The 57,671-nt window shown below is 40.6% G+C and carries 46 protein-coding genes and 16 pseudogenes; 16 read left to right on the forward strand and 46 right to left on the reverse strand.

Annotated features, from left to right (window positions below; genetic code table 11):
* The 16 genes from dnaE to rpsB form a co-directional block, all read right to left on the reverse strand.
* Positions 1-1,589 (reverse strand): DNA polymerase III subunit alpha (dnaE, locus tag BTN49_RS10655; protein ID WP_146679410.1); only part of this gene is annotated, 1,589 nt, incomplete at its 3' end.
* A gap of 54 nt (positions 1,590-1,643) precedes the next feature.
* The gene (rnhB, locus tag BTN49_RS10660; RefSeq protein ID WP_097357150.1) at positions 1,644-2,246 is read right to left on the reverse strand and encodes a ribonuclease HII; all 603 of its coding nucleotides are present in this window, start codon (positions 2,244-2,246) and stop codon (positions 1,644-1,646) included.
* Between the two features lie 3 nt (positions 2,247-2,249).
* Complete coding sequence (gene lpxB, locus BTN49_RS10665; protein ID WP_097357311.1) at positions 2,250-3,395, reverse strand: lipid-A-disaccharide synthase; 1,146 nt, start codon at positions 3,393-3,395, stop codon at positions 2,250-2,252.
* Positions 3,396-3,403: 8 nt separating this feature from the next.
* Complete coding sequence (lpxA, locus tag BTN49_RS10670) at positions 3,404-4,192, reverse strand: acyl-ACP--UDP-N-acetylglucosamine O-acyltransferase (RefSeq protein WP_097357151.1); 789 nt, start codon at positions 4,190-4,192, stop codon at positions 3,404-3,406.
* Positions 4,193-4,194: 2 nt separating this feature from the next.
* The gene (gene fabZ / locus BTN49_RS10675) at positions 4,195-4,647 is read right to left on the reverse strand and encodes a 3-hydroxyacyl-ACP dehydratase FabZ (protein ID WP_097357152.1); all 453 of its coding nucleotides are present in this window, start codon (positions 4,645-4,647) and stop codon (positions 4,195-4,197) included.
* 143 nt (positions 4,648-4,790) lie between these two features.
* Entirely contained in the window at positions 4,791-5,813 is a 1,023-nt protein-coding gene (gene lpxD, locus BTN49_RS10680) for a UDP-3-O-(3-hydroxymyristoyl)glucosamine N-acyltransferase (protein WP_097357153.1), read from the reverse strand.
* Positions 5,814-5,825: 12 nt separating this feature from the next.
* Positions 5,826-6,335, reverse strand: a complete 510-nt coding sequence (locus BTN49_RS10685; protein WP_097357154.1) for an OmpH/Skp family outer membrane protein — start codon at positions 6,333-6,335, stop codon at positions 5,826-5,828.
* 24 nt (positions 6,336-6,359) lie between these two features.
* Positions 6,360-8,759: an outer membrane protein assembly factor BamA gene (gene bamA / locus BTN49_RS10690; protein WP_097357155.1), complete on the reverse strand. Its 2,400-nt coding sequence runs from the start codon at positions 8,757-8,759 to the stop codon at positions 6,360-6,362.
* Between the two features lie 36 nt (positions 8,760-8,795).
* Complete coding sequence (rseP, locus tag BTN49_RS10695; RefSeq protein ID WP_097357156.1) at positions 8,796-10,151, reverse strand: sigma E protease regulator RseP; 1,356 nt, start codon at positions 10,149-10,151, stop codon at positions 8,796-8,798.
* A complete protein-coding gene (ispC, locus tag BTN49_RS10700; protein WP_097357312.1) occupies positions 10,148-11,344 on the reverse strand; it encodes a 1-deoxy-D-xylulose-5-phosphate reductoisomerase in 1,197 nt (398 codons plus the stop codon). The genes rseP and ispC overlap by 4 nt, the downstream gene beginning before the upstream one ends.
* A gap of 72 nt (positions 11,345-11,416) precedes the next feature.
* Complete coding sequence (locus tag BTN49_RS10705) at positions 11,417-12,265, reverse strand: phosphatidate cytidylyltransferase (RefSeq protein ID WP_097357157.1); 849 nt, start codon at positions 12,263-12,265, stop codon at positions 11,417-11,419.
* Between the two features lie 12 nt (positions 12,266-12,277).
* The gene (locus BTN49_RS10710) at positions 12,278-13,048 is read right to left on the reverse strand and encodes an isoprenyl transferase (protein ID WP_097357158.1); all 771 of its coding nucleotides are present in this window, start codon (positions 13,046-13,048) and stop codon (positions 12,278-12,280) included.
* A 75-nt stretch (positions 13,049-13,123) separates the two neighbouring features.
* Positions 13,124-13,681, reverse strand: a complete 558-nt coding sequence (frr, locus tag BTN49_RS10715; RefSeq protein ID WP_097357159.1) for a ribosome recycling factor — start codon at positions 13,679-13,681, stop codon at positions 13,124-13,126.
* Between the two features lie 56 nt (positions 13,682-13,737).
* Entirely contained in the window at positions 13,738-14,466 is a 729-nt protein-coding gene (gene pyrH / locus BTN49_RS10720) for a UMP kinase (RefSeq protein ID WP_097357160.1), read from the reverse strand.
* A gap of 84 nt (positions 14,467-14,550) precedes the next feature.
* A complete protein-coding gene (gene tsf / locus BTN49_RS10725; protein WP_097357161.1) occupies positions 14,551-15,396 on the reverse strand; it encodes a translation elongation factor Ts in 846 nt (281 codons plus the stop codon).
* 132 nt (positions 15,397-15,528) lie between these two features.
* Positions 15,529-16,257 carry a 30S ribosomal protein S2 gene (gene rpsB, locus BTN49_RS10730; RefSeq protein WP_097357162.1) on the reverse strand — a complete coding sequence of 243 codons (729 nt, stop codon included), beginning with the start codon at positions 16,255-16,257 and terminating at the stop codon, positions 15,529-15,531.
* A gap of 325 nt (positions 16,258-16,582) precedes the next feature.
* On the opposite strand from rpsB, the gene map reads away from it, so the two are divergent.
* Positions 16,583-17,380 (forward strand): type I methionyl aminopeptidase, encoded by a 798-nt coding sequence (map, locus tag BTN49_RS10735; RefSeq protein ID WP_097357163.1) that lies wholly within the window; start codon positions 16,583-16,585, stop codon positions 17,378-17,380.
* Between the two features lie 85 nt (positions 17,381-17,465).
* Positions 17,466-20,075 carry a bifunctional uridylyltransferase/uridylyl-removing protein GlnD gene (gene glnD, locus BTN49_RS10740; RefSeq protein WP_097357164.1) on the forward strand — a complete coding sequence of 870 codons (2,610 nt, stop codon included), beginning with the start codon at positions 17,466-17,468 and terminating at the stop codon, positions 20,073-20,075.
* Between the two features lie 113 nt (positions 20,076-20,188).
* On the opposite strand, the pseudogene BTN49_RS21310 reads toward glnD, so the two are convergent.
* Positions 20,189-20,317 (reverse strand): annotated as a pseudogene (locus tag BTN49_RS21310) (IS5/IS1182 family transposase); the annotation flags it as partial.
* A 35-nt stretch (positions 20,318-20,352) separates the two neighbouring features.
* Positions 20,353-20,568: a transposase gene (locus BTN49_RS10745; protein ID WP_097357165.1), complete on the reverse strand. Its 216-nt coding sequence runs from the start codon at positions 20,566-20,568 to the stop codon at positions 20,353-20,355.
* Positions 20,569-21,037: 469 nt separating this feature from the next.
* Here BTN49_RS10745 and queF point away from each other — a divergent pair, with 469 nt between their 5' ends.
* Positions 21,038-21,883 (forward strand): NADPH-dependent 7-cyano-7-deazaguanine reductase QueF, encoded by an 846-nt coding sequence (gene queF, locus BTN49_RS10750; RefSeq protein WP_097357166.1) that lies wholly within the window; start codon positions 21,038-21,040, stop codon positions 21,881-21,883.
* A 538-nt stretch (positions 21,884-22,421) separates the two neighbouring features.
* On the opposite strand, the pseudogene BTN49_RS18400 reads toward queF, so the two are convergent.
* From BTN49_RS18400 to miaB, 6 genes and pseudogenes are all read right to left on the reverse strand, one after another.
* A pseudogene (locus BTN49_RS18400) lies at positions 22,422-22,673 on the reverse strand (transposase); the annotation flags it as partial.
* Positions 22,674-22,854: 181 nt separating this feature from the next.
* Positions 22,855-24,423, reverse strand: coding sequence for an apolipoprotein N-acyltransferase (lnt, locus tag BTN49_RS10760; protein ID WP_097357168.1), 1,569 nt, complete (start codon positions 24,421-24,423; stop codon positions 22,855-22,857).
* Positions 24,417-25,286 (reverse strand): CNNM family magnesium/cobalt transport protein CorC, encoded by an 870-nt coding sequence (gene corC / locus BTN49_RS10765; RefSeq protein ID WP_097357169.1) that lies wholly within the window; start codon positions 25,284-25,286, stop codon positions 24,417-24,419. The genes lnt and corC overlap by 7 nt, the downstream gene beginning before the upstream one ends.
* Positions 25,287-25,321: 35 nt before the next feature.
* The gene (gene ybeY, locus BTN49_RS10770; protein WP_097357170.1) at positions 25,322-25,786 is read right to left on the reverse strand and encodes an rRNA maturation RNase YbeY; all 465 of its coding nucleotides are present in this window, start codon (positions 25,784-25,786) and stop codon (positions 25,322-25,324) included.
* Positions 25,787-25,816: 30 nt separating this feature from the next.
* Complete coding sequence (locus tag BTN49_RS10775) at positions 25,817-26,833, reverse strand: PhoH family protein (protein WP_097357171.1); 1,017 nt, start codon at positions 26,831-26,833, stop codon at positions 25,817-25,819.
* Between the two features lie 115 nt (positions 26,834-26,948).
* Positions 26,949-28,373 carry a tRNA (N6-isopentenyl adenosine(37)-C2)-methylthiotransferase MiaB gene (gene miaB, locus BTN49_RS10780; protein WP_097357172.1) on the reverse strand — a complete coding sequence of 475 codons (1,425 nt, stop codon included), beginning with the start codon at positions 28,371-28,373 and terminating at the stop codon, positions 26,949-26,951.
* Between the two features lie 293 nt (positions 28,374-28,666).
* Between miaB and BTN49_RS10785 the strand changes: the two genes are divergently transcribed.
* Both BTN49_RS10785 and BTN49_RS22650 read left to right on the forward strand, forming a co-directional pair.
* Positions 28,667-29,830 carry a 2-octaprenyl-3-methyl-6-methoxy-1,4-benzoquinol hydroxylase gene (locus BTN49_RS10785; RefSeq protein WP_097357173.1) on the forward strand — a complete coding sequence of 388 codons (1,164 nt, stop codon included), beginning with the start codon at positions 28,667-28,669 and terminating at the stop codon, positions 29,828-29,830.
* 578 nt (positions 29,831-30,408) lie between these two features.
* Positions 30,409-30,966, forward strand: a pseudogene (locus BTN49_RS22650) (transposase); the annotation flags it as partial.
* A 5-nt stretch (positions 30,967-30,971) separates the two neighbouring features.
* Here BTN49_RS22650 and BTN49_RS21325 read toward each other — a convergent pair.
* The 10 genes and pseudogenes from BTN49_RS21325 to BTN49_RS14230 form a co-directional block, all read right to left on the reverse strand.
* Positions 30,972-31,646: pseudogene (locus tag BTN49_RS21325) on the reverse strand (IS5 family transposase); the annotation flags it as partial.
* A gap of 629 nt (positions 31,647-32,275) precedes the next feature.
* Positions 32,276-33,367 carry a redox-regulated ATPase YchF gene (gene ychF, locus BTN49_RS10810; RefSeq protein WP_097357177.1) on the reverse strand — a complete coding sequence of 364 codons (1,092 nt, stop codon included), beginning with the start codon at positions 33,365-33,367 and terminating at the stop codon, positions 32,276-32,278.
* Between the two features lie 39 nt (positions 33,368-33,406).
* Positions 33,407-33,994 carry an aminoacyl-tRNA hydrolase gene (gene pth, locus BTN49_RS10815; protein ID WP_097357178.1) on the reverse strand — a complete coding sequence of 196 codons (588 nt, stop codon included), beginning with the start codon at positions 33,992-33,994 and terminating at the stop codon, positions 33,407-33,409.
* Positions 33,995-34,141: 147 nt separating this feature from the next.
* Positions 34,142-35,089, reverse strand: coding sequence for a ribose-phosphate pyrophosphokinase (locus tag BTN49_RS10820; RefSeq protein WP_097357179.1), 948 nt, complete (start codon positions 35,087-35,089; stop codon positions 34,142-34,144).
* Positions 35,090-35,131: 42 nt separating this feature from the next.
* On the reverse strand, positions 35,132-35,986 hold the full coding sequence (gene ispE / locus BTN49_RS10825) for a 4-(cytidine 5'-diphospho)-2-C-methyl-D-erythritol kinase (protein ID WP_097357180.1): 855 nt from the start codon (positions 35,984-35,986) through the stop codon (positions 35,132-35,134).
* Complete coding sequence (gene lolB / locus BTN49_RS10830; protein ID WP_097357181.1) at positions 35,983-36,606, reverse strand: lipoprotein insertase outer membrane protein LolB; 624 nt, start codon at positions 36,604-36,606, stop codon at positions 35,983-35,985. The genes ispE and lolB overlap by 4 nt, the downstream gene beginning before the upstream one ends.
* 185 nt (positions 36,607-36,791) lie before the next feature.
* Positions 36,792-37,469 (reverse strand): annotated as a pseudogene (locus BTN49_RS22655) (IS982 family transposase); the annotation flags it as partial.
* 737 nt (positions 37,470-38,206) lie between these two features.
* Complete coding sequence (gene kdsA, locus BTN49_RS10845; protein WP_097357184.1) at positions 38,207-39,058, reverse strand: 3-deoxy-8-phosphooctulonate synthase; 852 nt, start codon at positions 39,056-39,058, stop codon at positions 38,207-38,209.
* Between the two features lie 533 nt (positions 39,059-39,591).
* Positions 39,592-40,017, reverse strand: a pseudogene (locus BTN49_RS19725) (transposase); the annotation flags it as partial.
* A 39-nt stretch (positions 40,018-40,056) separates the two neighbouring features.
* The gene (locus tag BTN49_RS14230) at positions 40,057-40,197 is read right to left on the reverse strand and encodes a hypothetical protein (RefSeq protein ID WP_158523743.1); all 141 of its coding nucleotides are present in this window, start codon (positions 40,195-40,197) and stop codon (positions 40,057-40,059) included.
* 24 nt (positions 40,198-40,221) lie between these two features.
* On the opposite strand from BTN49_RS14230, the pseudogene BTN49_RS18405 reads away from it, so the two are divergent.
* Positions 40,222-40,621, forward strand: a pseudogene (locus BTN49_RS18405) (transposase); the annotation flags it as partial.
* 10 nt (positions 40,622-40,631) lie between these two features.
* Here BTN49_RS18405 and BTN49_RS10865 read toward each other — a convergent pair.
* Positions 40,632-41,477 (reverse strand): annotated as a pseudogene (locus tag BTN49_RS10865) (transposase); the annotation flags it as partial.
* 102 nt (positions 41,478-41,579) lie between these two features.
* On the opposite strand from BTN49_RS10865, the gene BTN49_RS16745 reads away from it, so the two are divergent.
* The 6 genes and pseudogenes from BTN49_RS16745 to BTN49_RS18415 all read left to right on the forward strand — a co-directional run bounded on the left by BTN49_RS16745 (position 41,580) and on the right by BTN49_RS18415 (position 44,379).
* Positions 41,580-41,729, forward strand: a complete 150-nt coding sequence (locus BTN49_RS16745) for a hypothetical protein (RefSeq protein WP_190320206.1) — start codon at positions 41,580-41,582, stop codon at positions 41,727-41,729.
* Positions 41,707-41,982: pseudogene (locus tag BTN49_RS18410) on the forward strand (transposase); the annotation flags it as partial. The gene BTN49_RS16745 and the pseudogene BTN49_RS18410, both read left to right, overlap by 23 nt.
* A 424-nt stretch (positions 41,983-42,406) precedes the next feature.
* A complete protein-coding gene (locus BTN49_RS10870) occupies positions 42,407-43,006 on the forward strand; it encodes a hypothetical protein (protein ID WP_199399574.1) in 600 nt (199 codons plus the stop codon).
* Between the two features lie 309 nt (positions 43,007-43,315).
* A pseudogene (locus BTN49_RS16405) lies at positions 43,316-43,456 on the forward strand (transposase family protein); the annotation flags it as partial.
* A 12-nt stretch (positions 43,457-43,468) separates the two neighbouring features.
* Positions 43,469-43,663, forward strand: coding sequence for a hypothetical protein (locus BTN49_RS16410; RefSeq protein WP_199399576.1), 195 nt, complete (start codon positions 43,469-43,471; stop codon positions 43,661-43,663).
* A pseudogene (locus BTN49_RS18415) lies at positions 43,636-44,379 on the forward strand (ISL3 family transposase). The gene BTN49_RS16410 and the pseudogene BTN49_RS18415 overlap by 28 nt, the downstream one beginning before the upstream one ends.
* Here the strand turns inward: BTN49_RS18415 and BTN49_RS19730 are convergent.
* A pseudogene (locus tag BTN49_RS19730) lies at positions 44,376-45,200 on the reverse strand (IS982 family transposase). The pseudogenes BTN49_RS18415 and BTN49_RS19730 overlap by 4 nt on opposite strands.
* A 143-nt stretch (positions 45,201-45,343) precedes the next feature.
* Between BTN49_RS19730 and BTN49_RS14240 the strand changes: the two are divergent.
* A pseudogene (locus tag BTN49_RS14240) lies at positions 45,344-45,523 on the forward strand (IS5/IS1182 family transposase); the annotation flags it as partial.
* 171 nt (positions 45,524-45,694) lie between these two features.
* On the opposite strand, the gene BTN49_RS10890 reads toward BTN49_RS14240, so the two are convergent.
* From BTN49_RS10890 to BTN49_RS14250, 6 genes are all read right to left on the reverse strand, one after another.
* Complete coding sequence (locus BTN49_RS10890; protein ID WP_097357189.1) at positions 45,695-46,078, reverse strand: SirB2 family protein; 384 nt, start codon at positions 46,076-46,078, stop codon at positions 45,695-45,697.
* Between the two features lie 39 nt (positions 46,079-46,117).
* Positions 46,118-46,963, reverse strand: a complete 846-nt coding sequence (gene prmC, locus BTN49_RS10895; protein WP_097357190.1) for a peptide chain release factor N(5)-glutamine methyltransferase — start codon at positions 46,961-46,963, stop codon at positions 46,118-46,120.
* Positions 46,963-48,051 carry a peptide chain release factor 1 gene (gene prfA, locus BTN49_RS10900; protein WP_097357191.1) on the reverse strand — a complete coding sequence of 363 codons (1,089 nt, stop codon included), beginning with the start codon at positions 48,049-48,051 and terminating at the stop codon, positions 46,963-46,965. Before prfA ends, prmC begins: the two co-directional genes overlap by 1 nt.
* Before the next feature lie 13 nt (positions 48,052-48,064).
* Positions 48,065-49,324, reverse strand: a complete 1,260-nt coding sequence (gene hemA, locus BTN49_RS10905; protein ID WP_097357192.1) for a glutamyl-tRNA reductase — start codon at positions 49,322-49,324, stop codon at positions 48,065-48,067.
* 1,032 nt (positions 49,325-50,356) lie between these two features.
* Entirely contained in the window at positions 50,357-50,524 is a 168-nt protein-coding gene (locus BTN49_RS19445) for an IS3 family transposase (RefSeq protein WP_097357193.1), read from the reverse strand.
* A gap of 92 nt (positions 50,525-50,616) precedes the next feature.
* The gene (locus BTN49_RS14250) at positions 50,617-50,769 is read right to left on the reverse strand and encodes a hypothetical protein (RefSeq protein ID WP_158523747.1); all 153 of its coding nucleotides are present in this window, start codon (positions 50,767-50,769) and stop codon (positions 50,617-50,619) included.
* A 180-nt stretch (positions 50,770-50,949) separates the two neighbouring features.
* On the opposite strand from BTN49_RS14250, the pseudogene BTN49_RS22660 reads away from it, so the two are divergent.
* Positions 50,950-51,820 (forward strand): annotated as a pseudogene (locus BTN49_RS22660) (IS982 family transposase).
* A 6-nt stretch (positions 51,821-51,826) separates the two neighbouring features.
* Here the strand turns inward: BTN49_RS22660 and BTN49_RS10925 are convergent.
* Positions 51,827-53,080, reverse strand: coding sequence for a glutamate-5-semialdehyde dehydrogenase (locus BTN49_RS10925; protein ID WP_097357195.1), 1,254 nt, complete (start codon positions 53,078-53,080; stop codon positions 51,827-51,829).
* A gap of 175 nt (positions 53,081-53,255) precedes the next feature.
* Positions 53,256-54,413 carry a glutamate 5-kinase gene (proB, locus tag BTN49_RS10930; protein ID WP_097357196.1) on the reverse strand — a complete coding sequence of 386 codons (1,158 nt, stop codon included), beginning with the start codon at positions 54,411-54,413 and terminating at the stop codon, positions 53,256-53,258.
* Positions 54,414-54,609: 196 nt separating this feature from the next.
* Here proB and BTN49_RS18430 point away from each other — a divergent pair.
* Positions 54,610-55,124, forward strand: a pseudogene (locus BTN49_RS18430) (transposase); the annotation flags it as partial.
* Between the two features lie 246 nt (positions 55,125-55,370).
* Positions 55,371-55,646, forward strand: coding sequence for a hypothetical protein (locus BTN49_RS10940; RefSeq protein WP_097357198.1), 276 nt, complete (start codon positions 55,371-55,373; stop codon positions 55,644-55,646).
* 582 nt (positions 55,647-56,228) lie between these two features.
* Here BTN49_RS10940 and BTN49_RS22665 read toward each other — a convergent pair.
* Positions 56,229-56,453: pseudogene (locus BTN49_RS22665) on the reverse strand (IS982 family transposase); the annotation flags it as partial.
* 164 nt (positions 56,454-56,617) lie between these two features.
* Complete coding sequence (crl, locus tag BTN49_RS10945; protein WP_097357199.1) at positions 56,618-57,022, reverse strand: sigma factor-binding protein Crl; 405 nt, start codon at positions 57,020-57,022, stop codon at positions 56,618-56,620.
* Between the last annotated feature and the right edge of the window lie 649 nt (positions 57,023-57,671).

Genomic DNA, 57,671 nt, shown 5'->3' on the forward strand with positions numbered 1-57,671 from the left:
CAGTATAGTGGTGCAAAGTCAGTAATTGTCGTCGGGGATATAACCACACCACCCGCGTGCTTACCGGCATTACGAATACAACCTTCAAGTATCCGACACTTATCGATCAACTCACGAACTTCTTCATCCGCTTCATAACATTGAGTCAGTTGTGATTCGGAACTAAAGGCCTTTTCAAGGGTCATACCCAGATCAGACGGCACCATCTTAGCAATACGATCAACAAATCCGTAGGGATGACCCAAGACTCTCCCTACATCACGGATAACGGCTTTCGCTGCCATAGTACCGAAAGTAATGATCTGAGATACCGCATCACGACCATACATTTCTGCAACATGATCGATAACTTTGTCACGTTTATCCATACAAAAATCAATGTCGAAATCTGGCATAGAAACACGTTCCGGATTAAGGAAACGTTCGAACAGCAAGTCAAACTCCAGTGGATCAATATCAGTAATATTCAATGCATAAGCAACCAGAGAACCCGCACCAGAACCTCGTCCAGGACCAACAGGAATATTGTTCTTCTTCGACCACTGAATAAACTCCATCACGATAAGAAAGTAACCTGGGAACCCCATTTGGTTAATCACCCCAAGTTCTATATCAAGACGTTCTTCATATTCTGAACGACGTTTAGCACGTTCCTCTGGTTCATGGAAAAGAAGCGTTAAGCGTTTTTCTAAACCTTCCTTCGATTTTTTAACCAAAAATTTACCAATCTCCATACCTTCAGTCGGAAAATTTGGCAAGCAAATCTCGTTCAATCGAATGGTTACATTACAACGTTTTGCAATCTCTACTGAATTAACCAACGCTTCAGGAATATCTTGAAATAGTTCACACATTTCTTCCGAGGTTCGGAGGTATTGATCTGAGCTATAATTCCTAGGACGGCGAGGGTCTACAAGTGTATAACCATCATGGATGGCGACACGAATCTCATGAGCGTCAAACTGATCTGGTGACAAGAAACAAACTTCATTGGTTGCCACTACAGGCAAATTATTGTCAACGGCAAAATCTAATGCAAAATGCATATATACTTCTTCGTCAACACGGTTAGTGCGTGTCAATTCAACGTAGTAAGCATCTGGAAAGTGTGTCTGATAAAATGCTATACACCGTTTTGCTAACACCATATTACCTTTTAGTAAGGTTTTACCTAGGTCGCCTTTACGACCACCAGAGAGCAAAATAAGCCCATTCTTACACTTCGCTAACCACGATTGGTTAATTACTGGTTGGTGTTGAACATGTCCCCTCAAGTAGGCATCTGAGATCAGTGATGTCAGGTTTTTATAACCTTCATTATTTCTAGCAAGAACAGTAAGTTGGTAAAGCTCATTACCTAATACATCTGATTGCACTTTAAAATCAGCACCGATGATCGGTTTCACACCACAATTCTGTGCCGCATTGTAAAACTTAACTAAGCCACACAAGTTTGTAAAATCTGTTAAAGCCATAGCGGGCATACCCATTTCGGCAACTTTAGTAACAATAAGTGGTACTTTAGAAAGTCCGTCAACCATGGAATAGTCACTATGAACGCGAAGATGGATAAAGGATGGGTCTGACATAGCGCTCGTACGTTACTGATTTAAGAAATATAGTTTGGGTAATCCCCATAAGCATTATGTAATGCCTTGCATGTTCCTTATAGGTTTAAAACTTTTACGATGCTCATCAATAATACCGTACTTAGACAATGAGTCAAAGTGTACTTTTGTCAGATATCCCTTGTGGTTGGCAAAGCCGTATTGCGGATATTTTTTATCTAAAACTTCCATTTCTCTATCGCGTACGATTTTAGCAATGATAGATGATGCACTGATTTCAGCTACACGTTGGTCACCTTTTACCACTGCTTCTGCTGATACTTTTAAACCTATAGGTACACAGTTTCCATCAACCAACACAAAGTCTGGAGTAACAGAAAGACCTGCAACTGCTCGTTCCATAGCAAGCATCGTTGCCGCAAGAATATTGATTTCGTCAATTTCTTCGGGTTCGGAGCGTCCTAACGACCATGCGAGAGCTTTCTCTTTGATTTTTTCAAATAACCCCAAACGCTTTTTATCAGTCAGTGTTTTAGAATCTGTCAAACCTTCAATCGGATTATTCGGATCGAGGATCACTGCGGCAGTAACTACCGCGCCAACCAAAGAGCCTCGTCCCACTTCGTCAACACCTGCAATCAATTGAGCGTCAGGATACACAAAAGGTTCAAAATACATTAATTAGCGTCCTATTAGATTAAGTACAGCTCGGGCGGACAATTTATCTGAATCACAACGAATGATTTCATGTAGCTGAGTGAATTTACTCATCAATTCAGAATTATCGCTAGAAAGAAAATGCGTGACATCATTAGCAAGAATATCCGGTGTACATGATTCTTGTATTCTTTCTGGAACTAATTCTCGTCCAGCAAGAATATTTGGCAGCGAAACAAAATTTATTTTCACCATTCGCCTAGCAAGCCAAGCTGTAATAGTATTCATTTTATAACCAACCACCATAGGGCGTTTCACTAACATGCACTCAAGAGCAACCGTGCCAGAGGCCAGTAGAGTACAATCCGACGCTGTGATTACACTACGAGCAGTGTCCTCGACAAGTACGAACTCAAGTTCTGGTGCGATTACCTGACATACCTGTTTAAACTGATCCCCGAGCTTTTCATTCACGAGAGCGACAATAAAGCAAAGATCAGGATAACGTATTTTTAAGCGTCGACATGTTTCGATAAAGATAGGTGCCAACAATTTCATTTCACCATATCGACTTCCAGGTAATACAGCGAGATAGCTCTTAGTTTGATCTAGTCCAAGAAGATTACGTGCTGCTGTTTTGTCACTGTACAGTGGAATATTATCCGCCATAGGATGACCCACAAAATCACATGAGACATTGAATTTGTCATAGAATTCTTTCTCAAATGGCAATAGAGCAAGAACGAGATCTGTGGCTTTTGCAATGGAAAAAATGCGTTCTTGACGCCAAGCCCATACACTAGGACTCACATAGTGTACAGTCTTAATCCCTTTGTCTTTTAACGATTTTTCTAGTCGTAAATTAAAATCAGGTGAATCAATACCAACAAAGACATCGGGTGGATTCGCAACAAAGTACTCAACCAACTTACGTTTAATTCTAAGTAAGAGAGGAAGACGACCCAACACCTCAACAATCCCCATAACTGATAGCTCCTCCATATTGAAAAGAACTTCACAGCCAAACTCTTTCATTTTCGAACCACCAATACCAACGAATTCTGTATCAGGGTAATGCTCTTTGACCTCTTTAATAAAACCAGCGCCTAAAATATCGCCAGAGATTTCCCCCGCAACGATTCCAATACGTAGAGACTTGGCTCTTAACATAGTCTCCATTAGCGAATAATACCTCGTCTTGATTTTTCAAAGAATCTTATAAACAATTTTAATGCTTCTTCGCCTTTTGCCATTTCAGTAATTTTATGTTTTGCCTCTTCCAACGTTTTTCCTGAACGATACAATTCTTTGTATACCATCCGAATAGCTTTAATCACATTTTTTTCAAAACCGCAACGCTTTAGGCCTTCAATATTAATACCAAACGGTGCACAATGATTCCCTTGCACCATTACATACGGAGGAACATCCTTAACAACAATCGATCCACCACCCAGCAGACTATAGCTTCCTATAGTACAGAATTGATGAATTGCTGTCATTCCACCCACAATCACAAAATCATCTACTGTCACATGACCTGCCAGTGTCGCGTTGTTTGCCAAAATGCAACGATTACCAATAATACAGTCGTGTGCAATATGGGCATTGACCATAAACAGGTTATCGCTACCTACTTTTGTAACTCCACCTCCTTGGATGGTGCCACGATGCATGGTCACGCTTTCACGGATAGTATTGCGATCGCCGATTTCCAAAGCGGTCAGCTCGCCTGAATATTTCAAATCCTGACATTCTTCCCCGAGAGATGCGAATTGGAAGATTTTGTTATCGCGTCCAATTTTAGTTAAACCTTTGATCACAACATGGGTTTTAACATCGGTACCTCTGCCGATTTCAACTCCAGTACCAATACAGGAAAATGCACCAATTTTTACATTTATACCTAGGATTACTCCCTCTTCAATAATCGCGGTCGGATGTATTTGTACAGTTTCATGGATCACAATTAAAATTCTCTTCTGGCACACTTCAGATCTGCAGAACAGACGACCTTACCATCAACTTTAGCAACACCCTTAAAAGCTGCAATACCTCGACGCTCTTTGATAAATTTAACTTCTAATACCATCTGATCTCCGGGAATCACAGGTGCACGAAACTTAGCGTTATCAATACTGGCAAAATAGTAAAGCTCATTTTCCTTAGGTTTTCCGAAGGTTTTAAATGCTAGTAAACCAGTTGCTTGCGCCATCGCTTCGAGGATTAGAACCCCTGGTAAAATAGGCAACTGAGGAAAATGACCAGTAAATTGTGGCTCATTAACTGACACATTTTTGATCGCATGAAGATACTTACCTTCTTCAAAATCAGTGACACGATCAATCAATAAAAATGGATAACGGTGAGGCAGCAGCTCTCTAATCTCGTTAATAGTCAAAATGTTATTTTTGTGAATCAAAGTATTATTCCCGTGTGAAAAGCTTATTATTCGTGTTAATTAACGCAAAATGATCCACACTGCAGCTTACGGCTCTACACCATGACTATATAAATTCAATGTTGCTATACACCAACAAGATATGCCATCCGAAACAGCTTTTACTAGCTCTCTTTTAGTTGTTTTTCAACGGCTTTCAATCTCTTTTGCATATCTTCGATTCTCATAACGCGTGCTGCAGTTTTACGCCACTCTCGATTTTTCTGCAAAGGAATACCCGAAGAATACATACCCGGTTCAGTGATAGATCGCATAACCATACCCATACCGGTGATCGAAACGCCATCCGTTATTTCTATATGACCATTAATGACACAAGCACCACCAATAAAGCAGTGTTTACCAATTTTAAGGCTACCCCCCATCACTGTAGCACCCGCGATGGCTGTATTTTTACCGATCGAAATATTATGCGCGATTTGGCATTGATTGTCGATGATCACACCATCTCCAATCAGTGTATCTCCCAATGCTCCACGGTCTATGCTAGTACATGCACCAATCTCAACACCATTTCCAATAACTACGCTTCCCACTTGAGGAATTTTAACCCATAATCCTTTATCATTGGCGTAACCAAACCCATCAGAACCAATCACAGCCCCAGACTGAATAAGACAATATTCACCAATTACAACGTTATGATAAATTGATACATTCGCCCATAGGCGTGTATTCGAACCTAGGGATGCATTTTTACCTACAAAGCAACCTGCACCTATCTGTACGTAATCACCCAATATAGCGCCGTCTTCAATCACCGCATTGTGACCAACAGAAACACCAACACCCAATGTCGCCATCGTCGATACATACGAACTTGGTGCAATATCCGAGGCACATGCTGGTGTGGTATCTAGAAATTGCGCCGTTAATGCATACCCTAAATAAGGATCTTTCATAACCAGTGCATTGCGATTTGGACAAATTAGATCAACTTCCTTGATAATTACCGCACTGGCTTGACATTTAGCAAGGTGCTTACGATATTTACTACTTGCAAGGAATGTGATCTGTCCTTTACCCGCTTTATCCATACTTGCAATTGAACTGATAACGACGGTTCCATCGCCTTGAAGTTTTGCACCTAGCCTTTCCGCTAATTCTGCGAGAGTAATAGAAACCATTTTCTACCTTACTTATTTTACTGCTTTCAATACTTTCTCAGAAAGATCATCTTTTGAGCTTGAAAACAGTACAGCTTGCCCGTCAAGAACCATGTCATATCCTTCCTTTTTAGCAAGTTCACCAATGGCCTTCTGAAGTTTGTGAATAAGTTTACGTTGTTCTTCTGTGCTACGTTTACGTTCATCTTCTTTTAAGTTATTTACTTTCAGCTTATAGTCTGAATCAAGAGATTGCAGTTCACGTTGCAATTGTATACGTTCTTTTTCACTCATCAACTCGCCATTACGCTTAAGCTTATCAATACCTTCTTTGAGTTGGTTTTCTAAACGTTCGACTTCTGCAATATGGTCTTTAAATTCCCGACGCAGACTTTCATTTACGTTGCTTTCCTTAGCCATTTGCGCCAAAACTGCACCCGTAGAAACATACCCCATTTTCTGAACTGCATACACTGATGAAGTAAGTACTGAAGCATTGATAGCAACAAGAAACAGGCCTGCTGCCTTGATAAGTAGTTTCAAAGATAGTCTCCTAAATATTAAAAATCAGAACGTCCGGCCAATCGTGAAAGTAAACAACTCTTCATCATCACCTTCAAATTTATTAATAGGCTTAGACAGGGAAAAAACCAGTGGCCCTAACGGAGATTGCCACTGCAGTGCTGCACCATAGGATGCTCGATAATTAAACGGATTACTGTAGTCATAAACATATTTCTTTCCACTTATCACTTGCGCATCCTTCAGATCGTATTCAGTATCCCATACGGATGCAGCATCGACAAATAGACTGGTACGTAATGTATTTTGTGCTCCTTTCGATATAAACGGTGTTGGTACGATCAATTCTAAGCTGGCTAGCGAAATAGCATTACCACCAATAGAATTCTTGGTACCTATCAGCGCATGGTTGTTACCAACACCCCGATCGTACACCGCTTTTGGGCCTGCTGTATTTGAGCGAAAACCCCGCAATGTAGAAAATCCGCCCGCATAAAAATTTTCATAAAATGGCAACAAATGATCTTTATTATTATTGCTGCCGTACCCGTTACCATAACCAAGGCGACCACGCATTAACAATATTAAACTGTTCGACGCCGTTAGTGGGATATAATGTCTAACATCGTATTCTGCTTTATAAAACTGAACATCAGACCCTGGGATTGTCATACGTAAAGAAGCGTGCTGGTAATTACCGGCGGTAGGGAAGACGCCACGGTTCAAATTATTACGACGCCAACTGATAGACCAATCCACGTCATTAACCTTTAGACCACCTTTGTTTGTCTTATTCCTTTCTTGTGAAGCCATGAACTTTTTAACTTGATAGTAACCACTAAGTTTTTCTATTTGTCTGTGTGTATAACCAATTGACAAATCGAAATAGTTTAATTCATTAATGGGAAACCCCCACGTTAGATTAGTACCGTAACTCTTGTCATTATAATCAACAATATTGGCATTAGACGCTTCAAACTCGCTGTAAAAAACTTTCCCGCCAAGACTGATACCATCAAGTGTCAAATATGGGTTTCGATAATCAAGTGCTAGATTTTTTTGATACTTATTAACCATGGCGCTAATACCCAATCGATTACCTGTTCCGATCCAGTTATCTTGTTGAATACCCGTCTTGAAACTGATACCTGATGCGCTACCAAAACCCACAGCAAAGTTTACGTTACCAGAGGTGGCTTCTTTGACAGTGTACTCAATATCAACTTGATCATCCGTACCTAGCACGCGAGTATTACGTACATCTATAGTCTCAAAGAAGCCCAGTCGGTTCAGACGTTCTTTACTAGTTTCGATCGATTTTACATTCAACCATGAACCTTCCATTTGACGCATTTCGCGGCGAAGTACTTCATCTCGTGTAATTTGGTTTCCAGAAAATTTAATATTTCTAACATAAACACGTTTGCCAGGATCAATATCCATATTCAATACAACAGTTTGATTGTCATCATTAAATTCAGGGATGGTGATAACTTGTGGATAAGCATAACCTTCTTCAGCAAGTTGGCGCTTTATTGCATTCCCAAGGGCAATGACTTTCTTACCATTGTAGACTTCACCTTTTTCGATCGTCATTAATGAGGTATAGTATTTCCTCGCTTTTGTACCTCGTACATTAACGTCCACAATACTGTAGGGATGACCTTCCTCTATATTCAAGGTGATATAAATACCTTTCTTATCAGGGGAAATTGATACTTGTGTAGACTCGACACGAAATTTAAGATAGCCGGAGTTTAGATAAAAAGAACGCAAGTTCTCCAAATCTCCCATCAACACTTGCTTTTGATACTTTTTATTAGCAAGCAAATTCCACCAAGGAAGATCAGCACGAAGTTTAAATATTTTTTTTAATTCATCATCACTAAAAACATCATTACCCATAAAGTTAATTTGCTGGATGGAAGCAGAAATACCTTCAGTAAAAATGAAGTTCACATCAGAACGATTACGTGGCAACGGTGTGATCACGGTTTTCACTAATGCGTTGTACATACCCATACTGTAATAGAAATCTTCAAGTCCTTTCTCAATATTTAATAACTTAGCGCGATCTAATGACTCACCTATACGTACACCTGATGCAGTAAGATTTTCGTTTAATTGTTTGTCTCTGATTTGTTTATTGCCAGAAAACGAAATATTAGCAATTGTTGGACGTTCAACAACTTTAACCAATAAATCTCCACCATCTCGATAAACACGAATATTATCAAAGCTTCCTTTTGAAAATATAGACTTAATAATCACCGCAACATCACCCTCATCGATAATGTCTCCAACACGTACGGGCATAGCAAGTAATGCGGCACCCATGCTGATCCGTTGAAGCCCTTCAAATCTGATGTCTTCCACCATAAACTCATCGGCAGTGACAGAATTTAAAAATAGAAGGGAGACTAGTAAAAGTTTCTTCATTTCCATTGCTGTTCTGACTTTTCCTTGCTGATACGATGATTTTTATAGTCGTAAAAGATCATTAAATATTGCCACGGTCATCAACGCTATAATAATGGCAGAGCCAACCCTATATCCCATATCCTGAACCCGTTCAGAGAGGGGCTGACCCCTTACAGCTTCAATACCAAAAAATAACAGATGACCACCGTCAAGAACAGGTAAAGGTAACAGGTTAATAACACCCAAGTTAACACTGATAAGTGCCAGAAAACCAAGAAAGTGTACCAGACCAAAGCCTGCGCTCATCCCAGCACCTTTTGCAATTGAGATGGGTCCACTTAAATTCTTCACGGCCACATCACCCGTAAGTAACTTTTTAATCATTTCAACCGTTAACACCATCACCTGCCATGTCTTTATTATGGCTTTAGGTATCGCCTCTAACGGATGCAATTGCATCATAAATTGATATGATTCAGGCCAAGGCTCAACTTTAGGTACTAGGCCTGCGTAGCCAATGAGAATATTATTCTGTTCTTTTGCATCAGGAACCAGTTCAAATAACAATACCTGATTACCACGAAGCACAGAAACCGATAACGGTGTATCTGGATTGGCACGAATAAGTCCAACCACCTTCTGCCAATCATCAACAGACTGTCCCTCAATAGTCAATATCTCATCTCCTAGGCGTAAACCAACTCGTTGAGCCGGACTTCCTTCAACCAAATAAGCGATAATATTAGTGATCTCTGGTGAAAAAGGAATCATACCTAATGTTCTCAATGCCGATTCTTTGTCTGAATCAAACGACCAATCTGAGATATCTAACGTCTTAATCACGACATCACCAACGCTATCTTTTGGCCGGATCGAGAGATGCATCCTTTCATTACCAATGTGATAGATAAGTTGAAGATTTACTGACTCCCAGTCCGCCGTTTCGATGCCAGATATAGCGATAAGTTCCATCCCTGGTTCAATTCCCGCTTTTGCAGCAATAGATTGAGGAGTCACATCACCAATCACAGGTTTTAGTGTTTGCACTCCAATCACCATCACTAACCAATAAGCAAATATAGCTAACAAAAAGTTGGCAACTGGTCCGGCGGCAACAATGGAATTACGCTGCCAAAGCGGACGATTATTAAACGCTTGATGCTTTAGTTCTTCAGGCACATTACTAACACGTTCGTCCAGCATCTTCACATAGCCCCCTAGTGGAATCATAGCAAGGGTATATTCGGTTCCGTCCTTTCCAAAATGCTGCCAAATTGATTTACCAAAGCCAATAGCAAATCGTTCGACTTTTACCCCACAACGCCGAGCAACCAAAAAATGTCCATATTCATGAACTGCAATCAATATCCCTAACGCAATCAAGAAAAACAGGAGATTCCAGATTATCCCATTCATCGTGCAACCCTCTTAATCCAGTATTTCGCCAACACACGAGCATGGGCATCAATGTCAAGCAAACACTCTATGCTTGACGGTTGTACAAATCTCGTTCCTTGCAGTACCGCATCATTAATGTCAGCAATCTGCGTAAAACTAATTGCACCCCTTAAAAACGCGTCGACAGCAATCTCGTTGACCGCGTTGAGGGTGGTCGTTGCTGCTTGACCGACATAACAAGCATCAATTGCCAATTTTAAGCAAGGGTAACGTTTTAAATCAGGTTTAATAAACGTAAATTCGCTAGCTTCACAAAAGTCAAACGACTTAACACCTGCCTGAATGCGTTGTGGATATGCCATGGCGTAGGCAATAGGTGTATTCATGTCCAGTCGTCCCATTTGCGCCATCACGGATCCATCTCGATACTGTACCATTGAATGAATAACAGACTGAGGATGAATAATGACATCTAGCTGTTCACATTTTGCATTAAACAACCAACGCGCTTCAATGTACTCAAGACCTTTATTCATCATGGTGGCAGAGTCGACAGAGATCTTTTGCCCCATTGACCAGTTAGGATGAGCAATAGCTTGTGCTGGTGTCACCGAAGTTAGTACTCCAATGTCAGTGTATCGGAAAGGCCCTCCTGAACCTGTTAATATAATCTTACTTACCCCTTCAGCATCAAGATCGCATGTTCCAAGTTTAACTTGGATGGTTGCTGGTAAGCATTGGAAAATAGCACTATGTTCACTATCTACAGGTAACAGTTCTGCACCATATTGGTGCACAGCATCAATGAAAATCTGACCCGACATAACCAACGCTTCTTTATTCGCTAGCAATACGCGCTTTCCAGCTTTCACTGCGGCCATTGTTGGAAGCAACCCAGCTGCCCCAACCACCGCTGCCATCACAGTGTCTACATCAGGATGTGAAGAAAGTACAGATAGCGCATCAGCACCACCTAACACTTGGGTCTTTAATCCCACTAATCGTAATTCCTCACGTAGCGTCTTCGCCGCAGTTTCATTCGCCATTGCTGCATAAGTAGGATTCCATTTAACGCAAAGGGCAACCATCTCTCCAACATTATCACTTGCCGCTAAAGCGAAGACTTCAAACGCGTGTGAATTCTTTTCTATCACTGACAGTGTACTACTTCCTATAGAGCCAGTCGCACCAAGAATCGTTAACTTACGCATAGACAACTCAATCTTTATTTGTTTATAAATAACCATGGATACACGTCATTGCATAGCAATCAGTGACCAATCTTATGCCAACCAGAAATACAGTAGCGTAAATACAGGAAATGCAGCAGTAAGACTGTCAATTCGATCAAGTATTCCTCCATGACCAGGAAGGATGTTACCACTGTCTTTCACGCCCGCAACACGCTTAAACATACTCTCTGCCAAATCACCCAACACAGATGAAAATGAGGTAATCAATGCAATAATGCCCAAGACCGAAAGAGAGGGTGATGGAATAGCAAAATATTTTGCAGTAACGGCTGCAACCAGCACTGATGCAATCAAACCGCCAATCATCCCTTCAATTGTTTTATTAGGACTTACGGCTGGCGCCATTTTACGTTTACCAAAACACTTTCCTACGAAGTAGGCTCCTGTATCTGCAGCCCAGACCAATAAGCAGACCAACAATACGAGTTTGGCGCCTAGATACGGGTGGAAGTTATACTCATACGCGCGAAGCGATAACACGCTCCAAAGAAAAGGGAGTAAAGTGAGTATTCCGAAGATCTGTTGTAATACCGAATTGTTTGACCACCAACTCGTAGCTTTTGGATATTTAACTACCATTACGGTCGCTAACAACCACCAAATGGTACCTATAAGAGCCACAAGGCAGCCATTAATCGTTGAAATATTCAATCCAGAAAAATCAACAGGAAAAGCTAAAAGAAAGCCAATAAGAACAAGTGCAGGAAGAATAATCACTTCACAACGAGAAGTGGCAGCAATGAACTTGGTCCATTCCCAGTGACCAATCAACACTATGGTTACTACAACCATAACAAAAATATAAAACGGCAAAAAGAAGATACCTGCGATAACCAAAGGACCCAATACAGATGCCGTTAAGACACGTTGTTTCAGCAAACGAAACCCTCTTTATTTTTCTATTATTAACATGGCTCGAATCTGTTCACCCGTATACCCAAACCGACGTTCACGATTAATGTACCAAGCGATGGCATTGGTGAAACTAATTTCATCGAAATCTGGCCAAAATTGTTCAGTGAAATACAACTCAGCATAGGCTGATTGCCACAGCATAAAGTTACTAATGCGACACTCACCGCTGGTACGAATCATTAAATCTACATCTGGAAGATGTGCTGTCGCCAAACGTGCTGTAATGTCAGCCTCCGTTAATTCTCCTACGGAGATCTCTCCTCGCTTAATTTGATCTGCCAATATTTTTACAGCCTGTAAAATATCCCATTGTCCACCATAGTTAGCAGCAATATTCAGCACAAGTCCTGCATTATTAGCCGTGAGTGCTTCAGCCGATGATATTTTATCTTGTAGCGATTGGCTAAATTTGGAGATATCCCCAATAACGTTCAATTTAATACAGTTTTTGTGAAGACGTTTAATTTCACGTCCCAACACAGTAACAAACAACTCCATCAGAAGGCTAACTTCTTCTTTCGGACGTTTCCAATTATCACTGCTAAAAGCAAAAAGTGTTAACACTTGGATACCGAGACGATTGGCCGTTGAAACGGTTTTTCTGACGGCATCAACACCTGCTTTATGACCAAACATTCTGGCTTTACCACGTGCTTTAGCCCAGCGGCCATTACCATCCATAATGACCGCAATGTGCCTTGGTAACAGGATGGGATCCATCTCTAAGATAGAGGATTGGGAGCTCATCATTATCCTTCGCAAATAAAAAGCGCTGTACTGCAAGCACAGCGCTTCGGCAACGGAATCAGAGTGTAGTCCGAATTAGACTTCCATCAACTCTTTTTCTTTCATTTCAAGAATCGAGTCAATATCTTTAACTGCTGCATCCGTCAGCTTTTGGGTTCGATCTTGGCCTATGCGTTCTTCGTCCTCAGATATTTCCTTTTCTTTCAACATATTTTTTAAATCATTGTTAGCATCGCGTCGAATGTTACGTATCGCAACACGTCCCTGTTCTGCTTCTCCACGAACGATTTTAACGAGATTACGACGACGTTCTTCCGTCAACGGGGGAAGTGGAACACGGATAACAGAGCCGGACGTCATTGGGTTTAAGCCTAAGTTCGATGACATGATCGCTTTCTCAACAGCCTTTAAAATAGAGTTATCAAAAACGGTGATGGATAATGTACGTGCATCTTCGATAACGACTGACGCCAATTGTTTTAGTGGGGTTATTGTGCCATAGTATTCAACAGATAAGCCATCAAGCAATGCAGGATGTGCACGGCCAGTTCGTATTTTCGACAGAGCAGTCTTCAGCGCTTCAACGCTTTTCTGCATCCTCTGTTTCGCATCTATGTTAATTTCATTGTTCACGAGAACATCCTTGGAGTTTCTTTTGCTAGACTGACAAATTATGCCACTAATTTTGATTAACCGTTATCAATTAGTGTACCTTCTTGCTCACCCATCACAACTCGGTGCAATGCGCCCGGTTTATTCATGTTGAAAACACTAATGGGCATTTTATGGTCACGTGCTAGCGTAAAGGCTGCTAAATCCATCACTCTCAATTCTTTTTCCAGAAGATCTTGATACTTTAGGCGACTGTATAGCTCGGCACTTGGGTTTTTAACTGGATCGTCATTGTACACACCATCCACCTTAGTTGCCTTAATTACGATATTTGCTTCAATTTCAATACCACGCAGACACGCTGCAGAGTCAGTAGTAAAAAGCGGGTTTCCCGTGCCTGCAGTGAATATTACCACAAGCCCATTACGAAGCTGACTAATTGCTTCAGCCCAATTATAGCTATCACAAACGCCGTTTAAGGGAATTGAGGACATTACCCGAGCATTCACATAAGCACGCTGCAGCGCATCGCGCATTGCCAAACCATTCATCACAGTTGCTAACATACCCATGTGATCGCCCACAATTCTGTTCATACCCGCTTCAGCAAGGATAGCTCCACGAAACAAGTTACCACCACCGATAACCACACCAATTTGTACACCAAGTTCAACTATTTCTTTGATTTCTTGTGCCATACGGTCAAGAATAGTGGGATCTATACCGAATCCTTCTTTTCCTTGCAGCGCTTCACCACTCAATTTAAGTAAAATTCGTTGATAAGCGGGTTTTTGGTTTGTAGCCATTTTCACTACCTTTAAGCACTTACTTGTACGGATGGGATTGTAAAAAGGCCGCAGTGTACTTACTGCGGTCTTTCAAAGAGACGGTTAGCACTTCTTAACAGCAGCTACTTCTTCAGCAAAACTCATTTCTTTAGCTTTCTCTATACCTTCACCAACTTCCATTCTAGCAAAGGCAGAAACTGACACATTTTTCTCTTTTAGGAGATCACCTACAGATTTTTTAGGTTCCATGATAAAAGCTTGACCAGTCAAAGACACTTCTCCAGTAAATTTTTTCATGCGACCAACAACCATTTTTTCTGCTATTTCAGCCGATTTGCCTTCATTCATAGCGATTTCTATTTGGATTGCTTTCTCTTTTTCAACTACATCAGCTGGTACATCGCCAGAAGTTAGGAACTCAGGCTTAGACGCAGCTACGTGCATAGCAACATGCTTCAATGTTTCAACGTCACCTTCACCGGCAACAATTACACCAATGCGTTCACCGTGACGGTAAGTAGCCAAAATAACACCTTCAATATACTGAACGCGACGAATAGAAATGTTTTCACCAATCTTTGTCACTAGCGCTATACGTACTCCTTCAAACTGATCCTGCAATTCTTTTATTGTTGCTTTTGAGGTCAGTGCAGTGCAAGCAACTTGGTTTGCAAACGCCGTGAAACTACCATCTTTAGCTACGAAATCAGTTTGGCAGTTAACTTCAAGAAGGACTGCCACTCCGTCAACTTCTTTGATAATGATAGTACCTTCAACTGTAACATTACCTGCTTTTTTAGCAGCTTTAGCAGCACCGCTTTTACGCATATTTTCAATCGCCAGCTCGATATCAGCCTTCGCTCCAACCAGGGCTTTTTTACAATCCATAATGCCCGCACCAGTGCGCTCACGAAGTTCTTTTATTTGGGACGCGGTAACAGTTGCCATTGTTAAATCCTCGATTCGAAACTATTTGGATAAAAACTGGGAGTCCAATATTGACCCCTGTTAATCTACTTAGCCTACAGAGTAGAGTTGCTCATAGCAGCCTCAATGTTTACAATGGAGCATGAGTGTTTATTACTCAGCAACTTCAACCAGTTCGTCTTCTGCTAGAGATACGATATCTTGACGACGACCTTCAGTGTATGACTGAGCAACTGCATTCAGATACAGTTTAACAGCACGTATTGCATCGTCATTACCTGGGACAACGAAGTCGACTCCGTCTGGATCAGAGTTAGTATCAACTACTGCGTACACTGGAATACCAAGGTTATTCGCTTCCTTAATCGCAATGTGCTCTTGATCAGCGTCAATAACGAACAAGGCGTCAGGTAAGCCCCCCATGTTTTTGATACCACCCAGAGATTTTTCAAGTTTGTCCATTTCTCGGGTACGCATCAGAGCTTCTTTTTTTGTCAGTTTTCCAAAAGTACCGTCAGTTGCCTGAACTTCCAAATCTTTCAGGCGTTTGATTGACTGACGAACAGTTTTCCAATTAGTCAGCATACCACCCAACCAACGGTTATTCACATAGTACTGGTCACAGCTTTCAGCAGCGACTTTTACAGGCTCGCTAGCAGCACGTTTAGTACCTACAAAAAGGACTTTACCTTTACGCTCACCAACTTTAGCCAATTCCGTTAATACGTCATTGAACATTGGTACAGTTTTTTCTAAGTTGATGATATGAACCTTATTACGTGAACCGAAAATAAATGGTTTCATCTTCGGGTTCCAATAACGGGTTTGGTGACCAAAGTGAACACCAGCTTTCAGCATGTCGCGCATTGAAATAGTAGCCATTTAAATTCCTCTTCGGGTTAGGCGTCCACATACCCCATACCTCCGCCCAGTAAAAGGACACTCCTGCGTATGTGTCGATATGTGTGTGAGTTAATTAAATTAAATTGCTCGTGAAATTATCCAGCTTTGAACCCGTCTAGTAGATTTACTAGAGAAAGGCGTATTCCGACGTGTTTTATACCATAAATACACGCTAAAATCTAGTATAAAAGAAGTCACTGATTAACCCATTAAAGGTTCCCTCATTATGATACGATTGATAATATGAATTGATAGGAATCAATTTATCCCTTGCTTGAATGAGGGAACAAACTAAGAGATATCAATGAGCGCTACGATTAAAACGGTTGAAGAAATCAAAAAAATGCGTGAGGCAGGGCGCCTTGCGGCAGAAGTATTAGAGATGATCGCACCGTATGTTAGAGCCGGCATCTCGACAGGAGAGTTAGATGACATTTGCCACAGATACATCACAGAAACACAAAAGGCGATACCGGCACCTCTCAATTATCATGGGTTCCCAAAATCTATCTGCACTTCAATTAATCGCATAGTTTGCCACGGTATTCCAAAAACAACCGACATATTGAAAGAAGGCGACATAATCAATATCGATGTTACTGTGATCAAGAATGGGTATCATGGGGACACTTCACAAATGTTTCAAGTAGGTGACGTCTCTCTTGAAGACAAGCGTCTCTGCCGCATTACACAAGAAAGCCTTTACTACGCATTTAAAAAAGTGCGACCAGGTGCACGTGTCGGTGACATCGGTACTGCAATACAAAAATTCATTAAAAATAGCAACACGCGCTACTCGATTGTAAGAGATTACTGTGGTCACGGCATCGGTACTGAATTTCACGAAGAACCGCAAATTGTACACTACAAAAATAGCGACCGTACTCTACTAAAAGAGGGTATGTGCTTCACTATAGAGCCAATGATCAACGCAGGAAAATTTGGCACCGTATTAGATGAAAATGACAGTTGGACGGTCTACACCAGAGACGGTAAAAAATCAGCACAATGGGAACACACTCTTTTAGTCACAGATACAGGCTGTGAAATACTGACATTGCGCAGTAATGAAATCCTGCCTCGTAGCATAAATAACACATAACCAATCGTGTAGGCCTATACACAAACTTTCCGGATGTTTCAAGGTATAAGTGCCTGCTTTCTCTGCTAGGATACCCCTAAACGACATGTTGATCACACCCAAACAACTCACACCCATACAACTTAATGTCCCCGAATTGAAACACCAGATCGGCTTGTTCAATGAAGGTCAAAAAATAGCATTTATAAACCACTCATTAGTCGCCGATCTGATTTATCAACGCTCACAGTACATTGATGAGATTTTACAGCGACTTTACCAACATTTTGGTTTTGATCATAAACCTGATCTTGCACTCATTGCCGTTGGTGGGTACGGTCGTAGCGAATTGCATCCACTTTCAGATATTGACTTACTGATCCTCAGTGAAGGAAAACTGGAAAAAAAATATGAAAATTGTATTAGCGCATTCATTACCTTGCTTTGGGATTTAAAATTAGAAGTCGGACACAGTGTAAGAACGTTGTCAGATTGCTTTAATGTTGGTCTTAACGATCTGACCGTGGCGACAAACCTTCAGGAAGCCCGTTTACTTTGCGGCAGTAACCGTATTTATCATCAACTAAAAAGTACCGTATACTCAGAGCAGTTTTGGCCAAGCAAAAGATTTTTTAAAGCAAAAATCGAAGAACAACGCATACGACATGCACACTATCACGATACCGCCTATAACCTAGAACCAGACATAAAATCGAGCCCAGGAGGAATACGTGATATTCATACATTGAGTTGGATAGCCCGCCGACACTTTGGAGCTACCAGTTTACTCGAAATGAGTCAATATGGTTTTTTGACCAGTGCAGAATTTCGCGAGTTATCAGAATGTCAAACTATGCTTTGGCGTATTCGATTTGCACTTCATATTGAACTTCATCGCTATGATAACCGTCTGACTTTTTCCCACCAACCGTCCGTTGCCGAAACATTAGGTTATCATGGAGAAAGGAATCAAGGTGTAGAATTAATGATGAAAGATTTCTATCGTACCCTAGGTCGAGTGTCTGAACTCAACAAAATGTTGATCCAACTATTTGCACAAGCGATTGAAGATAAAAAAAATCACAATAAAACAAAGATTTTAAGTGATGATTTTCAACGCCGTGGCGCTCAAATTGAAGCACGTAACCCTGCGTTGTTTCAAGCCCGCCCAGATACCATCCTTGATATGTTCTTGTATATAGCCAACGATAAATCGATTGAATTTATTTCGGCACCTACGCTTCGCCAATTGCGAGCAGCCAGATGCAATCTCAACCTTTTCTTATGCGATCTTCCTAAAGCAAAAGCAAAATTCATCGAACTCACACGACATCCGAATGCGCTGCACAACGCATTTTCGTTGATGCATAAACACGGCGTACTCTCCGCTTACTTGCCACAGTGGAACCAAATAGTCGGACAAATGCAGTTTGATCTCTTTCACTCTTACACAGTCGATGAACATACAGTTCGCTTACTTAAACACATTAATGGCTATCTCCTAGAAGAAAACCGAGAAAGACATCCAATATGTTGCGATATATATCCTCGTCTTGCTAAACCAGAACTACTCCTGTTGGCCGCAATTTTTCACGATATTGGAAAAGGACGTGGCAGTAACCACTCTGAAATTGGTGCTGAAGAGGCGTATATATTTTGTATCGATCATGGTTTTTCTCGCCCAGACGCTAATTTGGTCAGTTGGTTGGTAAAAAACCATCTTATTATGTCCGTAACGGCGCAGCGAAGAGACATTTATGATCCAGAAGTGATAACTGAGTTTACAAAATTGATACGTGATGAAGAACGGTTAGATTACTTGCTCTGCTTAACTGTTGCAGATATTACGGCTACCAACCCTGCTCTTTGGAACAGTTGGAAGCGCACCTTGCTGGCAGAGCTTTACTACTCAACCCAAAAAGCACTACGCCGAGGATTAGAAAATCCACCAGATATCCGAGAACGTATTCGTCACAACCAACATCTTGCCTCAGAGATCCTTAGAAAAAACGGACATACACAGATAAAAATTGACCTGCTCTGGCAACGATTTAAAGCAGATTACTTTCTGCGCCATACCCATCAACAAATTGCTTGGCATAGCCAATATATTCTCAACCACCCGAGTGACAATCCATTGGTACTACTGAGTAAAAATTCAACACGCGGAGGTACTGAAGTTTTTGTTCATAGCCGAGACAGACCCAGTCTATTTGCACGTGTGGTGGCTTCGCTCGACAAGAAAAATCTAAGTGTTCATGATGCTCAAATCATGACCAGCAAAGACGGTTTTGCTCTAGATACCTTTATAGTACTCGATGCAAATAACGAAGCTGTATCCATTGATCGCCATGCTAAGATTAATGAAGGTATAACTCAGGCCTTGTTACAAGAAGGTATAATCGATATCCCTAATCGCAGATCCCCGCGCAAACTCATGGCGTTTAAAGTAAAAACACAAGTGAGCTTTTTACCTACTAGAACTGGAAAACATACTCTTATTGAACTTATTGCGCTGGACGTTCCTGGTTTACTCACACGCATAGGTGCTGTGTTTGCACAGAGAAGAGTTTCCTTACAGGCAGCGAAAATCACCACCATTGGTGAACGAGCAGAAGATTTCTTCATTATCACTGATAGCAAACGACAGGCACTTTCAGAAAGAAAGCAGATAGAACTCAAAGAAGCATTACTAGCTGCATTAAACAACGACTAATCACACATGAGTATTCCAAATACATACGGATATCTAGTATTTAAGGTGATCTCAACCACTAATTAACCTCATTTCCCCCATAGAAACTATGCTAAGTTCTACAGCAATACCTAATGAGTAAACACATCAACAGAAAGATAAAGTTTGTGCCAGATACGCTGATTCTCCTTCCCGTGTTTACGCGTTTTCCATTCACCTTCGCCATATACCTTTAGGTCTGTGGTATCAATAACGACCTTGGCAACAGCTTTTCAACTCGCTAAATAGTACTTAATTTTTACGATCTACTAATGCAAATGTATGTAAGGGATTTCAGTGGGATATTCATTAACGTAAAAACTGAATTGAGAAAACTTTCTAATCCACGAAGTGGGAGCTTGAAAATACCTTTCACCATCAGTATGGTTTCAATCTCGGTATCCGAAAATATAAACCCACATCTACGATGACAGTGTTGCTTTAGACAATGCAGTACCTTACATGGCAGCGTCATCTATCTAAAAAGTAACTGAAACCACGGTTTACTCATACTTGATTATATTGTATCCAATTGCTGATCTTGTATGCGGCTTTTCCCATCATCACCGCCCGCTCAACTCCATGATGATCTGATCGTAGGAATTGCGATTAGTTCAGATATTTCAAAAATAACGCCATTAAACCTAGCTACCCTTTTTATTTAAAAAACCTCAGCCACTCTATTTAATATTTCAATACCGCCTTATCATCACTGTTGAAAATTGCATACAAACCATATAGAATCTCCTGCAATAATATTATTCCAACTTATCCATATCGTTGAGTCCATTCTACTACGGGCCTCAGAATTTATTTCACTAGCTAAATACCTTCACGTCCAACTATCACGACGATGTATCAAAATATAGGAATGTATGAGCAATGATTGCTTAAGACTTTGATATACAACTTACCTGTTATAATTACTCCGCTGCAGAACTGATATGAGAGAATATAAAGACGCAAAAGAACTTTTTGGTCTGACACTTAGGCCGCAAATAGACTATCTAGAGTACTATACTCCTGATCTACTGCAGTCTGTCCCGAGAAGCCTTAACCGTGACTACCTTAACTTTGGAAAAATTTTGCCTTTTACTGGTTTTGATATCTGGACGTTGTATGAATTGTCTTGGCTCAATACCAAAGGACTTCCTCAGGTTGCTATCGGCGAAGTTCGTCTCCCAGCCACCTGCGAAAACCTCATCGAATCCAAATCTTTTAAACTTTATCTTAATAGCTTTAACCAAACACGCTTTGAGAATTGGCAAAAAGTGGTGGATACTCTTACTAAAGATTTATCAGCATGTGCTGGTGAAAAGGTTGATGTGACCATTATTCCATTAGAAGATTTTAGTAACACCCCTGTAGTAACCCTTTCCGGTGAAAATATTGATAAGCAAGACATCGAGATTAATAACTACACTTTAAATCCAAATTTACTAGAAGGTGCTGCAAATAAGCCAGTAGTGACCGAGACCCTAAACAGCAATCTACTTAAATCAAATTGCCTTGTCACCAAGCAACCAGACTGGGCTTCTGTTCTTATTGCATACAAGGGGAAGCGTATTAATCGTGAGAAATTGCTACGATATATTGTCTCGTTCCGTCGTCATAATGAATTCCATGAACAATGTGTTGAACGCATCTTCACCGACTTAATGACATACTGTCAGCCAGAGTCGCTGACTGTTTACGCTCGCTATACTCGCCGCGGAGGTTTAGACATCAACCCATACCGCACAAACAAGGGTAAAACACCAAATGGAAATAGCCGTCTCGCTAGACAATAGTATCTTTACTGGGGTTTATTTGCATAGGGAAGCGCCGTTCTAATAAGGTTCTTCAGCGTTCTTGGAGATCCATATCTAATTAACCTCAACTACTCTCAAGAAATGAATTAAATGGAAAGGTTCTTATACAACCCTGTTATCACCAATATCAACGATTTCTATCAGGTACTAAAATAAGAAATAAACCTTCGAGCCTTTCAATCAGTAAAGTTATGACGATTACGTCTTCCGTCATCTGAAATACACAGGTATGATATCTTAAGCTGACATCAAATACTCTTAAAAACATCGTTAAGAGAGCGATACCTGCGACTCGCTCTACCACGTGTATTTAGAATGTATTATATCTTGGCAATCTCCTCATTACTGACCTTACTGAAGTCAGTTCCCTTGGATAAAATCGCCCTATCCAACCAACTGATCATCACATCATGCTATTAGAGTTAATTTAGCGTTAAGTAACCTCAGATCTGCCTAAGCGCTTGCTGATCAAACCTAGTCAGATTGATCAGCAAGCGCTTAGGCAGATCTGAGGTTACTTAACTTTTACGTTCTTCGAACGATTACTAATACAAGTATATATAGCTAATTTTAGTGAAACATTCATCAACGTAAGAACAAAATTGAGAAAGCCTTCTAATCTACGAAGGGGTAGCATTGAGAATACTTTTCACAATCAATGCCATGCCTTAATGGTAGTAGCATCTATCCAAAAAGTAACTGAGCCTCGGTTTACTAATGCTTGATTATACTGTTTCCAGTTGCTGATCTTGTGCTTGGCTTTTCCCATCATCACCTTCCGCTTAACTCCATGATGAACTAATCGTAAGAATTGCGATTAGTTCATATATTTGGGAAACAACGCCATTTGTAGATGTAGTGAGCTTTATCAAAAATGGATAAAACAAAACATGACATAAATAAAGCTCGCTGAAACCTAAATCTTCAAGTTATTTTGATATAATATGGGTTTAGGCTCGATACTTGCTCTTACCTTTATGATTTAGTTGTAATCGGATAGTTTTTGTTTGTTGCAAGATCAGTATCGATAAACCAGAAAGCACAATCCAGAAATAGAGCAACCAATTACCAAAATATGTATACGGAGTTTGTCCATCAGTGGTCGTTATGTTTGCACGTAAGACGACTGTTTCGAATTGCATAATTTGTTCAATTAACTTCCCTTTGTAATCGATGGCTGCCGTCAGTCCTGTGTTGGTAGCGCGTAAAACTGGTTTTCCATTTTCCAATGCCCGCATCCTAGCTATTTCTAAATGCTGATGGGGGCCGATGGAAGTGCCAAACCAAGTGTCATTAGAAAGTGTTAAAATGAAATCGGAATCTGGTGTGAGGTTATGTCTGACTTGTTCATTGAATGCAATTTCATAGCAGATGGCAGGTACGAGTTTATAGCCGTTGGCATTAATGTTAGGCTGTGCGTAGTTCCCGCGACTGAATGAGGACATCGGCAGGTTAAACAGGGGTGCCAGTGTACGAAGATTATCTGAAAAAGGCATATACTCACCAAACATCAACAAGTGATGTTTGGTGTAACTTTGGGGTGCTGGATAACTGTAACCCTCTGTCCCATTTTTACCGAGTATGATCACTTTATTGAATAAGTGACCTTTTGGATCTCGATCGAGTATGCCCACAATGAGGGCTGTATCATTGTTGTGGGCAGCATCGTCAAGAGATATAAGGAAAGAAGAAAGATTACGCTCAATTTCTGGAATCGCAGCTTCTGGCCATATAATTATGTCTGCATCCCAGTTTTTGCGTGTCATGTCCTGATAACTAAACAACGTCGTCCAACGTTGGCTTGGCAACCATTTAAGTTCTTGCGGTATATTGCCTTGTACCATGGCAACATTTACGGTATTGCCAGTTTCTTGGACCCATTGAATATTTCCAGATACATAACCAAAAATGGCGACGATAACAGTGGGTAATAGGGCTAACAATTTACGGCTGAGTATTGTCAATGCAATAGATGCTGAAATAATCAAAATGGCAAGGGTGATACCTTGAACACCAAACAGCGGTGCAAAGCCGGCTAGTGGCCCGTCAATTTGACTGTATCCAGGCCAAAGCCACGGGAATCCTGTCAGAAACCAACCACGGAACCAGTCAATGACTAGCCACAAAGAAGGTGCCATTAGTAGATATGACAGTGCTAACGGTAGTTGAATACGTCGCAGAACATAGGAAAAAAGTGCAGGGAAGAGAGCCAAATAGGCGATCAATAGCCCTATGAGTAATAACCCTACAGACGTTGGTAATCCTCCAAATTGCTTAATAACAACGTAGATCCAGCCAATACCTGTTGCAAATTGTCCAAGACCCCAGCTAAATCCTATCGCGGTAGCGAATTTTGGTTTCTGTTGGTGAATAAGAAGGAATAAACTGATAAGTGAGATTAGCATGGCCGGCCAGAATGAATAAGGCGCGAAGGCAAGACTAGAGAAAGCACCAAAAACTACGGCCCCTAAGAGACGTGTAAATACTTGGAGCTTGATTAAACTTTGAATAGCTAGCATTCCGTTTTTTCTGCTGTAATGTCGGGAATAGTGACCTGTAATTGGATGATCCGTCGACTATCAGCCGCTGTTACTTTGAAGTGATAGTTATGAATGTCGACGTTCGCACCACGTGTTGGTAGGTGACCAAAACTAGTCATAACTAAACCGCCGATGGTGTCGATATCGCCGTCTTCAAATTGAGAACCAAATTTATTATTAAAATCTTCCAGTGTTGTCAACGCTTTTAGCGCAAAGGTGTGCTCATTTAGCTGGCAGACTTCTTGCTCTTCATCATCGTCGTATTCATCTTCAATATCACCAACTATTTCCTCGAGAATATCTTCAATGGTTACAACGCCGGATACGCCACCGAATTCATCAACAACAATCGCCATGTGATAACGTTCTTCTTGAAATTCCTTGAGAAGTCGATCAACACGTTTACTTTCTAGAACAACTACGGCGGGGCGGATCACCTTACCAAGGTTGAACGGTTCACTGTCTCGAATAAGATAGCGAAGTAAATCTTTCGCTAGCAAAATACCTTCAACATGATCTTTGTCATCGCTAATTACTGGATAGCGTGAATGCTGTGCATCATTAATAATGGTGATGATTTCTTCTAGAATTTGTGTGCGTTCGATGGTCACCATCTGTGAGCGTGGAATCATAATATCCCGAATTCGCATTTCAGATATTTGCATGACACCTTCGAGCATATCCCGTGTCTCGTGGTTGATTAAATCATTTTCTTCCGAATCGCGGATTACCTCTACTAATTCTTGACGATCTTTAGGTTCACCCTGAAAGATTTGGCTAAGACGTTGGAAAAAGGTCTTTTTACTCGGACCTTCAGAGCTTTGTGAGTTATCTTCGTTCATTGTCTAAACTACATGCAACGTTAATATATTAATATTTAGATGAAATAGGCATCATAAGGATTATCAAAGCCTAGTGTATTCATAATAGAGATCTCGATAGATTCCATTATTTCCACTTCTTTACTCTCAATGTGGTCATAACCTAGCAGATGTATAGTGCCGTGCACTACCATGTGCGCCCAATGGGCTGACAGGTTTTTATATTGCTCTTTAGCCTCTTTTTCTACAATTTGACGGCATATGATTAAGTCTCCTAGCAGATCTAATACCACACTAGGAGGTACTTCGAAAGGGAATGATAACACATTAGTGGGTTGATCCTTTCCTCGGTAGTCGCGGTTTAACGATTGGCTTTCAAACTCATCAACGATGCGAATGGTTACTTCAGCTTGCTTACGAAATAATTTAACAGATTGTTTAAACCAGTTATTTAGTTGCTGCTCGGTCGGCAGGTCATTGGTGTTTTGTGTGGCGATTTGAACGTCGACGTAATACTGCATTTATGATTGTATCTCGTTGTGAAACACTGCTTAACGGGGTTTTATGTTATGCCGACGACGCTCTTCTGCTTCCCAAGTGTCATAGGCTCTTATGATATATGCAACGACAGGATGGCGTATGACATCATCAGCTTGAAAAAAATTAAAGCTGATTATCTCATTGAGATCGGCCAACACTGCGATGGCATGTTTCAGTCCTGAATGTATGTTATGCGGCAGGTCAGTTTGGGTCACATCACCAGTTATGACAGTACGGCTGTTAAAACCAATACGGGTCAGAAACATTTTCATTTGTTCAACAGTGGTATTTTGACTTTCATCTAAAATGATGAAGGAATCATTCAATGTGCGGCCACGCATATAGGCCAGCGGTGCGACTTCAATCACTTTACGTTCAATTAACTTTGTAACACGCTCAAAACCTAGCATTTCAAACAATGCGTCGTAAAGTGGCCGTAAATAGGGATCAATTTTCTGGGTTAGATCACCAGGAAGAAAGCCCAGTCTTTCCCCGACTTCTACAGCAGGGCGAGTCAGCAAAATACGGTGAATTTCCTGACGTTCTAGGGCATCAACGGCAGCTGCCACAGCCAAGTACGTTTTACCTGTCCCTGCAGGACCGATACCAAAGGTAATATCATGCGTCGCTATATTAGTAATATACTGTGTTTGATTTGGTGTTCGTGGCTTTATTACCCCTTTTTTTATCTTAATATGGATATCTTTTCTATAGGGAGTTGACGATATCACAGACTGCCCGAGTACACCGTTTTCTTTAATAGCGAGGTGCACTTTTTCAGGTGACACATCTGGATAACGATTTTTAACAGGTGCAGTTTCAATGTATAGTGTTCTAAGAATGTCGATGGTCGCTGTAGCAGCTTGTACCTTACCAACAACGGAAAAGTGGTGGCTACGGTGGTTTATCTCCACCCCTAAAATATGTTCCAGTTGTTTGATGTTACCATCCAGTGAGCCGCAAAGGCTGGCTAGACGTGAGTTATCAGTGGGTTCCAGTGATAATTCTAGGGTTGTGACTCTGTTCAAAGTTTTCCTCGCAGGTATTGCAGGTGTTATTTCCGTATGGATTATGCATAGATAACAAGTAAGTATCTTCACCGTATATAGTGTATCTTAAGAGGGTCAATTGACCACCATGCTCTTATGGAGCATACACACCTACGCTAGAATCATCTCCTCTATGTGTCTTTTCCTTTATTTCTGCAGGAGAAACTGCCACTCGGAGGGTCATGTTTTTCTCAGTACGAATTAGTTCACCGCGTAAAGTGTTGGTTAGTACCTCGGTGATTATTACATCGACGAATTGGCCAATTAAATCTACTGATCCTTTGAAGTTGACCACACGGTTATTTTCGGTTCGCCCACATAGTTCCATTAGGTTCTTACGCGAAGGTCCTTGGACTAAAATCCGCTGCTCTGTGCCTAACATCTGATGTGAGTGACTCATTGCTAGAGTATTAATTTGTTGATTTAGTTCGTACAAACGCTCTTTCTTCACTTGCTCAGTAATATAATCCGGCATCTCTGCTGCTGGAGTGCCTGGGCGTGGTGAATATATAAAGCTAAAACTCATGTCGAAATTAATGTTGCGGATAAGCTTCATGGTTGCTTGAAAATCTGCATCTTCTTCGCCTGGGAAACCGACGATGAAGTCTGAACTCATTGAGATCTCAGGGCGCACTGTGCGCAGTCTACGGATTTTTGATTTGTATTCTAGTACAGTGTGAGGGCGTTTCATCATGGTCAAAATGTGGTCTGAGCCACTTTGTACTGGAAGGTGTAAATGGTTCACGAGTTCAGGCGTATCACCATATACATCGATGATATCATCAGTAAATTCAATCGGGTGACTGGTTGTATATCGAATGCGATCGATACCGTCGATTGCGGCTACGTAACGTAGTAACTCTGCAAATGAGCAGATGTCACCATCATGTGTGGCACCACGGAATGCGTTGACGTTCTGACCTAGTAGGTTTACTTCTCTAACGCCTTGTTCTGCTAGCTGTGCTATTTCATATAGCACGTCATCAAGAGGACGGCTCACTTCCTCACCACGCGTGTATGGTACAACACAGAAGGTACAGTACTTAGAGCACCCTTCCATGATCGTAATAAATGCCATAGGACCTTCAGCGCATGGTTCAGGGAGATTATCGAATTTTTCGATTGCGGGGAACGAAATATCCATAACAGTAGAATGGCTTTCACGCGATTGTTTGATCATTTGCGGCAATCGATGCAGAGTTTGAGGACCAAATATAACGTCAACATACGAGGCACGATCACGGATGTGATCGCCTTCCTGAGTTGCCACACAGCCACCTACACCAATTACTAGATCTGGTTTTCTCCCTTTTAGATGTTTCCACCGTCCTAACTGGTGGAATACCTTCTCTTGAGCGTTTTCACGGATAGAACAGCTATTAAGTAGTAGTACATCCGCCTCCTCTGGTATGTCAGTCAGTTCGTATCCGCTCACGGTATTGAGTAGGTTTGCCATTTTTGATGAGTCGTATTCGTTCATCTGGCAGCCCCAAGTTTTAATCAGCAATTTCTTAGCCATATAACTTGTTGCTCTTATTAATGTATCGATGTCGTCTGACTACTCTGAAAGGCAGTCCTGTCATATCTGTTAGCGTGAGTTTAATCTAATATGTCTATATTTGTGTTTCTCACTAACCAGTATGCAAATTGCTCAGTTTAACAGCAGGATAGCATATCTAGTATATCATTTGATAGAATCAGTGACCAGATCGCGTTATCTTTAATTTATTACTGGATTTAGGAATCCCAGAAATAGATCATGTTCTCATCTACGGTAAAATTCTGACTGTTGTGAATGAAAGAGAATATGTGATGGAACGATTCGATATTATCGTCGTTGGGGGTGGAATGGTGGGTGCTGCCACTGTACTAGGTTTTGCTAAACAAGGCAAACGCGTAGCTATGGTGGAGCGACAAGCACCAAAGCCGTTTTCACCTGAACAACCTATGGATCTTCGTGTATCAGCAATTTCTTCATTATCAGTATCCTTACTTAAATCCCTCAAAGTATGGGATGACGTGCTTAGTATGCGCCTTTGTCCTTATCGTCGTCTTGAAACGTGGGATCATCCTGATTGTCGTATCCGGTTTACTAGTTGCAGTATGAATTTGAGTGAGCTCGGTTTTATAGTTGAAAATCGGATATTGCAGCTGGCTCTTTGGCATGCTTGCGGTAAGCAGCCTAATCTTGAGTTATTTTGTCCTACAAATATTCTATCTATAAAAAGAACTGGAAATAATCACCACAAGGTTGAATTAGACAATGGTGATGTGCTTTATTGTCGATGGCTTGTAGGTGCTGATGGTGCTAATTCTCGGGTACGTGACTATGCTAATATTGGTGTTACGGCGTGGGATTATCGCCAACATTGCATGTTAGTGACGGTTAAAACTTCATTGTCTCAGCAAGATATAACCTGGCAATGGTTTACCCCTGACGGACCACGTTCATTTCTACCACTACCTGGACATCATAGCTCTTTGGTGTGGTATGATAGTCCATCCCGCATCAAGCAACTTAGAGGTATGTCACCAGAAAAATTGAGGTACGAGATTCTCACTCATTTCCCTCAAGAACTTGGGGATGTAGAAGTAATCCAGCAAGGATCATTCCCTCTAACCCGTCGTCATGCACAGCGATATTTTAATAATGGAGTGGTGTTGCTTGGTGATGCAGTACACACTATCAATCCTCTGGCAGGGCAAGGCGTTAACCTTGGTTTTAAAGATGTTGATGCATTGTTAGACCTTGTGGCAGATGCGGGCATAGGATGGTTGAATAACAGCGTGCTGGCTGCCTATGAACGAAATAGAAAGCCTGACAATCTACTAATGCAAATGTGGATGGATATTTTCTACTGTGGGTTTAGCAACGATATCAGCTCGCTGAAGCTTCTTAGAAACCTTAGTTTAATGCTTGCTGAAAAGAGTGGATCGTTAAAAATAAGGGTGTTGAAATATGCAATGGGGTATTGAACAAATTCATCTGAGTCTCGTGTAGTTTAAGGACGGCAGCAGGTGCGTAGAACGCATTCTTCAATTGAAGAATGTTGTTATATATCTGAAAAGTATTGTCCAATACCATTATGCAAGTAGTTAAATAATATTACATCGTTATTATCTCATTACATGAGAAAGAGTACTTGCAACTTTGTGATTACGAGCAACGGATGCTAGGTTGATATTGCTATCAGAGTATATGAGAACTTATCTCCTAACTGTACTGATGATCACTCTCGCTTGAGGTTCATTCAGGAAATTTGTTAGTGAGGTAGTGGTAAATAAAGTGGATGTAATAGGTTTTGAAGTCTCCATATCCCGATTGATGGAAAGCTATAGCTAATTGAGAGACGAGAAGGCTTGTTTCTTTATTTGATACCGAAAAAAATTAGGTATTTTGCACATGCAGGGAAGAAATTTTAGCAGAAGTCGTCGACATCGATGAAAACAGAGTCTAAGTTATGCATGCCCAAGTCCTTATTCAATCAAAATAGTTTTTTAAACGATTAGATCGCGACTTTGGTATTTAATTCATTTCTTATGCGCAGCTCAGGTTAATTAGTTACACGCGAATGCTCAAGCTCATGCAAGGTGTGCTGGTTCCTCTTTGCTCGTCCATCACTCACCTCTAGGCAAGGCCGACAGGGATTGCTTTTGTTGATTCATCCAAGCTACAGGTTTGTCACAACCTACGTATTTTCAGACATCAGGTTTTGAAAGGTACCGCGAAACGAATAAAAGGAACGATGGGTAGTTCTACAGTTTCAAATTACACCTTATCATCAATGACCAAGGTGGTATTATCTTAGTCAAAGTGACGATGGATAACGTGGATGATAGGAAGCCTGTATCGGAAATGGTTGACGAGCTTTAGGGGTGTTTATACGAAGATAAAGGTTATATCTCTGATCCATTGTAGCGGAAACTCGCAGACAAGGCAGTGACACTGATAACGGGTGTAAAAACAGATCCAAAATCGAGCATTCTCGGCACCGGAGTTGTATTAACTTTATGTCAACTTGCCGGCGGGGCTCATCGCGTATTCATTTCAACCAAAGAAGCCGTATATCAAAATAACTCGGTTTGATAAGCAAGCGCTTATGCAGATCTGAGGTTAATTACGAAAAGTAAGTTTAGGGATGAGCAACTGTTTATAGCAAAACATTGCTATCTCTGATAATGAGCATTTGTGATAATCCCAGTCCTTTTTCCACTCCGCCTGTTTGTGCTCTTTTAACGCCTTTACAACTTGATTTCTAGGCTTCCCTTCCTCCCAGTATCCCGCGTTGCTTCGAGGTAGAATACTGGGTGTGATTCCTTTGTTCTTCAATACGTGGTGACATGATCTTGTGTCATAGGCTCCATCAGCATTGACTTACTGTATTTTTCGCCGTAAGGGGTTAGGCCATATAAGTAAAACCTCGTTATCACCCACAGAAACTAAGCTAACTTCTGCAGCAATAACCTCATGCGTAAACACATCAACGGCAAGATGAAGTTTGAGCTAGATATGTCGCTTCTCCTTACCGTGTTTACGCGGTTTCCATTCACCCTAGTCGTCTACTTTTATGCCTGTGGTATCAATAACGACGTGGGAGATAGCTCCTTGACTCGGCAAAAGATACTTAATTTTTACGATTTTCTAACGCTTACTAATGTAGGTGTATGTAGGGAATTTCAGCCGGACTTTCATCAACGTAAAAACCTAATTAAGAAAGCCTTCTAATCCACGCAGTGGGAGTCTAAAAATACCTTTTACCATCAGATCCATTTTAATCGCGGTATCCAAAAAATGACTAAGCCATGGTTTACTCATGCTTGATTATATTGTTTCCAGTTGCTGATCTGATGCTTTCCCTTTACCCTCCTGATTAACTCCATGATAATCTAATCGTAGAAATTGCGCTTAGTTTAGATATTTGGTAAACAACGCCTGCGCGGCTAGTTAACAATAATGCTGCGATTATCGTTGGTGAGATGAGTAGTACTAAGTTAGTTAAAATCAAGATAGTAACATCGGTTTTTGATGCTGGAGGATCAATGCTCCAAACATAACTGAAATATAAATCGATTGCACGATCAGTAGTGTTTGAAGTGATCAACGCATCTTATCTCCACTCAAATTTACTCGTGCTGTGGCGTTGTGACGTCAAGCAGTCCGAAAGGTAGATTAGACTTGCGAATGAAAGAATGGACATGTTCTGAGTGTAGAGCAGAATATGGCCGATATATTAACGTGGTAATCAACATCCTCGTGAGCGGGGACACCGCCGTCAAACTGTAGAAATCCCCGTGATTTAACTCAGAACTGATATCAAAGGCAGGTGTATTTATGAATGAAGCATAGTTTGATAAAAATTAAAATGGTAGCTTTTTGGTTTGTAAAAGAAAGGAGCTGATCTAGATAGGTCATAGAAAAAGTTACACGTTAAAACGGAAGTGTATAACGTCACCGTCTTTGACAACGTAGTCTTTTCCTTCTAAACGCCATTTACCCGCCTCTTTTGCACCAGACTCCCCCCTGTATTCGATGAAATCGTTAAAGCTGACGACTTCTGCACGGATGAAACCTCTCTCGAAATCTGTGTGGATTTTTCCTGCGGATTGAGGTGCAGTTGCACCTAGAGGAATCGTCCATGCACGCACTTCTTTAACACCCGCTGTGAAGTAGGTTTGTAGCGTTAAAAGATCGTACCCAGCACGAATAACTCGGTTAAGACCTGTCGCAGTCAATCCCATTTCCTCAAGAAATACATATACTTCATCAGGCTCAAGTTCAGATAGCTCCCTTTCGACTTCAGCGCAGACGGCAACAAGCGTAGCGGATTCTTTTTCAGCTATTTCACGGACTATATCCAAATATGGATTGTTCTCAAAACCATTATCGTTCACGTTAGCGATGTACATCGTTGGTTTTAGAGTAAGGAAATTTAGGTAATCAACAACCGATTTTTCTTCTTTTGTCAGTACAATAGAGCGCAGCATGTTGCCTTTTTCCAAGACAGGGAGGAATTTCGATAAAATGCTGATTTCAATTTTTGCATTTCGGTCGCCGCCTTTGTCTTTTTTTACCTGACGGTAGATTGCACGTTCACAAGATTCAAGATCAGCTAATGCTAGCTCAGTATTGATGACGTCAATATCGTCTGCTGGGTCGATCTTACCCGCTACGTGGATGATATTATCATTCGCAAAGCAACGAACTACATGACCGATGGCCTCTGTTTCTCGAATGTTTGCTAAGAACTTATTACCTAAACCTTCACCTTTTGATGCGCCGGCAACTAGACCTGCAATATCCACGAATTCCATGGTGGTGGGCAGAGTTCGCTGAGGATTTATGATTTTCGTTAATGCCTGCAAACGAAAATCTGGAACTGGTACTACACCGATGTTTGGCTGAATTGTACAAAATGGGAAATTTCCAGCTTCAACAGCAGCTTTTGTTAGAGCGTTGAACAAGGTTGATTTACCCACGTTTGGGAGACCAATAATACCAAATTTAAAACCCATGAGATGATAACCTTTCGTTAAAAAACAATGTTGTGCTTCTTATGCCTTAAATGTATGCAGGCGATTTTGCGCCCGAGCTAAATCGATCTTAAGTAAAATGTCAATACAGCGTACTGCTTCATGAACCGCTTTTTCAATTTGGCGATGTTCAGTTGTAGGGGCTTTAGTTAGTACAAATCCTGCAACTTTATCCTTGTGCCCAGGGTGTCCTATCCCAATCCGGAGCCGAAAAAATTCTTTTCTGTTGCCCATTTTACTAATGATGTCACGAAGACCATTGTGACCACCGTGACCACCACCTTTCTTAAATCTGGCAACACCTAGTGGTAAATCCAATTCGTCATGGGATATCATGATTGCATTTGGTTCTATTTGTAAGAAGTTCGTGACCGCTACGACCGATGTACCTGACCGATTCATCGAGGTTGTAGGAATCAATAAACGAAGATATTCATCATTTATACTGATTTTAGCAGTTAAACCGAAGTACTTTTTATCTTCTCTTAGCGACACATTGTGGATACGCGCAAGTTCCTCAATTACCCAAGATCCCGCGTTGTGGCGAGTCTTTGTATATTTTAGCCCTGTATTAGCCAAACCCACTAAAAGGCGAATTTTATCGATCATGGAGAGATTCTCATTGTTGTTCGTGTATTAAATCAGGGTTTTAGTTGTTTATTAACGGAATTATTCACCGCCATAGGCGGAATATCTTACCATCATCTATATATAAAATAGCTCATAAATATAGGGTATTATTTCTTAATAAATTGATTAAGAATCGAACATTGCCGAGATGGATTCTTCGTTACTTATGCGACGGATAGCTTCAGCCAACATCCCTGATAGTGTTAGGTGAGTGATACGACCAGTAGCTTGCATTTCAGAAGTCAGTGGAATCGAGTCCGTCACGATCACCTCGTCAATCAAAGAGTTTTTGATGTTGTCTGCGGCAGTTCCTGAGAAGACTGCATGAGTTGCGTAGGCGAATACACGCTTAGCACCCCGATTCTTCAATGCTTCTGCTGCTTTACACAGTGTGCCACCCGTATCAATCATGTCATCAACAATAATGCAGTCTCGGCCTTCAACGTCCCCGATCAAGTTCATAACTTGAGAAACGTTTGCGCGTGGGCGACGTTTATCGATAATTGCAATATCCGTGTCATCCAGTAATTTTGCTGTTGCCCGAGCACGTACAACACCCCCGATGTCAGGAGAAACAACCACGGGATCTTCCAGTTGCTTCACTAGCATGTCTTCTAGTAGTACCGGTGTACCGAAAATGTTGTCTACAGGCACGTCAAAAAAGCCTTGTATTTGTTCTGCATGGAGGTCTACGGTTAACACACGGTCTACACCTACGTTAGACAGAAAGTCTGCAATTACTTTTGCAGTGATTGGTACACGTGCTGAACGAACTCGACGATCTTGGCGAGCGTAACCAAAATAAGGAATAACAGCAGTGATTCTGCCAGCGGATGCGCGACGCAGTGCATCGATCATGACAACTAATTCCATCAGGTTGTCATTGGTTGGTGCACAAGTCGATTGGATAACGAAGACGTCGCTACCTCGGACGTTTTCATTGATCTGTACACATACTTCACCGTCAGAAAAGCGACCTACAGTAGCATCACCCAGTGACATGTATAGGCGATTTGCGATACGTTTGGCAAGTACAGGTGTTGCATTACCAGCAAACAGCTTCATATCAGGCACGGTAGAGAACCTCTGAGTTGTATCCATTAATAGTTGTCTATCTTATTTCTTCAGTTTATTAAGCATGGTTAAAAGCGGTGAAGTGTTCACACCACGAGCGATAAAACCAGTAAGCCAGTCGGGTAAATTGTTTAATGTCGAACAAGCGTCTGTTTCGTTATCGAATTCAGTGAAGACGCAAGCTCCCGTTCCCGTTAATCTTGACGGTGCGTATTCTACCAGCCAAGAAATAGCCCGATCAACCTCGGGGAATAACTCCCTCACGATCTTTTCACAATCGTTTAAACGTTCTTTTTTTAACAGTAGAGTTAGTGTGCGTTTTGGAGTGTTTCGTGTGAGGTTAGGATGAGCAAAAATTTGTGAAGTTGAAATGCTAACATCTGGTTTAGCCACTAAATACCATTTTTCCTCGGTATAGGTGGGTTGGAGTAATTCTCCCACACTTTCTGCGAATGCGGTGCTACCTCTGATGAAAACTGGGACGTCTGCGCCTATCGTGAGGCCAATATTGACCAACTCATCGGTAGAAAGTTTTACATTCCAAAGATGATTCAGTGCGACTAGGGTTGTGGCTGCGTTTGATGATCCCCCACCTAAGCCACCACCCATTGGTAGTACCTTATCAAGGTGAATATGAGCTCCTTGTGGGGTGTTTGTTTTTATTTTGAGTGCCATTATCGCACGATAGATTAGGTTATTTTCAACTGGGATTCCATGAATGTCAGGAGATAGAGTAATTTCACCTGTTTCGTTTGTGGTAATAGTTAATGTGTCACCGTAATTCAAAAATTGAAACAGGGTTTGTAATTCATGGTGGCCGTTGTGACGTTGACCTGTAATATAAAGGAATAAATTTAGCTTGGCAGGTGCCGGCCAAGCTGAAGTGTTTTGTGTCATGGGGTGTATTTCCAGTTTGATATTACCAGACACACTTTTTTATGGTTCTGATTCATTATTATCTTTGCTGGCAGCAATCTATTAGTTGCTACATCATAGGATTGGTACTTCACTTGCCAACCTGGGTTCGAAAGTGAGTTATTTTCTGATAAGTATTCAAGGCGATTATCAGTGCTAAGTTGAAACTTATTTTTCTCTTCAGGTAACCCTTTGATCCAGTGAGACATAGCATCCACTGGCAGTGAAATACCGATTAACCGTTGCAGCAAGTTGGAAGCATTTGTTCCAACATAACTCTGACCTACATGATCGGTGAGTATTGCGTACTTTGGTATAGTATCCAACTTAAACAAGGTAGCACCGAAGAAATTTGTGATGCGCAATGATACAGCATTGCCATCTTGTTTCCACACGAAATTAGCCGAAATACGTTGTTCTTGGTCAATAAAAGCCACTTTACCTTTGGTAGTGAATTTCGTAATGTCTAACAGTGCTTGTTGGTGATTTAACCACTCAGTATGCTGAGTAGGAGTTGTTACACAACCTATTAAACTTAAAATGCAAAAGGTTGTGATAATAGGCAGTTTTTCAGGAAAAAAAGATCTGCTATGTCTGGACATCAGTGAACTCCATTTTCCTAATAATATTAGTGCTGAAATAAGTGCTTAGTATATCGTGAAGTTAAAAAGAATATCCGTGATATAATCATGTATTCAATAAGTTGAATATGATTAAAAGATAATACTACCTTCAACGAAGCTACCGATTACTTTGTCGTGTATTGAGGTTTATTTTTAGTATTCAATCGTTTCCGGAGTATCAGGCGGTTCCAAAGTTTCATCACTTTAAGTTTCATATTTTTGTCACCCTCGTTATCAGTGTCACTCCCTTGTCTGTAAGTTCCTGCTCCAATAGACTAGATATATAATATTTATTTCCGTATAAACACCCCAAAAGCTCATCAACTATTTCTGATACAAGCTTCCTATCATCCACGTTAACCTTCGTCACTTTGACTAAGATAATGCACCTTGGTCATTGATGATAAGGTGTAATTTGAAACCGTAAAACCACCCCATCGTTCCTTTTCTTCGCTTCGCGGTACCTTTCAAAATCTGATATCAGAAAATACATAGGTTGTGACAAACCTGTTGCTTAGATGAATCAACAAAAGCAATCCCTGACGGTGAGTGAGGCAAGAGCAAAGCGGAACTAGAACACCTTTCATAAGCTTGAGCATCCTCATGTAGCTAACTAATTCAGGAAATTCGTTGGTGAGGTAGCCACAAACAAAGTGGATGTAATAGGTTTTGAAGTCTCGATACCCAGATTGATGAAAAGCTATCACTATAGTCATCACTTCGCTAACTGAGAGGCGAGAAGGTTTGTTTCTTTATTAGATACCGAGAGAAATGAGATGTTTTTCCAATGCAAGGAGGAAAATCTTGCAACAGTTGACGAAAACAGCCTCTAAGTTATTCATGCCCAAGTCCTTGGGCAGTCAATAGTTTAATTTCAAACGATCAGCTTGCAATTTTGGTATTTAGTTCATTTTTTATGCGCAGCTCAAGTTAATGAAGGGCTGGTAAATATGAAATTGAAAAATAAAGTTATAAGACTCTATCTGCTTGTTCTCCTACAGAGAAATTAAGACTGCAAAAATATTTAGAGCAGCACGTTATAGACCTGATTTAATCAACAATGCTATCGAGATTCCCAAGCATACCAGAGCCTTTTTGTTGCCTATGAAAGTAGGCTTACTCATCTACTTCGCAGATAATCCCCCCTGCCTGTACATCAAGATAGAATGTGATTACACAGCGTGTATGTAAGTTTTATAAAACCAAGATAGCCTCATTAATACGAGGTACATAGTATTCAAAAGAGTCGCAGACTCTAGCATTATTCATAGTAAGTTCAACAAGTTACTCTTCTACCATCCGTCGGACAATCCATGTAGGTATATTCAAACTGGAAGGTTCGGCAACACGCTTATCAACGCTAGCAGCGTTGGTGTCCACCAGGGTCGATACCATGTATTCTAATTATTTTTGTCTGCTGGAAAAAATGATATTTAACATCAACGGTAGTTACAATTATCACCGTGCAAGATTGGGTATCTTACACAAAAACAACCCATTAAATACATGATATAAGGCTCTTAAATAAAAAACTGGCAATATCGATTGTTTGTTTTTCTAAAAAATTTAACACTATCTCTCAGTCAATATCCAAATCTTCGAAGCTTTTAATTAAATCATCCAATTCCTTCATTTGCTTCAGGAACGGTTCTAGTTTATCTAGAGGCATTGCAGATAAACCATCACAACGAGCATTATCTGGATCAGGGTGTGCTTCAATGAACAAACCTGCAATTTTGGTGGCCAAACCCGCACGCGCAAGATTGAGTGTTTGCTCACGACGGCCTCCTGATATAGCATCCATTGGATTACGATATTGCAGTGAATGTGTTACGTCAAAGATGATTGGGCTGCCGTTACTCACCTTTTTCATTACGTCAAATCCTAACATATCAACGACAAGATTATCGTAACCCATGCACGATCCACGTTCACATAAAATTATTTTATCATTACCACATTCACTAAACTTATCAACGATATGACCTACCTGGCTTGGGCTCATGAACTGCGGTTTTTTCACATTGATCACTACACCAGTTTTAGCGATCGCTTCAATCAGGTCAGTCTGACGTGCCAGAAATGCTGGTAATTGAATCACGTCAACTACTTCTGAAACCGGCCTTGCGTGCCAAATTTCATGGACGTCTGTGATTAACTTTACTCCAAATATATCTTTTAGTTCTTGGAATATTTTTAAACCTTCTTCCAAGCCTGGACCGCGATACGAATATACTGATGAGCGATTTGCTTTATCAAAAGACGCCTTAAATACATAAGGAATACCCAGTTTCTGCGTAACTTCTACATAATGCTCACAAATTATCATAGCCATGTCACGAGACTCCAATACATTCATTCCTGCAAAGAGAACAAATGATTTTCCATTAGCAACTTGGATATCGCTAATCTGAACCGTTTTTTGTACCATCACGGAGATTTCCTAATTAATGCTAAATTGAAACTTTTCAGATCAATACCTTAAGCTGCTGTTTGACTAACTCAGCCGTTCAAACACCCAACTACTGAGTAATAAAATACCAATAATTATCTATACTTACCCACTTTCATTCCAATTGTTGAGAGATATAGGTATGAACAAAAAATTCATATGAGTATTCTGATCCGAAGAACAGTACGATTCCACTACTATTACAAGATCACTGGGTAATTCTCTTCACGCAACAGTTCACTTTTCATCACAGCTAACCAGCAACCTATGAAATTGGCATGCTCTGAAGGATCAAAGTACTCGATCTTAACCTAAATATTACTTAACCTCGGGTTTGATATGCGCACGGTTTTTTCGAACCTTATAATTTTAAAGTTAGGCTTTTTTAGTTGAAACGTATAAGAAATGAGTCCAACGATCAGGTTGACCATAAAGCCCACCCCACTTTGATGCCTTGGATGCTCTATTTGGGATATAGTTGTTAGTTGATCAAAGATTGTCTGGGTGATAAATCATTTTCTTAATATAAGACGATCCCAAAGATTCATCACCTTTGGTTTCATATTATTCCGTGTATTCGTGATGAAATTAACCCTTTCTCCGTCAAGGGTTCCTTCAAGGAATCCAGATATATACCTCTTATTTCTACAGAGTAATCTCCAACGATTATCGGTCATATCAAGCACGGATTTTTTATCATCCACATTGTCTGTTATTAGCTTTACTGAAATGATACAGCCTAGTTAGTTAATGACAAAGTGAAGTTTAAAACCATATAACCCTCCCATCATCCCATTACCTTGTTCAGTCACACCATCAAACACAGGATACCGTGGAATACGTAAATTGTGATAGATCTGTAGCTTGGTTGAATCAACGAACGCTATACCCGAAGGTTTGGTTTGGTTATGAGTCAGATAAGCACAAAGGAAAACCAGAGCTCTTCGCATCTACTAAAGTATCCACGTATGGTTGACTCAATCAGGAAATCTACCTGTTAGGTGACAGGAAGACAAATTGAGTGTAATAAATCCTAAAATTAGGAAACCATATTGATGAAATAATACAATAATCGTCATGACTTCACTAATTAAAAGGCGAGAAAGTTTATTTCTCATTTCGACATTGATACCTGAAATTTAGTGTTTCTTCTAGGCAGGAAGAGAAAAGCCAAGCACAAGATCAGCAAATGGAAATAATATAATGAAGCATTAGTAAACCGTGTCTCAGTCACTTTTTGGATAGACAACCCTGCCATCAAAGCATCACATTGTCTAAAGCATCACGATTATCGTGGCCGTGAGTTTATATTTTCGGATACTGGGATTGAAACGGAACTGATGGTAAAAGGTATTTTCAAGCTACCGCTTCGTGAATTAGAAGGCTTTCTCAATTCAGTTCTTACGTTGATGAATGTCCCGCTGAAATCCCCTACATACACTTACATTAATAATACGTTCGAAGAACGTAGAAGTTAAGTACCGTTTGACGAGTCGAAGAACTGTCTCCCACATCATCATTGATGCCACAAACCTAAAAGTATGAGCTATGGTCAAATCTGGTGTACAGCTTCCAGAGCAGTATCCTGATGATTGACGTTTGTTTCACGAATGCCATCTCTAAATTTTACACCGTTGATAATATCTGCAAGTAATTTAAAGCCTTGCAGGCTACACCAGTTAACCTCAGATGATCGCATCAGTTTGCAGGTCATTGCCAGTGTTGTTTTTCAGCTTCCACAATTCTTGATTTTGTTCGTTCTTAGCCTCACCCTTGCAAACATTAATTCAATGAGGTTTATCGTTCAAATCTGTCTCCAGTGCTCGGTGTGGACATCGTAAAATGCCAGCATTTCTGCTTTGTCTTTGATCAGGCACTCCGCTGCTTTGGGATATTTAGCACCATATCGTGTTTCGAACTGTCCGAAGCGTTTCTTTCATTCTTGGTTGAACAGATTCTGAAACTTTGTTTAATACATTGCCCTTTTTGTGTATCCAACAGCGCTTACGCCACTAGTCGTATTTTGCTTCTTACTGCTGCTTGAATCGAGAAATACTGTTTGCTAACAACCCCTTGGCTTGCTTACTTAAGAGGTATTCTAAGGCTGGTTGCATATCGCCCGTGGAGATCCCCCGCAAATAGAGCCAAGAGATAAACTCTCCTATGTTTTTGGTTCGATTGAGATAAGGTGAAACCAGTGTGTTGTTGAACGTGATCCCGCTCCCTGTTTTTACATCTAGGAATTTCCTCTCAGAAACTATATGTGGTGGGGCTTAAGGCATGTCCTATCTTGAACCTTTGGGGTTTTGACGGTAATGTCACTGAATCCAGTTTGTAGGTGCCGCTCAGGCAAATGGCCATTTTGAACCACTCCCTGCTTTCCGTTGGCTTGGAGTGATATACAATTATCGAGTAAGGATTTAACCTCGGCTTTTATAGCTTGAGCCAACTACTGCTGTGTGCCTTGTTTCAGCAGTTCATTAAGCGGGTTGTATAGTTTATGAAACTCGGTAACGTTATGATTATTATCCACGCGGTGTATTCCTTGTTGGTTGTTGCTCTGTCAAGATCAATCAACAGATTACACCGCATTATTTCCTACCCATCAACCAGAAATCACTATAGCTCTAAAGGTATACAGCGAAGGTGAATGGAAAACGCGTAAACATGGTAAGGAGAAGAGATGTATCTAGCGCAAACTTCATCTTGCCGTTGGTGGATCTACTCATGAGGTTATTGCTGCAGAAGTTGGCCTAGTTCCTGTGGATAACAATGAGGTATTACCTACATTTCTTAACTCATCAAGATAAAAGATACAGCAGGTTAGTGCTGATTGAACCTGTGACACAAAAGCATGTCACCCTGTACTGAAAAACAAAGGAATAACTTCCACTATTCAACCTTGAAGCAACGCGTGATACTGGTAAGGAATGGCATCCTAAAAATACCTAAGATCTTCACAAACGCTTACTTATTCAACTTAGTCATCTTGATGCTCAACTTTTTTGGGGTATGCGGATTTAGTGATTGATTTTCACAGGATATATTAATTGGTTAAAATCGGATTTAATAATTGACATTATAAACCAAATACACTTGTATTAAGAACGTGGAGACATCCACAGCCGAACTCAGCGACGACTCTGAGAAGACAAGAATTTAACCATGAAAACTATCTCTATTGCTGAATTTGAAACTCTGGTAGCTCGCAACAACTGGCAGCGAGAACAAGATTGCGAAGTTTTAGAGCGTCTTGATCGTCAGGTTGAAGAGTGAAACGAAGAAAACGAATTTTTTGATCTGAACGATATTCCTCACGTTTTTGGTTTGGCTTCTAAAACCTCAACCTTAGATGGTATCAAAATTACTTACACCGAAGGCTTTAACTACGACAAATGCGACTCCGACTCTCTGTTTACAGGAACCGAGGGACAGGATGCTGTTTGGTCTGTAGAAAGCGTTACGGTTGTTGATAAAGATGGTGACAAGCTGAATGCACACGAATTGGCTGACTATCTGGATTCTGATTTCAGCAGCATTAATTACAGCGTACTTGAGATAGAGCAAATAATTGACGTAGATGAGGACTCTGACATGGAAACATTTACACTTGATATTGATAACGCGCCAAACGTTCGCTTTACTGGTGAACTGGTAGCAAATGCGGCTAGTTCTGATAATCAAGCTATTAGCAGTAGTTATAACGGTCAAACTGGTCGTTGGACAGAGTTATCTCTGTACAAGACCAAAGGCGGAAAATTTATCTGTCATCAAGTTGGTCGCACTAGAAGGCAAGATGCGCGTGACCGTTTTAGCGGTAAGGTCTGTGAAACGCTGGAAGAGGTTAAAGAGTTTTTTGGCCACCGCTGGCTATCCAAAGAGTTGTACGCTGAGGCTAGCATTGATGATGTAGTAGAAGTGGAGTGACAGCAAGGGGCTTAGGCTCCTTTCTTTTTAACTATGACAAATATTTTGAATTGGCCTGACTACAATGTTAGTCAGGTTCATGAATCTGAGTATGATTATTAGGTTTACGCTGAACTAAAATACCCGCCTTCATTTTGCATCCACTACTACACATCTGATCTCGTTAGTTTTAGGAAAAGAACCGAAATTCTTATGGATATACCCATGTACGGCAAGCGTGTCGGCATCCACCTAAATCGTAAACGTTTTAAGTGCCAAAGTTGTAATAAGACGTTCTAGGAGCTTGTATCGCGCAAAGATAAAAAATGTAGGATGACTAAACAGCTTATTGAATACATCGAGCGAGAGAGCCAGAAACGTACATTTTTAAGTATTGCAGATGATATAGGTGTGGATGAAAAAACAATCCGTAACATATTTCAAGATTACTGCGAGCGTGAAGAAGAATAACTGAAATTCGAGATGCCAAAATGGTTAGGAATTGATGAAATTCATATCATCAAGAAACCTCGATGCGTGTTAACCAATATTGAGCATCAAACAGTCATTGATATGCTCGACAACCGTAATAAATTAACTCTACTTCGCTACTTTACAAAACGCGACGTATTGAATTTGTCGCAATGGACATGTGGCGTCCTTATAAGGACACGGTAGAAACCATGATACCGAATGCCACTATCGTCATAGATAAGTTCCACGTAGTCAAAATGGCTAACAAGTCGTTAGAGCGTGCAAGAAAAGCAATACGTAGCCAACTTACGCCACAACAGCGCCGTGGACTACTAAAGGATAGGTTTGTACTGCTAAAGCGAAAGCACGAACTCTCAGATGCGGAATACTTACGTTATTCTGGCTGGATACTTAACTATCCCGAAATGGGAAAAGCTTACGAATTTAAAGAGTCTTTTTTTGTCATTTGGAACAGTCAGACGCGTGATGAAGCTTAGCAAGCTTACTACGCTTGGCTACGACTGGTTTCACCTGAAATGACGCGGTATTTCGATCCGCTAATCAAAGCTATGGGGAACTGGCACAATGAAGTTTTTGCGTACTTTGATCATCCAATAATGAATGCTTATACGGAAAGTCTCAACAACCTCATTCGAGTTATGAACCGTACTGGTCGAGGTTATAGCTTTGAAGCTCTTAGGGATAAGATGCTATTTACTGAAGGATCCCAAAAAGTGAAACGTCCACTATATCAACGAGATCCAATTCCTGATGATGCCATTAGCTTATTTGATATGGCTGTGGAACCACAAATAGTAACGAACTATGGTTCGAGCATATCAACTTTAATCAAAGAATTTGAAAGGGATTTAAAAAGTCCCATTTCACTCACTAAATCCACATACCCCTTTTTTGTTTAAAATGAATACACGATAATCCCCGTCAGCAAGTTGACCATAAAGCTGATACAACTACGGTGCCGAGAATGCTCGATTTAGGATATGTTTTTTAGTTGGTCAAAAATGATTTCGATAATAAATCGTTTCCGGAGTATCAGATAGTCCCAAAGTTTCCTTACTTTTGGTTTCATATTCTTTTTCACACCAGTTATCAGTGTCACTCCCTTATCTGCAAGTTCCCGCTCCAATGGACTAGAGATATAACCTTTATCTCCGTATAAACACCCCCAAAGCTCATCATCTATTTCCGACATAGACTTTCTATCAGCCACGTTAGTTGTCGTCACTTTGACTGAGATAATGCCACCTTACTCATTGATAATGAGGTTTAATTTAAAGCCGTAAAACCACCACATTGTTCCTTTTCCTCGCTTCTCAGTGCCTTTAAGAACCTGATATCTGAGTATGCGTAGGTTGTAATAAACCTGTAGCTTTGACGAATCAACGAAGGCAATCCCTGTCGACCTTGCATGATAGTGAGTGAGGTAATAGTAAAGCGGAACCAAAAGACCTTTCATGAGATTGAGCATTCTCGTGTAGCTAACTAATTCAGGAAATTCATTAGTGAAGTAGCGGTAAACAAAGTGGATATAATAGGTTTTGAAGTCTCGATATCCAGATTGATGGAAAGCTATCACTATCGTCATCACTTAACTAACGGAAAGGCGAAAAGGCGTGTTTTTTTGTTTCAAACCGAAAGAAATGAGGTGTTTTTCCCATACAGGGAGGAAAGTTTGGCAGAAGTCGTCAACATCGACGAAAACAGCGTCTAAGTTATTCAGGATCAAGTCCTTGTACAGTCAATAGTTTATTTCAAACGATCAGATTGCAACTGGGGTATTTAGTTCATTTCTTATGCGCAACTTAGATTAAAAAGGAAGCGGTAAAGGAATGAGAAGAAGATAAATTGGCGGAGTATAAAAAGGACAGGGCTTATCATAAACACTCATTAGCAGAGACAGCAATGTTTTGCTATAAGCAGTTATGTATCCCTAAACTCACTCTTCGTGATTTCAATGTTCAAGTGGGTGCAGCGCTGGCAGATATGAAAGCGATGAACAAAGTTATAAGATTCGATATGCCTGTTTACCAACAGACAAATTAAGACGGTAAAAAAGATTCGGATCAGTGCAATCTAGGCCTAATGTAATCAATAACGCCGTTTATTGGTTATGCACATCTACATATCAAAATAGGATGCGGAGAGTGTACTTGAGTCTAGCTGACTCTCCTGTAGGTTGTGTATTTAACCTGATGTAGGGCGTACACTTTAATTTCACCCTAGCAACTGTGGTGTTTTAGTCACTGCCAGATTAGTAATAGCATATACCCATCCTAAAGCTCCAAAAAATGCGAATAATCTACACACAGTATCCTGACTAAAGTGGAGAGCTATGAATCCAAATGCTAAGTAGGCGATGACGCACATCAATTTCTCTGTCATCCACAACGTATTAGCTGTGAAGGGGATAAAACCAGTGATAACAATAAGCGCAATCCCAGTAGACAGTAGCATAATATTAATAAGAGGAGGAACAACCTTAACCCACTTTTTATCAAAATTTGTGCTGTCCCTCATACGCCAGACAAATTGAATGATGAATAGAACCACGCTAATAACTATGGATAAAAGATGAATATGCTTCAACACAACATACATGATACGTAATTCTCTTTATTGTTTTATGTGATAGACAAACTAGCGGTTAAAACGACCAAGAGTAACACGATCATGACCTGCATAATCCCGCACAGTATCAATATCACAGAATCCGACTTCAGAAAAGATAGACCTCACTAAATTACCTTGGTCATATCCATGTTCAATAAGTAACCAGCCATTATTATCAAGATAATATGGGCTATGTTGGCATATATGACGAATGTCAGCCAAGCCGTAGTCATCCGCAATCAGTGCGGTTTTTGGTTCAAACCTGACATCTCCCTGTAAAAGATGTGGATCTTTCGAGTCTAGATAGGGAGGGTTGCTAACAATCATAGTAAACATCTGCTTTGGCAGCGAATCAAACCAATTGCTTTGCAAGAACTCGGCATTTTCTACCTCATTCTCTTGTTGATTGCTAATTGCCAACGTAACGGCTTCCCCTCTCAAATCAACACCAACAACGTGCGTATTTACTCGTTCGACTGCGATTGACAATGCAATCGCACCCGTACCCGTACCTAAATCCAAAACACGCTTCTTACCTTGAGGCAAGTACTTTAACGCCATCTCCACCAAATGTTCAGTCTCCGGACGCGGAATAAGGGTACTCGATTCTACCTTTAATTTAAGTGTCCAAAAATAATGATAACCAATGATATACGCGACGGGTTCCCCTTTAGCTCGGCGTGCCAAGGACATATTGAATGCAGACTGATCCTTATCAGACAGCAATTTGTCAGACCAAGTATAGAGATAACTGCTGGGCATACCTATTACATGACAGAGCAAAATCGATGCATCGATTTTTGGTGACGGACTCTGATTTTTTGCTAAGAAAATTATTGCGTTACGCAAAGATTTTTCAATGCATGTTGGCATTAGTGTTCTTCGGACAACGCCGCTAACTGATCGGTTCTGAATTCTTGGGTAATAGGATCAATCAAGCAGCTAAGATCACCTTCCATCACATCATTCAAACAGTAAAGTGTCAGTCCTATGCGATGATCCGAGACACGGCTTTGTGGATAATTATAGGTTCGAATACGGTCAGAACGATCACCAGAACCCAGCAGGTTACGACGAGTACTGGCTTCTTTTACCGCACGTCTCTCTTCTTCTGCTTTGACCAATCGTGCCGCCAATACAGCCAGAGCTTTTGCTTTATTTTTGTGCTGAGAACGCTCATCCTGACATTCCACCACTGTTCCCGTTGGCAAGTGTGTAATACGAATGGCAGAATCAGTGGTATTGACATGCTGACCGCCTGCACCTGATGAACGGAAGGTATCAATTTTAAGATCAGAAGGGTTAATCTGTGGCATTTCTACCTCTGGTATTTCAGGCAAAATTGCAACCGTACAAGCAGATGTATGCACACGACCTTGAGATTCAGTGGTTGGCACACGTTGAACACGATGACCTCCAGATTCAAATTTTAGTGCACCATACGCTCCGTTGCCACTGACTTTGGCAATTATTTCCTTGTAACCGCCTTGTTCGTTGGTGTTAGCATTGATAACTTCAACACACCAGCCTTTTAATTCAGCAAATCGACCATACATACGGAACAAGTTACCCGCAAAAATGGAAGCCTCATTACCCCCTGCGCCTGCACGGATTTCAAGAAAGCAGTTACGCACATCATGCATATCTTTTGGTAGTAGCAAAACTTGCAGTTTTTCGGTCAAACGTTCAATTTCAGATTTAGCAATTTTGATTTCATCTTGCGCCATTTCACGCATTTCAGTATCGTGTTCTTTTGCCATTTCTTTCGCAACTTCCATATCGACTTCTGCTTGATTGTATGCACCAAAACACAGGACGACTTCTTCCAACTGGCTGTACTCTTTAGACAAAATACGGAACATATTCTGATCTCCAATTATCTTGAGGTCGCCCAGCAGATGTTGTACTTCTTCGTAGCGCTCGCTCAGCGCTACGAGTTTATTAAGGATAGATGATTTCATAGTAAATTATTAACTACTTTTTAGGATCCAGACCTAAGCTCTGACGTAACATATCAAGCATACACTCGTCGCCATTTCTGGCAGCTTTTTGCATGGCCTGAGTTGGCGCATGGATCAGTTTATTGGTCAATTTATTGCTCAGTTCCTTAAGCACCCTTTTGGGATCGGAACCACTGTCAAGAGCTTGCAAGCTACGGCTGAGCACCTCATTTTTTAGTGCTTGCGAATGAGCACGGTATTGCTTAATACTGTTCACCGCATCGCGTGAACACATCCAGATCATGAACTCTTTACTTTCTTCGTCAATAATTGCTTCCGCTTGAACGGCGGCGTTTTTACGTTGCTCACGATTGCGCTTAACTATCGAGTGAAGATCATCTATCGTATAGAGGTAGGCATCATTCAATTCTCCCACCCCTTCTTCGATATCACGCGGAACGGCAATATCGATAAGTAGCATAGGCTGATGACGACGTACTTTGAGCGCCTTCTCAACTATACCTTTATCGATAATCGGCAATAATGCCGCAGTTGAACTAATCACGATGTCAGCACGATGTATATACTCAGGGATCTCTTCAAGTGCAATCGTTTCTGCACCAACCGCTTCTGCAAGAAGTTTCGCACGTTTTCGTGTACGGTTAGCAACAATAATCTGTCTGCACTCATGTTCATAAAGATGTTTCGCCACCAGCTCAATAGTATTTCCTGCACCTACTAATAGTACAGTAGTTGATTTCAATGATTCAAAAATTTGACGTGCCAAAGAACAAGCCGCAAAGGCGATAGATACTGCATTGCCACCAATATCAGTTTCTGTTCGGACACGTTTTGCCACGGTAAAAGTTTTATGAAAAAGCCGTTCCAGTAGACCACTAACTGCTTCTAGTTCTACTGATTCAGCATATGCATTCTTCACCTGCCCAAAAATTTGTGGTTCCCCCAATACCAATGAATCAAGACCACTAGCCACTCTCATTAAATGTTGTGCCGCGGCTTGATCATGGTAGGTATAAAGGCACCGTAGTAGTATATCACGGTCAATATTGTGGAATTGTCGTAGCCAATCAACAACAACGCTAGAAGTTGGTTGTACTAATTCACAATAAATCTCGGTTCGGTTACACGTAGACACAATAACACCACTCTGCACGACCTGTCGTTGTTTAAGCTGGTTTAGTGCATCGTGAACTTGTTGTGGTGAAAAAGCCACTTTTTCACGCAAATGAACCGGCGCAGTATTGTGATTTATTCCAAGAACTAACAAGCTCATTAAACAGGATCACCGACAGCACCAATATAAATTCGATCTGTGGACGTTACTTTATTTACCCGTCGTTTAAAATATGACATTAGTTCCCTCACATCACGAACTAAGACAAGTATTCTTATTTAGAATTAAAAATACTATTTTGGAGTGATTTTTCTATAGCTAGAATCATAGGAAAATTCCTAATTCTCGTTTCCTCGCTTGGCATTAGTTATACACCGAAACCATCTCAAAATGTATGTTTCAGCGCGAATTAGACGAATTCAACCTATGGATAAAACAGTCGCCTACACATAATGCCTCAGTTCATTGAAAAACTAGGAGAGGCTGTCTAAATTAAAGTCCATTTTAAGGGTTAGCATTTGAATTTATTCAGACGTGATGTGTCTCCATTTATCACTTACCTTCAATAAATATATCCCTTTATTAGATACAATGCCGCAACCCTATGTATCCGTAGGATTATACTGCTCAATCATTGATGATAAGATTGCACTTCTCCGCTTGAAAAATGAACTTCCCCGTAATATCTATTAAAATAACGTATATACTGAAATTAGGTCGGATGTACAGGTCATAATTCGCATAAAATTCGACAATAGCACTATCCAAATAGTCACAAAAATCAACTGACCTCATTAATACAAACATTTTGGATTTTTCATTGAACGTTTCTTGGGGAATTATGTTTACTCCACGTAGAAAAAGATTCACGATTTAGTAATGCTATTATGCCCTGAATAAAAGGATACTAATGCTCTCCAAATTATCTCCGATAATTAGACTGAGGTCAGAGAGAAATACCATTTTATGCGGTCAGGTATTCAATAGGTTATTGTGATATAAGTTCCTGAATGTAGATAATGACTGCATCACTTATGTTCTAGCGTTAAAGAAGAAAACTCCCTGCCGAAAATGATACACTCTTCTCGCCAAAGGATCACGCAGAGCTACCGTAGTGTTCAAATAATATTTTGATCACAGTTCTAGTGTCTTTTCAGAAAAATATTTCTTTCTGACTCTTTTGGTGTTAAACTACCCATTGTATGAGCGGAATCCGCTCCCACTGTAGTATACAGTGATGTAATTTGTCATTGTACGGTACACTTGAGTAAAATTATCACACCTTTTAGACAAAATACATTCTGTATTTAAACTTCTAAAGAATCTCTCAATAGAGCTATTATCCCAATAGCGATCCATGCCTTGCTATATTTGCTAACGACAAAGCAATTGTCAACCTTCCAAATTGGCATTGTTAATTAAATCAGGCCTATAACGCACTGTTCCAAATATTATTTACCGTCTGAATGTGTCTGCTGGCGAACAGGCATATCGAATCTTATAACTTTGTTTATCACTTTCATATTTGCCAGTGCTTCACCCACTTGAACATTGAAATCACGAAGAGTGAGTTTAGGGATAAATAACTGCTTATAGCAAAACATTGCTGTCTCTGCTAATGAGTGTTTATGATAAGCCCTGTCCTTTTTATACTCCGCCAATTTATCTTCTTCTAATTCCTTTACCGCTTCCTTTTTAATCTGAGATTCGCATTAGAAATGAACTAAATTTCCAAGTCGAGATCTGATTGTTTAAAAAACTATTGCCTGCATACAAACTTGGACATGAATAACCTCGACGCTGTTTTCGTCGATGGCGTCGACTTCTGCCAGACTTTCCTCCCTGCATGGAAAAAATACCTCATTTCTTCCAGTGTCAAACAAAGACACAAACCTTCTCATCTCTCAGTTAGCAAAGTGAGGACGATAGTGATAGCTTTCCATCAATCGGGGTATCGAGACTTCAAAACTTATTACATCCACTTTGTTTGTCGCTACCTCACCAACGAATTTCATGAATTAGTTAGCCACACGAAGATGCTAAAGCTCATGCAACGTATTTTGGTTTCGCTTTGCTCTTGCCTTACTCACCGTCAGAAATTTCCCTCATTAATTCAACCAAGCTACAGGTTTGTTACAACCTACGCATACTTAGATATCAGGTTCTTAAAGGCACCGAGAAGCGAGGAAAAGGAACGATGAGGTGGTTCTACAGCTTCAAATTGCACCTTATCATCAATGAGTAAGGTGGCATTATCTCAGTCAAAGTGACGACAATTAACGTGGCTGATAGAAAACCTCTGTCGGAAATGGCTGACGAGCTTTTGAGGTGTATATACGGAGACAAAGGTTATATCTATGGTCCATAGGAGCGGAAATTTGCAGACAAGAAAGTGACACTGATAACTGGTATGAAAAAGAATATGAAATCAAAAGTAAGGAAACTCTTGAACTGCCGGATGCTCCGGAAACGATTTATTATCGAAACTGTTTTTGACCAACTAAAAAACATATCCCAAATCGAGCATTCTCGGCACCGTAGTTGTATCAACTTTATGGTCAACTGGCTGGCGGGACTATCGAGTATTCATTTCAACCAAAGAAGCCAAATATCAAGATAATTAGGCTTGATAGGCAAGCTCTTATGCAGATCTGAGGTTAATTATGGACGCGACAGATAGTCAGCTTTACCCACCCACTTATAAGTAGTGAGGTCTTCTAGACCCATAGGGCCACGTACATGCAGCTTTTGTGTAGACACAGCTACCTCTGAACCTAAGCCAAACTGAGCGCCGTCCGTGAATCGTGTAGACGCATTCACATAGACTACAGCTGAGCCCGCACCCTTGATAAACACTTCAGCCACCGACAAATCATTGGTTAATATAGCATCCGAATGGTTCGCATTGTGATCACGCATATGACGCAGAGCCGAGTTAACATCAGCGACCAAAGAAATCCCCAATGTATAACTCAACCATTCAATATCAAAATCACAGTCACTAGCCTCATGAAGATCATCAACACAATTTAATAAAGGAAGCGCAGATTTTTTAGCAAAAATCTTTAGCCTATGTTTATTAAACATAGGTGTCAATTTCTGAAGTAGTGTCTCTGCGATGTCATTATGAACCAACAAGGTATCGAGTGCATTACATGCTGATGGACGTTGTACCTTTGCATTAATGATCACAGCTAGCGCACGATCTAGGTTCGCAGATTTGTCGATATACATGTGGCTGATACCGAAACCACCTATAATCACAGGAATTGTACTGTTCTCTTTACACATTTTGCACAAGGTGATACCTCCCCGTGGAATGATCATGTCTACGTAATTGTCAAGACGAAGCAATTCACTTACCAGTTCACGATCTGGTTTTGCAATATACTGTACAGTAGATGTTGGCAAACCAACTTTTTCAAGTGAAGTTTGAATTACCTTGATTAATTCCATGTTGGAATGGAAGGTTTCCCTACCACCGCGAAGAATACTCGCGTTACCAGCTTTGAGACACAAAGAGGCAATATCAATGGTTACGTTAGGGCGTGCTTCATATATAACGCCTATGACCCCAATGGGTTCGCGTCGTCGACTCAACGTCATGCCATTTCTCAGCACCCTGCAATCTATTTCACTTCCTACTGGATCAGACAACGAAATCACATTAGAAATATCAGCCGAAATATCTTCCAAACGAGATTTGTCCAGCAATAGACGATCAAGCATAGCGTCTGGTAAACCAGCAATTTTACCTGCATCAATATCTTTTGCATTGGCCCTCAAAATTGGCAGAGTGTTTACTTCTAGTTCATCAGCAATAACCGATAATGCTTTGTCTTTTTGTTCAGTTGACGCAACTGCTAATACATATGCAGCATTTTGCGCAGCACAACCTATTGATTGCAAATTCATTATAATCCTCTATTTCTTATACCTGTATTACTTGAACTTGCTACGGTATGATTGAGTTCTTTCTGACCAATCACATAGCTGTCTAAGTTCACAACATCTCATTCATATGTCAAATAATTATAACCTAAATTACTTTGGATATATTCTATTAAAATTATAGACATTCACAATTTGATTAATCGATAACGACCAAATCATCACAATGAATCGCGACTGGACCATATGCGTAACCTAGGATATCTTGGATGCACTTGCTATGTCGCCCCGCAATTGCACTCAGATCTTTGCTGGAGTAACGACAAATACCACGAGCCAATAGCTTGCCATTTTGATCACAGATCCGTGCAACTGCACCACGATCAAATGTACCTCTTACCGACATAATTCCTTTAGAAAGCAAGCTACTATGACGTTCCATTACTGCCCTCATAGCCCCGACATCAATCATGATGTCTCCTGCGGGCGGAGGTCCCGCTAGGATCCATCGTTTACGATTTTCTATAGGTGATTCCAATGGCAGGAAGCGTGTACCCACAGGTTTTCCTTCAACCACCTTCTGAATCACTTCTGGACGGTTTCCTGCAGCAATAATGACTTCAATACCTGCACGCCTTGCAACATCAGCTGCTTGAAGCTTGGTTACCATACCTCCAGTACCTAGGCCACTAACACTACCACTTGCTAGTTTATGCAGCATTTCATCAATTTTATGCACTTCACGGATAAGTTTCGCATCTGGATTAGAACGAGGATCCGCCGTAAATAAGCCTAGCTGATCGGTCAATAATAATAATTTATTAGCATTTGCTAGAATCGCCACCAACGCAGACAAATTATCATTGTCACCTACTTTGATTTCCGCTGTCGCAACAGCATCATTTTCATTGATTACTGGTACAATATTGTTATCCAGCAGAGCCTGTAACATATCGCGTGCATTCAAGTAACGTTCTCGATCATCAAGATCTGCACGCGTCAATAACATTTGACCTATGTGAATACCGTAGATAGCAAATAGATTCTCCCATTCCTGAATAAGGCGACTTTGACCCACTGCAGCAAGCATTTGCATATTGGCAATGGTATTGGCTAATCTGGGATAATTTAAATGATCTCGCCCCGCTGCAATCGCGCCTGATGTCACAATAATTACTTTATGCCCAAGACGAATAAGCATTACGCACTCGCGCACTAATTCAACAAGATGCGCTCTGTCAATCTTTTTTAAACCACCTGTAAGTACACTGGTACCGAGTTTGATAACGATTAGCTGCTGAGCCTGCTTATCGCCAACATCTAAAATTACTGATGACACATTTTCTTGGTCTGACATTCGATTAATAACATAAAAGCAAACATGTCCTTTTTTTATCAATCTCAGACCAAGATAACAAGTGAATAACGTATCTATCGCTCTAATAGAGACTAATTACCTGATTTAGGTTGTTGAACCGGCGCAGTTTCCCAAATATCTGAACTAATCATAATTCCGACGACCAGATAATTATGGAGTTAAGCGGGAGGTGATAATGGGAAAGGGAAAGGCCAAGATCAGCAACTGGAAACAATATAATCAAGTATTAGTAAACTGTGGCCGTGGGTTTATATTTTTGGATACCTCGATTGAAACGGCACTGATGGTGAGAGGTATTTTAAAACTCCCACTTCGTGGATTAAAAGGCTATCTCAATTCGGTTTTTACGTTGATGACTATCCCTCTAAAATCACCTAGATAAACCTGTATTAGTAGGCGTTCTAAGACCGTCAAAGTTAAGTACCGTTTACCAAGTCTAGGAGTTATCGCCCATGTCGTTATTGATGCCAACGGCCTAAAAGTAGACGACGAAGGTGAATGAAAAATGCGAAAATACGGTAAAAAGAAGTGGCGTATCTGGCGAAAACTTCATCTTGCTGTTGATTTTCTACTCATGAGGTTATTGCTGCAGAAGTTAGCCTAGTTTCTGTTGGTGACAATGAGATTTTATCTATATTACTTAACCCATTACGACGAAAGATACAGCAAGTTAGTGATGATGGAGCCTATTACACAAGAGCATCCTATAAATGAAGCGGCAAAGGCTTTAAAAGAGGACAAACTGGCGGACTGGAAAAGGACAGAGCTTATCATAAACGCTTATTAGCAGAAACAGCAAGGTTTCGCCATAAACAGTTGCTCAACCCTCAACTTACTCTTCATGATAAACCTGAGCTACGCATAAGAAATGAACTAAATGCCTAAGTCGTGATCTGATCGTTTTAAAAAAACTATTAACTGCATAAGAACTTGGGTATGAATAAGTTATATGCTATTTGCGGCGATGTTGACGACTTCTACCAGACTTTCCTCCTTGCATGGAAAAAACACCTAATTTCTTCCAGTATCAAACAAAGAAATAAACCTTTTTGTTTCTTTGTTAGCGAAGTCCTGACGATAGTGATAGCTTTCCATCAATCTGGATATCGAGACTTAAAAACCTATTACATCCACTTTGTTTGCCACTACCTCCTCAACAAATTTCCTAAATTAATCTCAGATCTGCATAAGAAAGCGCTTATGCAGATCTGAGATTAATTGGGTCCCGCTTATGCGACTGGTCGTATTCTGCTTTCCACTGCTGCCTGAATCGATAAACACTGCTTGCTGATAATTCCTTAGTTTTCTTATCTAAGAGCTATTTCAAGGCTGGCTGTATATCTCCCATGGAGATCCCTCGCAAATAAAGCCAAGGCATAAGCTCTTCTATGTTTTTAGTTCTCTTGAGATAGGGCGAAACCCGTATGCTGTTGAACTTGATCCCGCTCCCTGTTCTATCTCGAACCTTTATGACTTTAACGGTAATGTCGCCGAACCAAGTTTATAGGTACTGCTTAGGCAAATGGCCATTACGAACCACTCCCTCCTTTCCGTTAGCTTGGAGTGATGTAAAATTATCTAGCAAGGATTAAACCTCGGCTTCTCTAACTTGAGCCAATCACTGCTGTGCGCCTTATTTCAGTAGCTAATTAAGCGAGTTTTCTAGTTTAGGAAGCTCGGTAACGTTATGATTATTATCCATGCAGTGTATTCCTTGTTGGTTGTTAGTCTGGCAAGATCAATCAACAGGTTACACCGCATTATTTCCTACCCATATACCAGAAATCACTATAGTTCTTGGTTGCGACAGTGGCAAACAAAGTGGATGTAATAGGTTTTTAAGTCTCGATATCCAGATTGATGGAAAGCTATCACTATCGTCATCACTTAACTAACGGAAAGGCGAAAAGGCGTGTTTCTTTGTTTCAAACCGAAAGAAATGAGGTGTTTTTCCCATACAGGGAGGAAAGTCTGGCAGAAGTCGTCAACATCGACGAAAACAGCATCTAAGTTATTCAGGATCAAGTCCTTGTACAGTCAATAGTTTATTTCAAACGATCAGATTGCAACTGGGGTATTTAGTTCATTTCTTATGCGCAGATCAGGTTGATTTAATCAACAACACCTGTTGAACCTAGACTTTAGACGGTACACCTTATAATTTCACGAGGAGACAGTGAGTTTTACACAGTAAAACCAAGTATCGGTTTTTTAAGGGATAACTCCGCTGTAATACCAAGCTGCAGTTCATCTACTATCAATCCAGATATCTTGGAATAAAATCCATTTAAGGACTCTTCCACCTCTTTTGTAGATCTTTTTGGCACATCCTCGGCATGCCATTTTCCTTCAGTGTTAAATTTACCAAAGGTATATATATACTCAAAGCCCCCTTCTTTTCGTGTCAATTCAAGCCACCAGCCCCAAAATTCACGACATTCTGGTGATTTACTGGAGTTAATGCAAGCAGACAAGCAATCGAAGAAGTAGTACTCTTCAGAGGACTTATTCTTTCTGAGATAGGGGCCAATTTGAGCAAATCGCTTAAGCAGCCTTCCGTAGGATAGTTTTCTAGGTTCTTCAGTCATAGCCAGTTCCCATAAGACAAATATCGATCTATATCCAAATAACTTGAAGATATAAGTTTCAGATAGATCTACTTATATCATGATCAAGGTATCCCTTTGTAGGTGTAGTTAGTTCCATCACTAAAGGATAACACGGGGCATCGAGTCAATAAACTCACTTTACGAGAGGGAATCTATTCGCCCATTTTGTCGTTAAATTCCTGTGAAACAGAGTGATTATTCCTATGAATAATTTACTTCGAACTGAACACACTGACGACTTCTGGAATTGAGTAATCTATAGTTATTATCAATAGAATGTTTACCAATTGAGTTGAGTTAAGATATATAGCAAACCGAATTACAGATTCAAGACCCCACAAAAGAAAAAGAGATTACTATTAAGAAACTGTAATTTTATAACATGTTACTGCTTTAAACTCCTCCTTTGCAGGAGGATATTCGCAGATCAATATCAGATATTAAGACATGAGCTTAACCTTTATCACAATATACTGCGGAATAAATTTATTGTGTCAAACATGGCCTTGTGATAGTCATCATAAATTCTGGTTGTTGGGTAGAATCAGCTAATTACCATCATCCGTGATGATACATCACCTCCGATTATGTACTCAATATGTCTACTGTGATCTACATCGAATACTCC

This window comes from Candidatus Enterovibrio escicola (genome assembly GCF_002464935.1).
In the GTDB taxonomy this organism is placed as follows: domain Bacteria; phylum Pseudomonadota; class Gammaproteobacteria; order Enterobacterales; family Vibrionaceae; genus Enterovibrio; species Enterovibrio escicola.

Coding starts and splice junctions, on each gene's coding strand:
- rnhB (WP_097357150.1), bottom strand. CDS start 2,246: ATGTATTTTGAACCTTTTGTGTATCCTGACGCTCAATTGATTGCAGGT.
- lpxB (WP_097357311.1), bottom strand. CDS start 3,395: ATGTTAAGAGCCAAGTCTCTACGTATTGGAATCGTTGCGGGGGAAATC.
- lpxD (WP_097357153.1), bottom strand. CDS start 5,813: ATGGTTTCTATTACTCTCGCAGAATTAGCGGAAAGGCTAGGTGCAAAA.
- bamA (WP_097357155.1), bottom strand. CDS start 8,759: ATGGAAATGAAGAAACTTTTACTAGTCTCCCTTCTATTTTTAAATTCT.
- rseP (WP_097357156.1), bottom strand. CDS start 10,151: ATGAATGGGATAATCTGGAATCTCCTGTTTTTCTTGATTGCGTTAGGG.
- ispC (WP_097357312.1), bottom strand. CDS start 11,344: ATGCGTAAGTTAACGATTCTTGGTGCGACTGGCTCTATAGGAAGTAGT.
- BTN49_RS10710 (WP_097357158.1), bottom strand. CDS start 13,048: ATGAGCTCCCAATCCTCTATCTTAGAGATGGATCCCATCCTGTTACCA.
- pyrH (WP_097357160.1), bottom strand. CDS start 14,466: ATGGCTACAAACCAAAAACCCGCTTATCAACGAATTTTACTTAAATTG.
- tsf (WP_097357161.1), bottom strand. CDS start 15,396: ATGGCAACTGTTACCGCGTCCCAAATAAAAGAACTTCGTGAGCGCACT.
- rpsB (WP_097357162.1), bottom strand. CDS start 16,257: ATGGCTACTATTTCAATGCGCGACATGCTGAAAGCTGGTGTTCACTTT.
- map (WP_097357163.1), top strand. CDS start 16,583: ATGAGCGCTACGATTAAAACGGTTGAAGAAATCAAAAAAATGCGTGAG.
- glnD (WP_097357164.1), top strand. CDS start 17,466: ATGTTGATCACACCCAAACAACTCACACCCATACAACTTAATGTCCCC.
- BTN49_RS10745 (WP_097357165.1), bottom strand. CDS start 20,568: ATGACGCTGCCATGTAAGGTACTGCATTGTCTAAAGCAACACTGTCAT.
- queF (WP_097357166.1), top strand. CDS start 21,038: ATGAGAGAATATAAAGACGCAAAAGAACTTTTTGGTCTGACACTTAGG.
- lnt (WP_097357168.1), bottom strand. CDS start 24,423: ATGCTAGCTATTCAAAGTTTAATCAAGCTCCAAGTATTTACACGTCTC.
- corC (WP_097357169.1), bottom strand. CDS start 25,286: ATGAACGAAGATAACTCACAAAGCTCTGAAGGTCCGAGTAAAAAGACC.
- ybeY (WP_097357170.1), bottom strand. CDS start 25,786: ATGCAGTATTACGTCGACGTTCAAATCGCCACACAAAACACCAATGAC.
- miaB (WP_097357172.1), bottom strand. CDS start 28,373: ATGGCTAAGAAATTGCTGATTAAAACTTGGGGCTGCCAGATGAACGAA.
- BTN49_RS10785 (WP_097357173.1), top strand. CDS start 28,667: ATGGAACGATTCGATATTATCGTCGTTGGGGGTGGAATGGTGGGTGCT.
- ychF (WP_097357177.1), bottom strand. CDS start 33,367: ATGGGTTTTAAATTTGGTATTATTGGTCTCCCAAACGTGGGTAAATCA.
- pth (WP_097357178.1), bottom strand. CDS start 33,994: ATGATCGATAAAATTCGCCTTTTAGTGGGTTTGGCTAATACAGGGCTA.
- ispE (WP_097357180.1), bottom strand. CDS start 35,986: ATGACACAAAACACTTCAGCTTGGCCGGCACCTGCCAAGCTAAATTTA.
- lolB (WP_097357181.1), bottom strand. CDS start 36,606: ATGTCCAGACATAGCAGATCTTTTTTTCCTGAAAAACTGCCTATTATC.
- kdsA (WP_097357184.1), bottom strand. CDS start 39,058: ATGGTACAAAAAACGGTTCAGATTAGCGATATCCAAGTTGCTAATGGA.
- BTN49_RS14230 (WP_158523743.1), bottom strand. CDS start 40,197: ATGAGAAATAAACTTTCTCGCCTTTTAATTAGTGAAGTCATGACGATT.
- BTN49_RS16745 (WP_190320206.1), top strand. CDS start 41,580: ATGAAACTCGGTAACGTTATGATTATTATCCACGCGGTGTATTCCTTG.
- BTN49_RS16410 (WP_199399576.1), top strand. CDS start 43,469: ATGCCAAAATGGTTAGGAATTGATGAAATTCATATCATCAAGAAACCT.
- BTN49_RS10890 (WP_097357189.1), bottom strand. CDS start 46,078: ATGTATGTTGTGTTGAAGCATATTCATCTTTTATCCATAGTTATTAGC.
- prmC (WP_097357190.1), bottom strand. CDS start 46,963: ATGCCAACATGCATTGAAAAATCTTTGCGTAACGCAATAATTTTCTTA.
- prfA (WP_097357191.1), bottom strand. CDS start 48,051: ATGAAATCATCTATCCTTAATAAACTCGTAGCGCTGAGCGAGCGCTAC.
- hemA (WP_097357192.1), bottom strand. CDS start 49,324: ATGAGCTTGTTAGTTCTTGGAATAAATCACAATACTGCGCCGGTTCAT.
- BTN49_RS19445 (WP_097357193.1), bottom strand. CDS start 50,524: ATGGATCGCTATTGGGATAATAGCTCTATTGAGAGATTCTTTAGAAGT.
- BTN49_RS14250 (WP_158523747.1), bottom strand. CDS start 50,769: ATGTTTTGCTATAAGCAGTTATTTATCCCTAAACTCACTCTTCGTGAT.
- BTN49_RS10925 (WP_097357195.1), bottom strand. CDS start 53,080: ATGAATTTGCAATCAATAGGTTGTGCTGCGCAAAATGCTGCATATGTA.
- proB (WP_097357196.1), bottom strand. CDS start 54,413: ATGTCAGACCAAGAAAATGTGTCATCAGTAATTTTAGATGTTGGCGAT.
- BTN49_RS10940 (WP_097357198.1), top strand. CDS start 55,371: ATGAATAAGTTATATGCTATTTGCGGCGATGTTGACGACTTCTACCAG.
- crl (WP_097357199.1), bottom strand. CDS start 57,022: ATGACTGAAGAACCTAGAAAACTATCCTACGGAAGGCTGCTTAAGCGA.